This window comes from Haloferax litoreum, assembly GCF_009674605.1.
Classification (GTDB): Archaea; Halobacteriota; Halobacteria; order Halobacteriales; family Haloferacaceae; genus Haloferax; species Haloferax litoreum.
The window spans coordinates 221842-277834 of the sequence record NZ_WKJO01000001.1; the positions used below are offsets into that span (position 1 = coordinate 221842).

The 55993-nt window shown below is 63.4% G+C and carries 58 protein-coding genes (2 of these 58 running past the window's edge); 30 read left to right on the forward strand and 28 right to left on the reverse strand.

Annotated elements, in window-relative coordinates:
• The 4 genes from meaB to GJR96_RS01160 all read right to left on the reverse strand — a co-directional run.
• Window positions 1-194: the start of a methylmalonyl Co-A mutase-associated GTPase MeaB gene (gene meaB / locus GJR96_RS01145; RefSeq protein WP_151161225.1), read on the reverse strand. The gene continues 889 nt to the left of window position 1, outside the view; only the first 194 of its 1083 coding nucleotides appear in the window; it begins with the start codon at window positions 192-194; the stop codon falls past the left edge of the window.
• A gap of 2 nt (window positions 195-196) precedes the next feature.
• On the reverse strand, window positions 197-616 hold the full coding sequence (locus GJR96_RS01150) for a cobalamin B12-binding domain-containing protein (protein WP_151161227.1): 420 nt from the start codon (window positions 614-616) through the stop codon (window positions 197-199).
• A 79-nt stretch (window positions 617-695) separates the two neighbouring features.
• On the reverse strand, window positions 696-2516 hold the full coding sequence (locus GJR96_RS01155; protein WP_151161229.1) for a S9 family peptidase: 1821 nt from the start codon (window positions 2514-2516) through the stop codon (window positions 696-698).
• Between the two features lie 148 nt (window positions 2517-2664).
• Window positions 2665-2922 carry an MTH865 family protein gene (locus GJR96_RS01160; RefSeq protein WP_058572781.1) on the reverse strand — a complete coding sequence of 86 codons (258 nt, stop codon included), beginning with the start codon at window positions 2920-2922 and terminating at the stop codon, window positions 2665-2667.
• A gap of 160 nt (window positions 2923-3082) precedes the next feature.
• Here GJR96_RS01160 and GJR96_RS01165 point away from each other — a divergent pair, with 160 nt between their 5' ends.
• Both GJR96_RS01165 and GJR96_RS01170 read left to right on the forward strand, forming a co-directional pair.
• Complete coding sequence (locus GJR96_RS01165; protein WP_151161231.1) at window positions 3083-4129, forward strand: M42 family metallopeptidase; 1047 nt, start codon at window positions 3083-3085, stop codon at window positions 4127-4129.
• Window positions 4130-4237: 108 nt separating this feature from the next.
• Window positions 4238-4867 (forward strand): halocyanin domain-containing protein, encoded by a 630-nt coding sequence (locus tag GJR96_RS01170; protein WP_151161233.1) that lies wholly within the window; start codon window positions 4238-4240, stop codon window positions 4865-4867.
• A gap of 131 nt (window positions 4868-4998) precedes the next feature.
• Here GJR96_RS01170 and GJR96_RS01175 read toward each other — a convergent pair whose 3' ends face one another.
• Together GJR96_RS01175 and GJR96_RS01180 are read right to left on the reverse strand one after the other, a co-directional pair.
• Window positions 4999-6057: a glycosyltransferase family 4 protein gene (locus GJR96_RS01175; RefSeq protein WP_151161235.1), complete on the reverse strand. Its 1059-nt coding sequence runs from the start codon at window positions 6055-6057 to the stop codon at window positions 4999-5001.
• A gap of 98 nt (window positions 6058-6155) precedes the next feature.
• Window positions 6156-6788: a DUF420 domain-containing protein gene (locus GJR96_RS01180; RefSeq protein ID WP_151161237.1), complete on the reverse strand. Its 633-nt coding sequence runs from the start codon at window positions 6786-6788 to the stop codon at window positions 6156-6158.
• Window positions 6789-7234: 446 nt separating this feature from the next.
• On the opposite strand from GJR96_RS01180, the gene GJR96_RS01185 reads away from it, so the two are divergent.
• Together GJR96_RS01185 and GJR96_RS01190 are read left to right on the forward strand one after the other, a co-directional pair.
• The gene (locus tag GJR96_RS01185) at window positions 7235-7663 is read left to right on the forward strand and encodes a universal stress protein (protein ID WP_151161239.1); all 429 of its coding nucleotides are present in this window, start codon (window positions 7235-7237) and stop codon (window positions 7661-7663) included.
• A 123-nt stretch (window positions 7664-7786) separates the two neighbouring features.
• Window positions 7787-9967 (forward strand): heavy metal translocating P-type ATPase, encoded by a 2181-nt coding sequence (locus GJR96_RS01190; protein ID WP_151161241.1) that lies wholly within the window; start codon window positions 7787-7789, stop codon window positions 9965-9967.
• Between the two features lie 410 nt (window positions 9968-10377).
• Here GJR96_RS01190 and GJR96_RS01195 read toward each other — a convergent pair whose 3' ends face one another.
• The 5 genes from GJR96_RS01195 to GJR96_RS01215 form a co-directional block, all read right to left on the reverse strand.
• Complete coding sequence (locus tag GJR96_RS01195) at window positions 10378-11424, reverse strand: NAD(P)-dependent glycerol-1-phosphate dehydrogenase (RefSeq protein WP_151161243.1); 1047 nt, start codon at window positions 11422-11424, stop codon at window positions 10378-10380.
• A gap of 84 nt (window positions 11425-11508) precedes the next feature.
• Window positions 11509-12189 carry a LysE family translocator gene (locus tag GJR96_RS01200; protein WP_151161245.1) on the reverse strand — a complete coding sequence of 227 codons (681 nt, stop codon included), beginning with the start codon at window positions 12187-12189 and terminating at the stop codon, window positions 11509-11511.
• A 62-nt stretch (window positions 12190-12251) separates the two neighbouring features.
• Entirely contained in the window at window positions 12252-12947 is a 696-nt protein-coding gene (locus GJR96_RS01205; RefSeq protein ID WP_151161247.1) for a TMEM165/GDT1 family protein, read from the reverse strand.
• A complete protein-coding gene (locus GJR96_RS01210) occupies window positions 12944-13642 on the reverse strand; it encodes a metal-dependent transcriptional regulator (protein WP_151161249.1) in 699 nt (232 codons plus the stop codon). Before GJR96_RS01210 ends, GJR96_RS01205 begins: the two co-directional genes overlap by 4 nt.
• Before the next feature lie 91 nt (window positions 13643-13733).
• Window positions 13734-14903 (reverse strand): threonine synthase, encoded by a 1170-nt coding sequence (locus tag GJR96_RS01215; RefSeq protein ID WP_151161251.1) that lies wholly within the window; start codon window positions 14901-14903, stop codon window positions 13734-13736.
• Between the two features lie 94 nt (window positions 14904-14997).
• Between GJR96_RS01215 and GJR96_RS01220 the strand changes: the two genes are divergently transcribed.
• Window positions 14998-16278 carry an NAD(P)/FAD-dependent oxidoreductase gene (locus tag GJR96_RS01220; RefSeq protein WP_151161253.1) on the forward strand — a complete coding sequence of 427 codons (1281 nt, stop codon included), beginning with the start codon at window positions 14998-15000 and terminating at the stop codon, window positions 16276-16278.
• Window positions 16279-16317: 39 nt separating this feature from the next.
• On the opposite strand, the gene GJR96_RS01225 is transcribed toward GJR96_RS01220, so the two are convergent.
• Entirely contained in the window at window positions 16318-17205 is an 888-nt protein-coding gene (locus GJR96_RS01225) for a CPBP family intramembrane glutamic endopeptidase (RefSeq protein WP_151161254.1), read from the reverse strand.
• 120 nt (window positions 17206-17325) lie between these two features.
• Window positions 17326-18018, reverse strand: a complete 693-nt coding sequence (locus GJR96_RS01230; protein ID WP_151161256.1) for a metallophosphoesterase — start codon at window positions 18016-18018, stop codon at window positions 17326-17328.
• Window positions 18019-18123: 105 nt separating this feature from the next.
• Between GJR96_RS01230 and GJR96_RS01235 the strand changes: the two genes are divergently transcribed.
• Window positions 18124-18903: a DUF7839 domain-containing protein gene (locus tag GJR96_RS01235; RefSeq protein WP_151161258.1), complete on the forward strand. Its 780-nt coding sequence runs from the start codon at window positions 18124-18126 to the stop codon at window positions 18901-18903.
• A 34-nt stretch (window positions 18904-18937) separates the two neighbouring features.
• Here the strand turns inward: GJR96_RS01235 and GJR96_RS01240 are convergent, their stop codons facing one another.
• Window positions 18938-19537, reverse strand: a complete 600-nt coding sequence (locus GJR96_RS01240) for a J domain-containing protein (RefSeq protein WP_151161260.1) — start codon at window positions 19535-19537, stop codon at window positions 18938-18940.
• A 77-nt stretch (window positions 19538-19614) separates the two neighbouring features.
• On the opposite strand from GJR96_RS01240, the gene GJR96_RS01245 reads away from it, so the two are divergent.
• The 5 genes from GJR96_RS01245 (at window position 19615) to GJR96_RS01265 (ending at window position 25044) form a co-directional block, all read left to right on the forward strand.
• On the forward strand, window positions 19615-19863 hold the full coding sequence (locus GJR96_RS01245) for a hypothetical protein (RefSeq protein ID WP_151161262.1): 249 nt from the start codon (window positions 19615-19617) through the stop codon (window positions 19861-19863).
• Window positions 19864-19979: 116 nt separating this feature from the next.
• Window positions 19980-22250 (forward strand): pyruvate, water dikinase, encoded by a 2271-nt coding sequence (gene ppsA / locus GJR96_RS01250; RefSeq protein ID WP_151161264.1) that lies wholly within the window; start codon window positions 19980-19982, stop codon window positions 22248-22250.
• A gap of 171 nt (window positions 22251-22421) precedes the next feature.
• Window positions 22422-23165 (forward strand): CPBP family intramembrane glutamic endopeptidase, encoded by a 744-nt coding sequence (locus tag GJR96_RS01255; protein WP_151161266.1) that lies wholly within the window; start codon window positions 22422-22424, stop codon window positions 23163-23165.
• Between the two features lie 118 nt (window positions 23166-23283).
• On the forward strand, window positions 23284-24357 hold the full coding sequence (gene mfnA, locus GJR96_RS01260) for a tyrosine decarboxylase MfnA (RefSeq protein ID WP_151161268.1): 1074 nt from the start codon (window positions 23284-23286) through the stop codon (window positions 24355-24357).
• A 120-nt stretch (window positions 24358-24477) separates the two neighbouring features.
• Entirely contained in the window at window positions 24478-25044 is a 567-nt protein-coding gene (locus tag GJR96_RS01265) for a YqaA family protein (RefSeq protein ID WP_151161270.1), read from the forward strand.
• Window positions 25045-25055: 11 nt separating this feature from the next.
• Here GJR96_RS01265 and GJR96_RS01270 read toward each other — a convergent pair whose 3' ends face one another.
• Entirely contained in the window at window positions 25056-25919 is an 864-nt protein-coding gene (locus GJR96_RS01270) for a DUF5694 domain-containing protein (protein WP_151161272.1), read from the reverse strand.
• A gap of 129 nt (window positions 25920-26048) precedes the next feature.
• On the opposite strand from GJR96_RS01270, the gene GJR96_RS01275 reads away from it, so the two are divergent.
• The 4 genes from GJR96_RS01275 (at window position 26049) to GJR96_RS01290 (ending at window position 29820) form a co-directional block, all read left to right on the forward strand.
• A complete protein-coding gene (locus GJR96_RS01275; protein ID WP_151161274.1) occupies window positions 26049-26726 on the forward strand; it encodes a LiaF transmembrane domain-containing protein in 678 nt (225 codons plus the stop codon).
• 246 nt (window positions 26727-26972) lie between these two features.
• Window positions 26973-29045, forward strand: coding sequence for a methionine--tRNA ligase (gene metG / locus GJR96_RS01280; RefSeq protein ID WP_151161276.1), 2073 nt, complete (start codon window positions 26973-26975; stop codon window positions 29043-29045).
• Window positions 29046-29128: 83 nt separating this feature from the next.
• Complete coding sequence (locus GJR96_RS01285) at window positions 29129-29434, forward strand: hypothetical protein (RefSeq protein ID WP_151161277.1); 306 nt, start codon at window positions 29129-29131, stop codon at window positions 29432-29434.
• Window positions 29435-29526: 92 nt separating this feature from the next.
• Window positions 29527-29820, forward strand: coding sequence for a hypothetical protein (locus tag GJR96_RS01290; RefSeq protein WP_151161278.1), 294 nt, complete (start codon window positions 29527-29529; stop codon window positions 29818-29820).
• A 77-nt stretch (window positions 29821-29897) separates the two neighbouring features.
• Here the strand turns inward: GJR96_RS01290 and GJR96_RS01295 are convergent, their stop codons facing one another.
• Window positions 29898-30191 (reverse strand): hypothetical protein, encoded by a 294-nt coding sequence (locus tag GJR96_RS01295; RefSeq protein WP_151161279.1) that lies wholly within the window; start codon window positions 30189-30191, stop codon window positions 29898-29900.
• A gap of 86 nt (window positions 30192-30277) precedes the next feature.
• Window positions 30278-31105, reverse strand: a complete 828-nt coding sequence (locus GJR96_RS01300; protein ID WP_151161280.1) for a cytochrome bc complex cytochrome b subunit — start codon at window positions 31103-31105, stop codon at window positions 30278-30280.
• Window positions 31106-31295: 190 nt separating this feature from the next.
• Between GJR96_RS01300 and pyk the strand changes: the two genes are divergently transcribed.
• The 9 genes from pyk (at window position 31296) to GJR96_RS01345 (ending at window position 39904) form a co-directional block, all read left to right on the forward strand.
• Entirely contained in the window at window positions 31296-33053 is a 1758-nt protein-coding gene (gene pyk / locus GJR96_RS01305) for a pyruvate kinase (RefSeq protein ID WP_151161281.1), read from the forward strand.
• A 42-nt stretch (window positions 33054-33095) separates the two neighbouring features.
• Window positions 33096-33311 (forward strand): DUF7312 domain-containing protein, encoded by a 216-nt coding sequence (locus GJR96_RS01310; protein WP_151161282.1) that lies wholly within the window; start codon window positions 33096-33098, stop codon window positions 33309-33311.
• A gap of 167 nt (window positions 33312-33478) precedes the next feature.
• A complete protein-coding gene (locus GJR96_RS01315; protein WP_151161283.1) occupies window positions 33479-35188 on the forward strand; it encodes a DUF7282 domain-containing protein in 1710 nt (569 codons plus the stop codon).
• The gene (locus tag GJR96_RS01320) at window positions 35185-35346 is read left to right on the forward strand and encodes a hypothetical protein (protein WP_154326156.1); all 162 of its coding nucleotides are present in this window, start codon (window positions 35185-35187) and stop codon (window positions 35344-35346) included. The genes GJR96_RS01315 and GJR96_RS01320 overlap by 4 nt, the downstream gene beginning before the upstream one ends.
• A 2-nt stretch (window positions 35347-35348) precedes the next feature.
• On the forward strand, window positions 35349-36461 hold the full coding sequence (locus GJR96_RS01325) for a restriction endonuclease (RefSeq protein WP_151161284.1): 1113 nt from the start codon (window positions 35349-35351) through the stop codon (window positions 36459-36461).
• Between the two features lie 100 nt (window positions 36462-36561).
• Complete coding sequence (locus tag GJR96_RS01330; protein ID WP_151161285.1) at window positions 36562-37155, forward strand: NfeD family protein; 594 nt, start codon at window positions 36562-36564, stop codon at window positions 37153-37155.
• A gap of 87 nt (window positions 37156-37242) precedes the next feature.
• A complete protein-coding gene (locus GJR96_RS01335) occupies window positions 37243-37791 on the forward strand; it encodes an SPFH domain-containing protein (protein WP_151161286.1) in 549 nt (182 codons plus the stop codon).
• A 126-nt stretch (window positions 37792-37917) separates the two neighbouring features.
• Complete coding sequence (locus tag GJR96_RS01340; protein ID WP_151161287.1) at window positions 37918-39168, forward strand: SPFH domain-containing protein; 1251 nt, start codon at window positions 37918-37920, stop codon at window positions 39166-39168.
• 118 nt (window positions 39169-39286) lie between these two features.
• Window positions 39287-39904, forward strand: a complete 618-nt coding sequence (locus GJR96_RS01345) for a winged helix-turn-helix transcriptional regulator (RefSeq protein WP_151161288.1) — start codon at window positions 39287-39289, stop codon at window positions 39902-39904.
• 186 nt (window positions 39905-40090) lie between these two features.
• Here the strand turns inward: GJR96_RS01345 and GJR96_RS01350 are convergent, their stop codons facing one another.
• Window positions 40091-40360, reverse strand: coding sequence for a DUF7123 family protein (locus GJR96_RS01350; protein WP_151161289.1), 270 nt, complete (start codon window positions 40358-40360; stop codon window positions 40091-40093).
• A 245-nt stretch (window positions 40361-40605) separates the two neighbouring features.
• On the opposite strand from GJR96_RS01350, the gene aglD reads away from it, so the two are divergent.
• Window positions 40606-42474, forward strand: a complete 1869-nt coding sequence (aglD, locus tag GJR96_RS01355) for a flippase domain-containing glycosyltransferase AglD (RefSeq protein WP_151161290.1) — start codon at window positions 40606-40608, stop codon at window positions 42472-42474.
• Window positions 42475-42487: 13 nt separating this feature from the next.
• Here the strand turns inward: aglD and yjjX are convergent, their stop codons facing one another.
• Both yjjX and GJR96_RS01365 read right to left on the reverse strand, forming a co-directional pair.
• On the reverse strand, window positions 42488-43015 hold the full coding sequence (gene yjjX / locus GJR96_RS01360) for an inosine/xanthosine triphosphatase (RefSeq protein ID WP_151161291.1): 528 nt from the start codon (window positions 43013-43015) through the stop codon (window positions 42488-42490).
• Between the two features lie 21 nt (window positions 43016-43036).
• Window positions 43037-43822, reverse strand: coding sequence for a helical backbone metal receptor (locus GJR96_RS01365; RefSeq protein WP_151161292.1), 786 nt, complete (start codon window positions 43820-43822; stop codon window positions 43037-43039).
• Between the two features lie 243 nt (window positions 43823-44065).
• On the opposite strand from GJR96_RS01365, the gene GJR96_RS01370 reads away from it, so the two are divergent.
• From GJR96_RS01370 to GJR96_RS01385, 4 genes are all read left to right on the forward strand, one after another.
• Window positions 44066-45073, forward strand: a complete 1008-nt coding sequence (locus GJR96_RS01370; RefSeq protein ID WP_151161293.1) for a transcription initiation factor IIB — start codon at window positions 44066-44068, stop codon at window positions 45071-45073.
• A gap of 157 nt (window positions 45074-45230) precedes the next feature.
• On the forward strand, window positions 45231-46343 hold the full coding sequence (locus GJR96_RS01375) for a DNA-methyltransferase (RefSeq protein WP_151161294.1): 1113 nt from the start codon (window positions 45231-45233) through the stop codon (window positions 46341-46343).
• A gap of 88 nt (window positions 46344-46431) precedes the next feature.
• Window positions 46432-47127: a type I 3-dehydroquinate dehydratase gene (locus GJR96_RS01380; RefSeq protein ID WP_151161295.1), complete on the forward strand. Its 696-nt coding sequence runs from the start codon at window positions 46432-46434 to the stop codon at window positions 47125-47127.
• A gap of 27 nt (window positions 47128-47154) precedes the next feature.
• Window positions 47155-47550: a DUF7575 domain-containing protein gene (locus GJR96_RS01385; protein ID WP_058572696.1), complete on the forward strand. Its 396-nt coding sequence runs from the start codon at window positions 47155-47157 to the stop codon at window positions 47548-47550.
• A gap of 33 nt (window positions 47551-47583) precedes the next feature.
• Here the strand turns inward: GJR96_RS01385 and GJR96_RS01390 are convergent, their stop codons facing one another.
• From GJR96_RS01390 to trpC, 6 genes are all read right to left on the reverse strand, one after another.
• On the reverse strand, window positions 47584-48759 hold the full coding sequence (locus GJR96_RS01390) for a 3-dehydroquinate synthase II (RefSeq protein ID WP_151161296.1): 1176 nt from the start codon (window positions 48757-48759) through the stop codon (window positions 47584-47586).
• A 1161-nt stretch (window positions 48760-49920) separates the two neighbouring features.
• Window positions 49921-50340, reverse strand: a complete 420-nt coding sequence (locus tag GJR96_RS01395) for a methylated-DNA--[protein]-cysteine S-methyltransferase (RefSeq protein ID WP_151161297.1) — start codon at window positions 50338-50340, stop codon at window positions 49921-49923.
• 99 nt (window positions 50341-50439) lie between these two features.
• Entirely contained in the window at window positions 50440-51240 is an 801-nt protein-coding gene (locus GJR96_RS01400; RefSeq protein WP_151161298.1) for a 2-amino-3,7-dideoxy-D-threo-hept-6-ulosonate synthase, read from the reverse strand.
• Window positions 51241-51264: 24 nt separating this feature from the next.
• Complete coding sequence (trpA, locus tag GJR96_RS01405) at window positions 51265-52098, reverse strand: tryptophan synthase subunit alpha (RefSeq protein ID WP_151161299.1); 834 nt, start codon at window positions 52096-52098, stop codon at window positions 51265-51267.
• Window positions 52098-53360 carry a tryptophan synthase subunit beta gene (trpB, locus tag GJR96_RS01410; protein ID WP_151161300.1) on the reverse strand — a complete coding sequence of 421 codons (1263 nt, stop codon included), beginning with the start codon at window positions 53358-53360 and terminating at the stop codon, window positions 52098-52100. Before trpB ends, trpA begins: the two co-directional genes overlap by 1 nt.
• A complete protein-coding gene (trpC, locus tag GJR96_RS01415; RefSeq protein ID WP_151161301.1) occupies window positions 53357-54118 on the reverse strand; it encodes an indole-3-glycerol phosphate synthase in 762 nt (253 codons plus the stop codon). Before trpC ends, trpB begins: the two co-directional genes overlap by 4 nt.
• 163 nt (window positions 54119-54281) lie before the next feature.
• On the opposite strand from trpC, the gene GJR96_RS01420 reads away from it, so the two are divergent.
• Window positions 54282-54737 carry an MGMT family protein gene (locus GJR96_RS01420; protein WP_151161302.1) on the forward strand — a complete coding sequence of 152 codons (456 nt, stop codon included), beginning with the start codon at window positions 54282-54284 and terminating at the stop codon, window positions 54735-54737.
• Window positions 54738-54796: 59 nt separating this feature from the next.
• Here the strand turns inward: GJR96_RS01420 and GJR96_RS01425 are convergent, their stop codons facing one another.
• The gene (locus GJR96_RS01425; protein WP_151161303.1) at window positions 54797-55135 is read right to left on the reverse strand and encodes a hypothetical protein; all 339 of its coding nucleotides are present in this window, start codon (window positions 55133-55135) and stop codon (window positions 54797-54799) included.
• Window positions 55136-55203: 68 nt separating this feature from the next.
• On the reverse strand, window positions 55204-55993 hold the 3' portion of the coding sequence (locus tag GJR96_RS01430) for a CPBP family intramembrane glutamic endopeptidase (RefSeq protein ID WP_151161304.1). The gene runs 59 nt beyond the window's last position; 790 of the gene's 849 nt are visible here — the last part of the coding sequence; its start codon lies beyond the right edge, outside the window — the gene reads right to left on this strand; it ends in the stop codon at window positions 55204-55206.

Consider the following 55993-nt stretch of genomic DNA (forward strand, 5'->3'; position numbering starts at 1 on the left):
AGCGTCGACTTCCCGGCACCGGGGCTTCCGGTGATGCCGACGACCAAGGCGTGGCCCGTGTGCGCGTGAATCTCGGAGACGATGTCACGATAGCCCGGCGACTGCGACTCGATTTTCGTGATGACGCGCGCGAGTGCCCGATGCTCGCCGTCGAGCAGTCGTTCGACGAGGTCTGATTCGACCGCCTGCCCCATCGTCACGTCCGCTCGGGGGCGTTTTCCTTCACGAAGTCGATAGTCTCTTGCATCGGCGTGCCGGGGCCGAAGATAGCGTCGACACCCTCGTCGAGGAGTCCGGGTCGGTCCTCTTCGGGGATGATGCCGCCGACGATGACGAGTGTGTCGTCGGCCGCGCCGTACTCTTCGAGGCCAGCCATCACTTTCGGGACGAGGGTGTTGTGCGCGCCCGAGAGGATGGAGATGCCGAGTACGTCGACGTCCTCTTGGACCGTCGCCTGAATAATCTCGTCAGGCGCTCGGTGCAGGCCAGAGTAGATGACCTCGAATCCTGCATCGCGGAAGGCGCGAGAGATTACGTGTGCCCCACGGTCGTGGCCGTCGAGTCCCACCTTGGCGATGAGACACCGGATAGTTCGCTGTTCAGAGTCCGCGCTCATACGCGGAGGTTCGGTGTCACCCGATTTGATTCTAACGGAAGATAAGGAACGTTGCCGAGTCAGTTCGGCCGTCCCGAAGTCACTCGACGTGAGCGCTCCCGACGTACTCGTCGAGGAAGTCGGCGATTTGCGTGTACGCGTCGATACGGTTCTCCAGTTTGGTGAAGCCGTGGCCTTCGTCTTCGAAGATGAGTTCGCGGACGTGGGCGTGTTTGCGCGCCTCTTCGACGAGTTGGTGCGCTTCGCTCACCGGGACGCGCGGGTCGTTCTCGCCGTGAAGGACGAACAGCGGTGCGCGAATCTTCTCGACGTTGTTGAGCGGTGAGATGGATTCGAGGAACTCCCTGTCGTCTTCGAGAGAGCCGTACTCTGCCTCGCGGAGTTCGCGCCGCCAGTCACCGGTGTTTTCGAGGAACGTGACGAAGTTGGCGATGCCGACGATGTCGATGCCGGCGGCCCACAGGTCCGGGTACTCGGTCAACGACGCGAGGACCATGAATCCGCCATAGGAACCGCCCATGGCGACGATTTTGTCGGGGTCGACCGCCGGGTGGTCGTGAAGCCACTCCACCGCCGCTTCGATGTCTGCGACCGAGTCCATCCGTTTCTCCACGTCGTCGAGGTGGCCGTACGCCTTCCCGTAACCTGCGGACCCGCGGACGTTCGGTTCGAAGTAGGCGTACCCACGCGAGAGGAAGTACTGTTTCACCGCCGAGAACGACGGTCGACGCTGCGACTCCGGCCCACCGTGGATATCGACGATGACCGGCGTCTCCCCCTCGGGAGACTCCTCGGGGAGCGTGAAGAACGCCGGGATGTCGCGCCCGTCGAACGTCGGGTAGTGGACGAGTTCCGGCGAGACGAACGTATCCCGTGGAATCCCGGCCGTGGCCGCGTGAGTCCACCGCTCCGATTCACCTGTCGTCAGGTCGACAACGTAGACGTTGGCGGTGTCGGCGCTCGCAGTGACCGTGAGCGCGGCGCGGGTCCCGTCTGGCGAAAACGAGACACCGCCAGCGACGCCCTTCGGAAGGTCCGGTTCGGGGAACGCGTCGATTTCGTCAGTGGACTTCAGTTCGCCGAACGTCAGTTCCGTGTAGCCTTCGACGTTTCGTGCGTAGACGAGTCGGCGCGTCTCGTGGTCGATACTGACGCCTTCGACTTCGTAGTCACCACCGGATTCGACGAGCGTGAACGTCTCGGCGTCGAGGTTGTAGCGGACGAGTTCGAGCGTGTCGCTCTCACGGTCGGTCACCATGTAGACGTTCTCGCCGTCCGGACCCCACTCGGGACTCTGGAATCGGACGGTTCCGTCGTGTGGTGTGAGATGCGTCAGTTCCTTCGATATCAGGTCGAGGACGTACACGTCCTGGTCGAAGTTCGAGTACGCCTCCTGAACGATGAGTTTCGTGTCGTCGGGCGACCACCCGCCGAGCGTCAACCACCCGTCACCCTCGTGGACGAGTGTCGCGTCCATCCCTGTCCCGTCGCGGTCCTGTACGTACACGTCGAAGACGGCGTTGTCCCGCCGGTTCGACGTGAACGCGAATCGCTCACCGTCGTGGCTCCACCCGCCCCACCGATGCTTGGCGTCGGGGTGTTCGGTCAGGTTCACGATGACGCCGGAGTCGGGTTCGAGGCGAAACAACTGTTCGCGCTCGTTGCCACCTTTGTCCATCCCGAAGACGAGTTCGGGATTCTCCGGCGACCACGAAGCGAACGTGACGCGTTCGTCGTAGAAGGTTCGTTGTTCGGGCCAGACGCCAGACCCGTCGACAGTCCAGACCTGCGGGACGCCAGTCGTGTCCATGAGGAACGAGAGTCGCTCCCCGTCTGGGGCGAAGGAGGCGCCGTAGGCGCTTCTGATGTGGAGGTAGCGCTCGATGTCGTACGTTCGCATACCACGAATGTTGGCGCGGTGGTGAGAAATCGGTTTGGGTGTCAGAAGTCCGAGAGTCCGAGGGCCGGCGGTCTGTCAAGACAGCCCGGTCGAGCAGTCGCTCAGGCGGTGAAAAATATGGTATCGAGTGAACGGCGTCGCGCCGAATTTAAATCATGTCTTCGGCCTTGAGGCCCTCGATGATGTCGTCGACGAGGCTCTCGGCGTCGTCGTACGGGAAGTCCTGGTGCTTGCCGAGTTTGGCTGCGAGTTCCATCGCGGTGATGGTCACACCGTCAGCCTCGAACTTCGTGCCCGGGCCGTTCGGAAGCGCGGGGACGAGAGACATCTGGTTCTTGACGGGGAAACTCGCACCAGAGAAGGCATCCATGAACTGTTCGCGGAGTTGAGATTCGACGTCGGACATACCCTGAAGGTACGTAGAGACGTGGAAAAACGTTCCGGAACAACCATGAACTTGTGGTGAGTTTTACTCGGGCTGGTTCTTCGTTTCCTGCGACACTCCAGTCCCGGCCGCCTCGACCGGGAGTGATGGACTTATCTACAACGGCAATTCATGCAGAATCATGGACTTCGACTTCGACCGTCTGAAGCAACTCACAGAGACGAGCGGTGTTCCCGGGTACGAAGACCGAATTCGAGCCCTCGTCCGTGAGGACCTCGAAGCGACGACAGACACCGTCCGCGTCGACGCGATGGGTAACGTCGTCGGCACCATCGAAGGCGAGAGCGACTACGAAGTCGCCGTCGCCGCCCACATGGACGAGATTGGCTTCATGGTCCGACACATCAACGACGATGGCTTCCTCCAACTCGACGCCCTCGGCGGGTGGGACCCACGTGTCCTGAAGGCCCAACGTGTCACCGTCCACACCGAGGACGAAGACCTGACCGGCGTCATCGGGTCCGTCCCGCCGCACACGCTCACAGAGGAGCAAAAGAAGAAAGACCCGAAGGTCGAAGACGTGTACGTCGACCTCGGTCTGCCCTCCGAGACGGTCGAAGAGACGGTCTCTGTCGGCGACCTCGTGACGATGGAACAGACCACCGTCGAGATGGGCGACCACATCACGGGCAAGGCCATCGACGACCGCGTCTGCCTGTTCGCCATGCTCGAAGCGGCCCGTCGCATCGAGAACCCTGCGGTGACTATCCACTTCGCGGCGACCGTGCAGGAAGAAGTCGGCCTCCGCGGCGCGCAGGCACTCGGCGTCGACCTCGACCCAGACCTCGCCCTCGGTCTCGACACCACCGTCGCCAACGACGTGCCCGGCTTCGAACCCGCGGACTACGTGACGCGACTCGGTGAGGGCGCGGGCATCAAATTGAAAGACTCCAGCGCCATCGCGAACCCGAAGGTCCACCGTCGCCTGCGCGACGTGGCCGAAGAGAACGACATCACCTACCAGATGGAACTGCTCCCCGCGGGCGGCACGGACACCGGTGGCTTCCAGAACACCTACGGTGCCAAGCCCGTCGGTGCGATTTCGATGCCGACGCGCTACCTTCACACCGTGACCGAGAGCGTCCACAAAGACGACGTGACCGCGTACATCGACCTCCTGACCGCGTTCCTGACGAGCGAGACGGGCGAGTTCGACTACACGCTCTAATCTTACCCTCACATTTCGGCCGGGGACCCGTCAAATTGAGGCACGATTTCCCCCGACTGTCCGACGCGAACCAAAGTATTCACTACAGGCCCACACCAAGCGGCGGACATGACCGACGGCAACGTGGATATGTCTCGGCGGGCGTTCCTCGGGGCGGCCGCTGGTGGCGCGGCGGTTGCCGCCACCTCCGGCACGGCCGCGGCGCAGACGCAAGAACCCGACTTCGGTGGCTACCTCGACGGAATCGACGGTGGCTACGAAGACCTTCGTGGACAGAGCGAAGTCACCATCGAGGTTGGCGCAGAGGGTAACGGCGGTGCCCTTGCGTTCGCGCCCGCGGGTGTCTGGGTCGACCCCGGAACGACCGTGACGTGGGAATGGACCGGCGAAGGCGGCGGCCACAACATCAAGATGGAAGAAGGCCCTGCGAGTCTCGACTCCGGCGCTGCTGTCGCCGAAGCAGGGACGACCTACGAGTACACCTTCGAAGAGGCCGACGCCGGCATCTCGAAGTACTACTGCGAACCGCACCAGGCACTCGGTATGCTCGGTGCAGTCGCCGTCGGCGGCGACGTTCCGACTGTCGAAGTCGGCGGTGGTGGCGGCGGCGCAAGCCTCCCGCAGGTCCCAGACAGTGCGAAGGCCCTCGGTGTCGCGACGACGTTTGCGATGATTGCGACGCTCGGCCTCGCGTACTTCTTCATGAAATACGGCGGCGACTACGACATCCAGGAGTAATCCCGTCGTACCGTCACCCTATTTTCCCACTCGTGAGCGGATGCGCTCTCGTGACGCGTCTGCAGCGAGCGCGCTCAAACGAAACGTTCACACCTCGGACGCGCTCGAAACGCGGGGAGCGCCGAACGCGCTCAGAAGAAGCCGTAGTCGTCTATCTCTGACTCGTACACCGATTCGTACCGGTCGACGACGTGCTGATAGTCGTACTCTTCGAACGCGTCGTCTATCGTCCGGTGGTCGAATCCGCGGGCGGCGACGATTTCGTCCGCGAGTTCCTGCGGACTCGTGACGAGTGACCCGCGTTCGTATCCTTCGACGAGTTCGTGGGCCGCAGACCGCGTCTGGTACTCGACGAGGCTCACACACCCGCAGGCGAGCGCCCACAACAGGTTCGTCGCGAAGGGTTCGACCGTCGCCGTCTGGGCGAAGACGTGCGCGCCCTTCATGACCGGCACTGCTTCGTTCACCGAGAGGTCGCCGAGGAACTCGACTCGGTCGTCGATGCGAAGGTCACGCGCCGTCTGTTCCGCGTTCGAACGCTCCGGTCCGTCGCCGATGATGGCGGCGTCCCAGTCCTTGTCTCGGAGTTCGGCGAGTGCGAGGAGGAAACTCTCGACGTTGGCGTGTTCGTCTAGGTCGCGTGCATAGACGACGTCTGCTCGGGTCTCGATGTCTGCCGTCCGAACGAGTTCGATGTCGATGGGTTCGGGGACGACGTGCGTCCCGTCCACGGACGCGCCCATCTCGCGGACCTGTGTCCGAATCATCTCTGATGGCGTCAAGACGGCGTGGGGCGCTTTCGCCGCGCGGCGATAGGCGCGAGACCCGCCGCGTTCGTCTCGGTTCCACCAGTCGGCGACGACAGGGACACGCAGGAATCGTGCCGCAGTCTTCACCGCCGTCACGTGCGACGGGGGGAAACTCGCCACCTGAATCACGTCAGGGTCGACTTCGCGGAGGACGAACGGAACGCGCGAGGCGAACCGACCTGCTGCTGGCGAGTCGGTTACGCGGTGGTACGTCACACCGTTCTGTTCGAACTCGATGACCTCGCCATCCCACCACTTGGCACAGAGGACGACTACGTCGTTGCCGCGCTCGGCCAGCAGTTCCGCGGTTCGTCGCATTCGCATCGTCGCGCCCGTCTCTTCGTGGTGCGGTGTGTACATCGAGACGAGTGCGACTCGCATATTCGCGGCCACTACGTGCCGCGATAAAAATCCACATCTTTCGCCTCCGAGATTCGGACCGAGCAGTCGGGAGAAAAACAGTCGATATCGGTCAGTCGTCAGACGCCGACGACGGGCGCGACGAGTGCCCCCACGGCGGACACCGAGTACTCCCATCCGTAGACGTGGTTGAGGAGCAAGTACGTCACGACGCCGAGCGCGAGCGACAAGAGCCATGCACCGGCGGCGATGCGGCCAATCTTCCGGTGGGGCGTCTCAGTCCGCAGTTCGCGCTCTGAGTGGGTGAGTCCGAGGATGAGCGCGTAGAGTACCACCGGTACCGACACGATAGAGAGGATGATGTGAATCGCCAGCATCGCGAGGTACGGGTAGTACGCGAACGCCGGGCCGACGAACTCCTTGGTCCCGCCACCGCCAATCTTCGTGAGGTACATCACGAGGAACACGAGGATGAGGACGAACGACGTAATCATCGCCGCGGCGTGCTTTCGGACTTCGTTGCGGCGAATCCAGCGCCACCCGGCCGCGATGACGACGACGTTGATGGTGTTGACCACGGCGATGGCGTCCGAGAGGCGATTAACCTGTTCGAGGGTCAACTCGGGGAAGATTCGGCCGGGGACGAGTCCGAGGAAGGTTCCGACGACGATAGCGTATCCGACGACGGAGAGGACGGCCGTCGCCGCCGCAGGGTGTTCCTTCAGCGGATTGCCGGCGCTCGCAGTTGCCATGGACAGGGGTTAGGAAGGGGCCGTCTTCCCTCTTCGGGTTTGGGACGATGTTCGGGGTGACCCCGTCGAAATCAGCGGACTATGACAGGAAGGGCGTGACACAGACAGAGAGTCTATTCATTCGCCGGTCACGTTCACGTCGCCACACGGGGTGAGTACGCACGCTGAGGCTAGTGGTGAGGACGAAGATATCGAGACTGACGTACTGTTCACTAGCTGAGAGGGAGTCATTAATTCAGACGGTGGACGTGTCTGGTGTGACCGAATCGACAGTCGATACGACCAACTCGATGGAGTGGTTGCCAAAGGTTCGCGTTCGACTGCCGAATCCGGACGGGTAGTGTTCCGCGACCCGACTCTGCTGAAGGATGCCACCCCGAGGAACCATCGCCACGCGAACTACGGAGCAGTTACGTTCATTTCAATTCGCTACTAACTATCGTCTCATGCCCGACAACGTTCTCGTCGCCTTCGACGGCTCTCCGCTTTCAGAGCGTGCGCTCACATACGCTATCGAGAACTTCCCGGACGCAGCCATCACTTCGATTTACGTCATCAATCCTATCGACTCGGTTATCGACGTGGAGGCTGGCGGCCTACCAGTCGCTACGGACTGGTACGAGAATGCTCGAGAAGAGGCAACCAGAATTCTCACGACCGCCACGGACCTCGCGGCGGAACAGAATACCGAACTCAACACCGTCACGGAAGTCGGTAAACCGGCACGAGCAATCCTCGAATACGCTGACGACCACGACGTTGTCCAGATCGTCATCGGCAGCCATGGCCGCTCCGGAATCGACCGTGCGATCCTCGGGAGCGTTGCCGAGACAGTCACCCGCCGAGCACAAATCCCGGTGACGGTCATCAGTTGAGTTGTTCGAACCGGAAGGAGTCTGTCGTTCCATAATGTCGAGAAACCGCCCGAACGCGGCCAAATGTAGACCCAGTGAGATACCGACAATGCAAAATCAACACACACAGTATGACATCATTGAGTGACCGTTACTGAATCACCCCCGCTATCGACGTGTACTGTCCAGATCGAACGACGAGGGGGCCGTGGCGAAGCGGGCGCGCGCGGGCTCGAACGCCACCTTCGGGATACACCTGGCGTCCACGACGTCGACGTCTCGTTCCGAACGGGGAGCGCTCGAATCACGTACGACGAGAGCGTCACCTCAGAGGAACGGATTCGAGACGCGGTCCGCAGCCGTGCCGTCTCTATCCAGGACGGACCCGACACGACAACCGACGAGACGACCTCTCGCACGGAACTCAGACGGGAGGCAGTGTTCGTCGGTCTGACCCTGTTCGGTATGGTGACGGGCTTGGCGACAGGGTGGCTCGACGGACCGCCACTCCTCATGTGGTCCGGCTACGGCGTCGCGTACGTATTCGGTGGGTGGTACGGGCTCAAGGGGGCCATCTCGTCGCTCCGCCACCGCGCAGTCGATATCGACCTGTTAATGATCGTCGCCGCGCTCGGTGCCCTCTCGATCGGGGCACCGTTCGAAGGAGCGATGCTCCTCTTCTTGTTCTCGCTGTCGAACACGCTCCAACACTACGCTATCGGCCGTTCGCGCCGGGCGATCAAGTCGCTCGTCGAGATGCGGCCGGACGAAGCGCAGATCCTCCGCGACGGTGAGGAGGTCACTGTTTCCATCGACGACGTTGCTGTCGGTGACGTGTTCGTCGTCCGTCCCGGTGACAAGATTCCGCTCGACGGCATCATCACGTCCGGCGAGGGAACGGTCGATCAAGCCTCGCTCACCGGCGAGTCTGTCCCCGTGCCGAAGGAACCCGGCGACGAGGTGTTTGGTGGAACGATCAACGAGAGTGGGAGTCTCGAAATCGAAGTCACTCGACAGGCCCACGAATCGGCGATCAGCCGCCTCATCTACATGGTCGAACGCGCTCAAAGCGAGAAGGCACCCACACAGCGACTCATCGACCGTCTCGAACAACCGTACGTCCTCGGCGTGTTCGCACTCACGATTGCAGCTATTGCGATACCAGTCGGGCTCGGAAGCGAGTTCACGGGGACGTTCTACCGAGCGATGACGCTTATGGTCGCCGCCTCACCGTGTGCGGTCATCATCTCGACGCCCGCGGCAGTCCTCTCAGCAATCGCATCCGGTGGGAGGCAGGGCGTGCTGTTCAAGGGCGGCGAACACGTCGAGACCGCGGCACGCATCGATGCGGTCGCCTTCGACAAGACCGGCACACTCACACAGGGTGACACGCAGTTGACCGACGTATTCGTCCGTGACGGGACGGCAGACGAGACACTGACCGAAGACGGACTACTCTCCATCGCGGCCGCAGTGCAGGCCCGCTCGGAGCACCACCTCGCTCGTGCGACCGTGGGGGCGGCAAGAACTCGGTCACTCGAAGTCGCCGACGCGGAGCGGTTTCAGTCAACTGCCGGGAAAGGAGTCAAAGCAGACGTCGACGGCAGGACCACCCATATTGGGAATCGCAGTTATTTCGAGACCGTTCTCGGAGACGCGGCAATCGATGGTCTCGAACCTGGCCTCGACCGCCTCCAAACATTAGAGGCAGAGGGGAAAACGAGCGTCCTCGTCGCCAGAGAAAGCCACGGCGAAGTCAGCGTCTTGGGGTGGCTCGCCTTCACCGACGCGGTTCGACCTGACGCTGCCGAGATGATCGACGACCTCCGCTCGCTTGGTGTGGAGCACATCGTCATGCTGACGGGCGACAACGAGCGTGTCGCACAGCGGATCGCCGAGGAAGTCGGCATCGACGAAGTCCAGGCGGAACTGCTGCCGGAGGAGAAAGTAGCGACCATCGAAGAACTGGTTGACCGACACGAGAACGTGGCGATGGTCGGCGACGGCGTCAACGACGCGCCAGCGCTCGCCACAGCGACCCTCGGCATAGCGATGGGCGGCGCAGGGACCGACGTCGCACTTGACACTGCCGACGTGGTGCTGATGGGCGACGACCTCAGCAAGATTCCCTACGTTCTCGGCCTCGGACGCAAGACCCGCCGGACACTCACGGTCAATCTCGCCATCGCCTTCGGCGCGATTGCACTCATGGTCGGCACGATCCTTCTCCAAGGTATCCCGCTTCCACTCGCAGTGGTCGGCCACGAGGGTTCGACGGTCATCGTCTCACTGAACGGCCTTCGGTTGCTCGGCTTTCGCGGGTGAGCAACGTGCAAGGTAGGATACACGCCGCATTTCGAACCGTTACGTGAAGACCTGCCGAACACTAACAGATGAAACCACGAAACCAGCTAGTGATGTGTCCCGTGGTTTCGTTGTACTGACCGAAGGCCAGCCCGAGGCGTGACCGACTTGCGCGCGGTATTCAGCACGACAAAAGAGAGCTATCAATTGACATCCATTCCAACATGTCCTCGGGACTGGCACAGAGACTACAAACGACGTGACGATTCTGTACCACGAGCGAGGCCGAAAGCCGAGTCTCGTGGGTTTTTCCCTCCACTGTGAGACGTAACGCGTCTCACGAGCCTTCGTTCGCTGACGCTCACGAAGACAGGTTTTTGAAGAGGTCCTCGCGCCGCGAAGCGGTGCTCAAACCCCTCGAAAAAGGGGTTCTAGATAACGCCCGTAATCGTCGCCGCCTCGATTGCGGCGTCTTCGCTCACGCCGTCGCCGAGGATAGTGTAACGGTCACGAATCTCGTGGGCCGTCGTGAGTGCCTCGATAATCATCTCGTCGGAGATGCCGAGTTCGTCCGCCGTCGTCGGCGCACCCATCGTCGAGAGTGCGTCGCGGATGTCGGTCCACTCGCCGCGGGGACCGCTGTGGAAGTATTCGGTCATGATGGAGCCAACACCGACCTGATGGCCGTGGAGTGCGCGTCCGGGGGCGAGGCGGTCCAGTTGGTGCGAGAAGAGGTGCTCGGCACCCGAGGCCGGTCGAGACGAATCCGCGATAGACATGGCGACGCCCGAGGACACGAGCGCCTTCGTGACAATCCACGCCGACTCTTCGAGGCCGGGTTTGATGGAATCGGCACTCTCGACCAGCAGTTCGGCGGTCATCTGTGAGAGTGCGCCGGCGTACTCGGAGTATTCGACGTTCTTCAGACGGTGGGCGAGTTCCCAGTCTTTCACCGCGGTGTAGTTCGAGATGATGTCTGCGCACCCGGCGGTGGTCAGTTCCCACGGCGCTTCGGCGAGCAGTTCGGTGTCGGCGACGACGGCTAACGGCGGGTCGGCGGCGACGGAGTGACGCGTGTCGCCTTCCGGAATCGAGGACCGGCCAGAGACGATACCGTCGTGGCTAGCCGCCGTGGGGACGGAGACGAACCCACATTCGAGGCGGTCCGAGGCCATCTTCGCCACGTCGATTGGTTTGCCGCCGCCGAGGGCGATGAGGTACCCAGCGTCCATCTCGCGGCCGATTTCGACGACGCGCTCGACGGACTCGAAACTCGCGCGGTCCAGCGAGACGGAGTCGATGCCGTCGAACTGCGAGCGAATACGGTCGCCGGCGATACGCTCAGGTGACGGACTCGTGACGAGCAACGGGTCACCGGAGAGGTACAACTCGGCGACGCAGTCGGCGAGTTGGTCGAGGACACCGTGGCCGACGAGGACGTTCCGAGGAAGTTTGATCCACGTCGATTTGTCGAACATACGCAAGCATCGGCTACGATGGTTCATAGTGTTTCTCGTCTCGGTAGCCCCGAACGGGCGACGGCGCGTGGGTCGCGGGCGGAGTTAGGCGAGTGTGTTGACCGCGTCCCAGAGGAACAGCACGCCGAATCCACCGAGGACGACGGCGCTGAGTGCCGCGACGACGGGGGCGAACGACTCGACTCGCTGTTCGGCGGCGACGAGGGCCGCCGGGAACCCGGTCACCCAGATGGCGATACCGCCGAAGAAGCCGAGGATGAGCGCCGGACTCCCCGTCTGGACGATGAGGAGGTTCGAGAGCGACGCGCCGAGGTAAGGCGTGTGCGAGAGAACGTCGACAGTCCCGGTTTCGAGTAAGCCGACGCCGATGGTGAGCCAAAAGAGAATCTGGTACGGATTCGTCAACGCGAGGACGAACGCCTTCGTGAACCCGGCGCTGTCGGTGTCGGGGTCGGCGGCCTCACGGAACGTCGTCTGCATCTCCTTGGCAGCACCGTATGCGAAGTACAGCATGAGGATGCCGCCAGCACCGACCATCACGGCGCGAATCGTCGGGAACTGCTCGACGAAGGCGACGAGGCCGAGGGCGGCGAGGACGAAGAACAACGCGTCGGCACTCATCGCGCCGAGACCAGCGCGGGCACCCGACGACCACCCGCGGACGACGCTCTCTTCGGCGATGACGGCGTTCATCGGTCCCGGCGGGGCGGCGAGGGCGAGGCCGAAGACCAACCCAGCACCGAGCGACGGGAGGACGGTAGACATCACCGCTTCTTGGCTCGAATCCGTGAAAAATGACGCGGATGCGGTGACTGCTGACCGACCGGTCAGAGAAGCGAGAGAACGACGTCGGACGCGGCCCCGACGAACGTCTCCCACGCGGAGAACCCGGTGAAGATGGCGATGGTCGTATCGAGGGCGAAGAATCCGAAGAGCGACGCGGCACCGAGGTACGCCTTGCGGGTGTCGAACCGGTCCGAGAAGCGATGGAAGAAGTACGCGTTGGCGATACTCACCGGAATGATGGCGAGCATCTCACCGGCCCAGATTGCGGGGTGCGCGCCGTACTGGACGGCGAGGCCGATGGTCACGAGTTGGGTCTTGTCACCGAACTCGCCAGCGGCCATCATGGCGAAGATAGGGAAAAAGCCGCCGAAGCCGTGACTCGACACCTCTCGGCCGAACACGGTCGGCGTCGCGTCGAATCCGGTCAGTCCGCCGTCTGTCGCTGCCCCGGACCCGTGCTTCGATGGAGTCGAACGGTACAGAAGCACCGCGAACAGCGCGAACAACACCGCGGTGAAGGCGTCCAGCGCCACCGGTGGCAACGCGTTCTTCAACGCCTGCCCGAAGGCGATTTCGAGGGCGGTCCAGATGGCGAACGCGGACCCTGCCGCGGCGACGACGACTTTCGGGTCGTAGCGCGTCGAGAGGCCGGCGATGATGAACTGAACTTTCTCGCCGGGCAACACCGCGAGTTGTGCGACGAGTGCGACGACGAGAATCTCGGTCCACCCGGTCATGCAGTCGAAACACCCTCGTCTTCACACGACTCGTCTGGTTCGCGGACGCGAATCGTCTGCGCGACGGACTCGGGAAGACTCTGTTCTCGCTCCGAGTTCGCGACGCGGACCGTGACCATGCCGAACGGTGCAACGTCGATTATCTCGATGGTGGTCCCGGGGACGACACCCGCCTCGGAGAGGTATTCCAACTCTTCTGGGTCGCGGTCACTGACTCGGCAGACGACGACAACGTCACCCACGACGTGGTCAGAGAGTGTCGAGAGACCAGACGAGGCTGGCGGGGTGAGGTCGGCGCTCGGAATCGGGTCGCCGTGTGGGTCGACTTCCGGGTCACCCAGTGCGGCGGCGACTCGGCGCTCGAACTCTTCGCTGATGTGGTGTTCGAGCGCGTCTGCCTCCTCGTGGACCTCGCTCCACGAGTAGTCGAGGTGTTCGGTGAGGTACGCCTCCAAGAGGCGGTGGTGACGGAGGACTTCGAGCGCGACTGTCTCGCCTTCTTCGGTGAGTTCGACGCCCTTGTACTTCTCGCGTTCGACCAGCCCGCGGTCTTCGAGTTTCCCGACCATGCTCGTCACCGTCGGGGGCGTCTTTCCCAGATACTCCGCGATAGCAGACGTGGAGACGGGCGGCCCGTGTTCCATCTGAAGAGAGTAGATTGCCTTGAGGTAGTCTTCCATCACGTCGCTCAACATGGGTTGAATTAGACGTGTCTAAAGCAAATATCTGATGGATGAAATCAGCGTTCGAGAGGCGGACTACTTCGGGGACTGAACGAGGGTCTGGTCAGATACCCTGTCCCATCAGGTGACTTCGGAGGATGTCGGCGTTCTTCGTTCCCGACTCGGTGTTGACGACGACGACGCTGTCGTCTTCGTCGAACTCGTCGGACTGGTCCCACGCGGCGGCGAGGGCGACGCCACCGGCGGCACCGACTTCGACGCCGGCGGTCTGCGCGGCTTTGACCGCCGATTCGAGGGCGTCGTCGTCGCCGACAGTGACCGCGACACCGTCGGATTCCTCGATTGCACGGAGCGCGAGTGACCCGCCTGCCGGGTCTGGAATCTCCAGTTCGCCGACGATAGTGTCGGGGTGGTTCCACGCCTCGGTGTCGTCGTTTCCGACCTCCCACGCGGTGGCGATGGGTGAGCACCCGACCGACTGCGCGGCCACGAGTCGGGGCACGTCGTCGACGAGGCCGAGGTCTGACAGGTCGCGGAAGCCCTTGTAGACGCCGTAGACGAGTTCACCGGTCGCCACGGGGACGACGACCCAGTCGGGGACGGACCAGTCGAGACGCTCGGCAATCTCGTAGGCGATGGTCTTCGCGCCGTCGTGTCGATACGGATTGTCGAACTCTTGGAGCGTGTACCAGTCGCTCTTGAGTTTCTCGTGGAGTGCCGAGAGCGCGGCGGGGTAGCGCCCGCCGACGACTTTCATCTGGCCGCCGTGGACGTTCACCATCGCCTTGTTCGGGAACGGCGTCCGCGAGGGGACGAACCCGTACGAGCGCACGTCGACGAGGCCCGCGTAGGATGCCGCGGACTGGGCTCCGTTTCCGGGCGAGGCGTGAGCGACGACTTCCGCACCTGCTTCTCGTGCCGCCGTCGCAGCGAGCGAGAACCCACGGTCGAGGAACGTCCCGGTCGGGTTGCGTCCTTCGTCCTTGATGAGCAACGACCCCACACCCGCTTCGTCGCCGAGTGCCGACGCCTCGACGAGCGGTGTCGCACCTTCGTTCGCCGTCACGGGGTCGTCGAAGGGGAGGAGTTCGCGGTAGCGCCACATCGTGTCGAACGGACGTTCGGCGAGCGTCTCCGCGTCCCACTCGACACTGTCGAGGTCGTACGTCGGGTCGAGCGGTTCGTCCGCGTCGCTCGGCCCGATCACGTCGGCGTCGTACTCGTCACCGGTCTCCGTACACACCAGCCCAGAGAACGTGTCGGAAGTCTGCATAGGCGGCCCTTTCGGGGGGAGGAACTAAGCCCTTCCCGTCGGGCGATGGCTCCCACCCGTAGGGGCTTTGTGTCACCCGTCCGAGGAACCGTGTATGGACGATAGCCACATCGTGGTCGTCGGTGCGGGTCTCGCTGGCCTCGTCACCGCGCGACACCTCGCCGCCGATGGGTCCGACGTGACCGTCATCGAACGACGGGACGACGTCGGCGGACGAGTTCGAACGAGGACGACCGACGGGTTCACACTCGACCGAGGGTTTCAGGTGCTTTTCACCGGCTATCCCACAGTTCGCCGCGAACTGGACCTCTCGGCGCTCGACCTGCGCGAGTTCACGCCCGGCGCGACCATCTGCCGGCCGAGTCGCCGGTCCGTCCTCTCGGACCCCCTCCGCGACATCGGCAGTCTGTTCGACTCGCTCCGGAACCCCGAGCTGACGACGAGCGACAAACTTCGGACACTGGCGCTCAGACAGGACGTGGGGACACGCGACGAAGCCGAGATATTCGCCTCACCAGACCAGAGCATCCGGTCGTACCTCCGCGACTGGGGCTTTTCGGAAGACTACATTGACCACTTCGTCGCTCCGTTCTACGGCGGCATCACCCTCGACCGCTCGCTGTCGTCCTCGAAGCGCGTCTTCGAGTACACGTTCAAGATGCTCTCTGCGGGGAGTACCACCGTCCCGAAAGACGGGATTCAGGCGATACCCGAGCAACTCGCCGACGTCGCCCGCGACGAGGGCGCGACGATTCGTCTCGGCGAACGGGTCGAGTCGATTCAGAGCGACGAGAACGGCGCAGTCGTCACGACGGGGCGCGAGTCCGTCGAGGCGGACGCCGTCGTCGTCGCAACCGACCCGAAAGAAGCACGGCGCTTGACGGATGTCGAGTCGATTCCGACCGACGCCCACGGATGTGTGACGCAATACTACACGCTTCCGGCGGGAAGCGGCCTCGACGCGGGGAAGCGAATCATGCTCAACGCCGCGAATCCGGACCCCAATACGATTGCCCCGCTCTCGACTGTCGCACCCGAGTACGCACCGGCGGGGAAGGAACTCCTGAGTGCGACGTTCCTCGGGGCCGCCGCCCGAGACGAGTCAGAAGAAGTCCTCTTCGAGAAGACGTTGCGAACGCTCGAAGCGTGGTATCCCGAGCGCTACTTCACCGACCTCGAACTGCTCCACACCGACTACATCTCCTTCGCCCAGTTCGCCCAGCCACCGGGTATCCACGACTCGCTCCCGGGGCACCGCGATGCACCGGGTCGAACCTATCTCGCCGGCGACTACACGACGTGGTCGTCGATTCAGGGGGCGATGCGGAGTGGTCGAGAGGCCGCCGACGCCGTTCGAAAAGACCTCTCGAACTAGAGCAAACGAAGAGAGTGTCAGCCAGCAGGGTTCGTGCCCTCAGTCGTTCGAGTGCGTGACGCCACCGGCCGTATCTACCTCTGACGCCGGCCGAGCGCCCTCGAACGAGAGACCACCCGTCGGCAGTGGGTTCGACGAGAGACGCTCCGCACCGTAGCGGTAGACGAGAATCCCGGCGAGTACCCACGCCGCCGCGGCGAGACTGGCCTCCGAGGGCAGGATGCCACCGCCGGTGACGCCCGCCGCAAGGTAGACCGAGATGCCGTTCCACGTCGTGTGGAACGCGATGGGGACGAGGACGCGACCACCGGACTCGTTGTACAACCACGTCGTGATGACGCTGATTGCGATGACTCCGAGCAGGTAGAACGCGAACGACGTACCGGCCTGCGAACTCCCCGGCATGGCGAACAGCGGGATGTGCCACGCCGCCCAGACGACACCGATGACGAGCGAGGCACGGAACGCGCCGAGTCGTCGCTGGAGGACGGGGAGGCCGTAGCCGCGCCATCCGGGTTCTTCGAGGCCGCCTCGGATGAACGACGAGAGCAGTAACGCCCCGAGCAACCCGGGCGGTCCGAGGGCTGCGGCGTCGAACGACCATCCGGTTGCGACGGTGAGTGCGAGTGTCGCACCGAACAGGACGACGGGCACAGCGATGGCGGCGACCCAGACGAGGGGCGACGTTCGGACGCTCACCAACCGCCGACCCCACGACCGGATATCACCGGTGACCGCGGCGAGAACGATTGCTGCGAGAAACGGACCGAACCCGCCCACGAGGACGAGCAACGAGACGTACGTCGGCGGGTCGCCACCCCTGACGAGGAGCATCGCCGGAATCCACCAGACCCACGTGAGGAGGTACGTCAGCACCAGGAAACTGACGAATCGATGCGTTCGTATCCACCCTATGAGCGAGGACATCACAGGTAGAGATACTACTGCAGTGAGCATATTCCCCGGACGCGCTTCTCGGTGTGTGAGAAGTAGACTGGTCGCGGGAAGCCGACCGGCATCCAGACAGCACTCGTACTGAGGTGTAAATCAGAGGAGGCGACGAAGTTTCCCCAACGGCGGGAACGTGAGCGTCTCGCCTGCGTCGGCGTCGCGTACGAGTGGCCGAAAGACGCTCGCGTCGCCGACGAGTGGCGAGTCGAAGTCCGACCCTCGCATCTGGTTGACGACGACACCCGGTGCGAGGCGGGTGAACGGCGGCAGCATCAGGACGTCCGCGCCTCGATACGCATCGGGGCCGTAGAGGACGCAGGGCCGACGCCGGCCTTCGGTAGTGAGTACGGGGTGGTCGTGGCCGACGACGTGGAGGCGAGCCTCGCCGTCGGGGTGGCGGTGTCCGTGCGAGACGAGCGTCCCGTCTGCCAATCGATACTCGTCGTGAACGGTCCCCGACCACGACTCGGCGAGCATCGTATCGTGGTTTCCAGCGACGAACACCGGGTCGGAACCGGCGTCGGTACAGACGGTGGCGAGCGTTTCGAGCGCGGAGACGTGGCGCTCCGAGACCCGGTCGAATCGGTGGAGTACGTCGCCCGCGAAGACGACTTCACGGGGTTCGAACTCGTCACAGAGAGTGGTCAGTCGGCCCGCGAGGTCCGCTTGCTCGCCGAGTGGAAAGTCGACGTTCGAGGCGTCCGCGCGGCCGATGTGGAGGTCAGAGAGGACGAGTGCGTCCGCTTCTGAGAGGTAGACAGACCGGTCGCGGACGGTGACGCTCTGCACGGGAGACGACAGGGCCGACGACGACAAAATACCACCGGGGCGTCGTCCCGTGTCGCGGACCACGGAGCGAGGGTCTTTTTACGAGTTGCGTCCTTCGCTCGTGGTATGAGCGGCGCCCTCGACGACAAGCGTACCGCGACCCGCTTTCGTATCCTCGCCGAGATTGCCGACCGTCAACCGGCCGTGAGTCAAGGCGAGATAGCCGAGGCAGTCGGCGTGACGAGTCAAGCGGTCTCGGAGTACATCCGCGAACTCGTCGACGACGGACTCGTGGACAAGGAAGGTCGGTCGCGCTACCGAGTGACCAAAGAGGGGGTCGATTGGCTCTTTCAAGAGGCCCGTGCGCTCCAGCGATTCGCCGAACACGTCACCGACGACGTGCTGGAGAGCGTCAACGAGGACGCCGCAATCGTCACCGACGACGTCTCGGCCGGTGAGACGGTGACGCTCTCACTCCGCGACGGCCTCCTGTACGCGACACCCGGAAGCGACGGACCGGCAATCGGTGTCTCGACGACCGATGCAGACGCCGGCGAAGACGCCAGCGTCACCGGGTTCGAGGGTGTCATCGAGATGGAACCGGGGTCCGTCCGCGTCCTCCAGATTCCGCCGGCACGGCTCGGTGGAAGCGGCGAGGTGGACGTGGCGGCACTCGCAGACGCCTGTGCCGACGCAGATATCGTCGTCGCCAGCGGCGTCGAAGCAGTCGTCGCCTGTCGCACGGCAGACGTGGACCTCGAAACGTGGTTCGCACCGGGCGAAGTCGCCGCCGACGCCGCCGCTCGTGGGTTGGACGCAGTCGTCGTCGCCAGCACCGACGCCGCCGGACGCGTGACCGACGCGCTCCGCGACGCAGGCGTCTTGTTCGAAGTGACTGAACCGTAACCAGTGACTCGTCCGCAAACAGACCGTACCGTCGCTATTCGTCGGCGTGTTCGCGTGCCATCGTGTACGCCTCTCGCAACCTACGGAATCCCTCTCGGTCGCCGCCGTGGTCGGGATGAACGTCTTTGACTTGTGACCGGTAGGCGTCGCGAACGGCGTCGGGAGAGGCGTCTGCCGAGAGTCCTAATCTGTCGAACGCTTCCGAGATAGGGTCGTCTACGTCGGTCAGTTCGGGTTCGATGTCGGCGACGTCGAAGGGGAGGCGGCGTCCGAGTTGTCTCCCCGGCATCTCGTGTTCACAGAGGACGGCGAACACGCCCGCGTGTTCGAGACGGAAGAACGCCTGCGCGTCGAACGTGATGGCGACGTCTCGCTCGGGGAGGTAGAATGCTACCGTCTCGTCGTGAATCGTCCAGTCTTCGACGAATCGTTCGCCAATCGCGGTCAGGTAGTCTCTGATTTCGAGACGACGGCGGCCGACACCGTCCACTCGCGGGCCGTGAGAGACCTGCTGGTCGGGGAAGAGGCGGCCACCGACGACGAACACTCCGGCGACGACGACGGAGGCGATTGCGCCCACAACGAGGCCGAGTACCAGCCACGAGGGGAGCAGAAATACCCACTCCGGAAGCACGCTAGAAGTCAAGTGACGAGCGACTAAGAACCCCTCGCTGCCCGCACCCCTTTGTCGATGGCCCGCCGACTCCTCGTATGCAACCGATACGGTTCGAGGAAGCGGACAGCACCGAGCGTACACAAATCGGAGAGGGACTGACCCGCATCGCCGTCGCCGCGGGCCGATTGGAGACGGGTCGTGCCGAGGGGAAGTACTTCCTCAGACACGACGATGGATGTGCCGTCTGTGGCGAGTCAGTCGTCGCTGGCAGCCCCTTCTACCTCGACGCTGAGACGGGTGAGATACTCTGTGAAACCCACGGACGGGAGCGACGTGAGGAGTGAGCTGGTCGATTTCTGATTCGGGCAACAATTTCATACTCACGTCCGAGTGAGTTTTTATTCACTCATGTTCCGTTCGCAAACTTCTTTATCGCCCTGTGGGACCATACGAACACCACATGGCTGTAGTCTGGCTGGACGACGTACGGGCCGACGACCTCGACCTGGTCGGCGGCAAAGGCGCGTCGCTGGGCGAACTCACTGGTGCTGGACTTCCCGTCCCACCGGGGTTCGTCGTGACGGCGAGCACGTACCGAGCCTTCATCGAGGATGCGGGAATCGACGACGAACTCTTTTCTGCGGTGGAGGTCGACCACGAGGACTCTGCGGCACTCAAGCAGGCACACGAAACAGCCCACAACCTCATCATGGGCACGCCGATGCCCGAAGACGTTCGAGAGGAGATTCTCGACGCCTACCGGAGCATCGGCGACGGTGACGCCTTCGTCGCGGTGCGGTCCTCTGCGACTGCCGAAGACCTCCCGGACGCCTCGTTCGCGGGACAGCAAGAGACGTTCCTCAACGTCACCGAAGAGGAACTCTTAGAGAGCGTCAAGGCGTGTTGGGCGTCCCTGTTCTCCGAGCGCGCAATCTACTACCGCAACCGGAAGGGCTTCCCACACGACAAGGTCGATATCGCCGTCGTCGTCCAGCAGATGGTCGACTCCGAGAAGTCGGGCGTGATGTTCACGCGACACCCATCGACGGGCGAGAAGAAGGTCATCATCGAGGCCGCGTGGGGCCTCGGCGAGGCAGTCGTCTCCGGAACCGTCTCCCCCGACAACTACGTCGTGAACCGCGAGAGCGGCGACGTCGAGACGGCGACCATCGCGGACAAGAAGACGATGTGCGTCCGCGACGAAGAGACGGGCCAGACCGTCGACCGCGAGGTTCCGAACGAGAAGCGACACGACCGGGTCCTCACCGACGGCGAAGTCGCTCGACTCCTCGAACTCGGCGAACTGGTCGAAGACCACTACGAGACGCCGCAGGACGTAGAGTGGGCGGTCTACGACGGCGACGTGTACATGCTCCAGTCCCGCCCGATTACGACTATCTCCGAAGACGCCAACGGCGACGACGGTGCGAACGAACGCACCCGCTCCGACGGTGTGAGCGACGACGTCCTCATGCGTGGCCTCGGTGCCAGCCCCGGAATCGCCTCGGGCCGCGCCCGCATCGTGACCAAACTCGACCACCTCGACCAAGTTGCCGAAGGCGACATCATCGTCACCGAGATGACGATGCCCGACATGGTGCCCGCGATGAAGCGCGCCGCCGGTATCGTCACCGACGAAGGGGGCATGACCTCACACGCGGCCATCGTCTCGCGCGAACTCGGCGTGCCCGCAGTCGTCGGCACCGGCGACGCGACCACGACCATCGACGACGGCGACATCATCACCATCGACGGCGACAAGGGGACCATCCGCGAGGGCGAAGAACCCGAAGAGAAGCAGCGCCAACCGGTCGAAGAGGCACGACCCAAGACCCCCGTCAAGCCGATGACGGCGACGGAGGTCAAAGTCAACGTCTCCATCCCCGAGGCGGCCGAACGCGCCGCCGCGACGGGTGCCGACGGCGTCGGCCTCCTCCGCATCGAACACATGGTGCTGACGCTCGGCAAGACGCCCGAGCGATACATCGAGCAGAACGGCGAACGCGCCTACGTCGACGAAATCGTCTCCGGCGTCCGCGAAGTCGCCGAAGAGTTCTACCCGCGCCCAGTTCGCGTCCGCACGCTCGACGCGCCCACCGACGAGTTCCGTCAACTCGAAGGCGGCGAGAACGAACCACGCGAACACAACCCGATGCTCGGCTACCGCGGCATTCGCCGTGGCCTCGACAACCCGAGTATCTTCCGCCTCGAACTGCAGGCGTTCCGCCGTCTGTTCGACATGGGCTACGACAACGTGGAAGTCATGTTCCCCCTCGTCAACGACGCCGAGGACGTGCTTCGCGCAAAAGAGCACATGATAGAAGCGGGTATCGACCCCGACAAGCGCGAGTGGGGCGTCATGATAGAGACGCCTGCCGCCGCGCTCTCGATTCGCGAACTCGCCGACGCAGGCATCGACTTCGCCTCCTTTGGCACGAACGACCTGACGCAGTACACGCTCGCCGTCGACCGGAACAACGAGCATGTCGCCAACATCTACGACGAACTCCACCCGGCGGTGCTCAAACTCATCGGCGACACCATCGAAGCGTGCCGTGAGACCGGCGTCAAGACGAGTATCTGTGGACAGGCAGGGTCGAAACCGAAGATGGCCCAGTTCCTCGTCGAGAAGGGTGTTAGCTCCATCTCGGCCAACATCGACGCGGTCCGCGACGTCCAACACGAGGTCAAGCGCGTCGAACAGCGTCTGCTCCTCGACTCGGTTCGCTAACGGACTCCCCGTCCAGCCTTCGACGGTCTTCCGTTTTGTCACACACCACCCAGACGCTGAGCGTCTGTTTCGTGGGGCCGAATCCAGTGATTCTGCCGTCGAAACCACTGACGAGCCCCGTCTTTTTCTCCCCAGCACACGTCTGTCTAGCGAGAGGTTCGTGATTCATCCATGTCCACCGCCGTCGATACACCCTCCACGCCACAGACGACGAACGTCGCCCGCCTTCGGGCGATAATCGTCGCACTCGCCATCGTCGCCGCCGGCATCCTCCTCGGTGTCGTCCTCACAATTGCCGCGTTCGTCCCCATCGTCGCACTCGGTTTCCAGTTCGACCCGTCAGGGTCGCTGTTTCTCGTCGCATCGCTGATACCCTCGCAACTCGCGTTCGCAATCGTCGGCTTGCTCGTCGTGGTTGCACTCCTCGGTGGGGTCTCGGCCCGTGTCCCCACGCGAGACGACGTGAAGTGGGTCGGTATCGGACTCGTCGCGAGTTTCACCGCCGTCGGCTTGCTCGTCGTCGCGTCGACCATCGTCGACCTCAGTCCGATTCAATCGGTCGTCGGTGAGGCGGGGAGCGTCGACCCCACCATCTTCGTCGTGCTCGCCATCCTGTCCATCTTCGTCATCGCTCCCGCCGAAGAGGTACTCTTCCGCGGTGCCGTTCAGGGGCGATTGCGCGAGACGTTCGGCCCCGGCGCTGGCATCGCCCTCGCCAGCGCAATCTTCGCGTCGCTCCACGCGTTCAACTTCGTCGGTGGCGGGTGGATTATCCTCGTCCCACTGTCGGCACTCTTCCTCGTCGGCGCAGTGTTCGGATACGTCTACGAGCGAACGCAGAACCTCGCAGTCCCCATCGTCGTCCACGGACTGTACAACGCGACGCTGTTTCTCTCGTCGTTCGTCGTCGGGTGAGCGGTAAATCGTCGCACTGGCTGGTGATTTTCTCGGAGTTTGGTGGCCCGTTTGCGGGTTCGCTGACACTGCGCAATGGAGCGGAACCGATATACTGGGTGTGGTTATAGAGTGAGGCATGCAGCGCGCGGCACCGCAAACGTTCGACCGCGTTCTCTCTTCGATGTGTACCCAACCACACCCGGCCGCCCGTGAGGCCGCGTCACGATTCATCGCCACCAATCCGGGCGACCCCGCGACCTACCAAGCGGTCGCCGCACTCGAAGAAGACGCACTCTCGTACCTCGGCGAGATTACTGGGCTTGCGACCCCTCACGGCTACGTCGCCAGCGGCGGCACAGAAGCCAACATCCAAGCAATCCGGGCCGCGCGAAACCACGCCCGGGACGACGACCCGAACGTCGTCGCCCCCGAGAGCGTCCACTTCAGTTTCCAGAAGGCCGCCGACGTGCTCGGCGTCGAGTTGCGCATCGTCCCCGTCGACGCCGACTATCGGGCGAACGTCGCGGCGGTCCGCGAGGCAGTCGACGACCACACGATTCTGGTCGCGGGCGTCGCGGGCACCACCGAGTTCGGTCGCGTCGACCCGATTCCGGCACTGACCGAAGTCGCCCACGGCACGGGTGCGCTGATGCACGTCGATGCCGCGTGGGGCGGGTTCATCCTCCCCTTCACCGACCACGAGTGGTCGTTCGCCCACGCCCCTATCGACTCGATGACCATCGACCCGCACAAGTACGGACAGGCAGTCGTCCCCGCGGGTGGCCTCCTGTTCCGTGACAAGGAAGTCGTCGACGCGTTGGCGGTCGATACGCCGTACCTCGAATCCACCTCACAGGCGACACTCACCGGCACGCGAAGCGGTGCGGGCGTGGCGTCCGCCGCCGCCGCGATGCGCGAGTTGTGGCCCCACGGCTACCGCGAGGAGTACGAGACGCAGCAAGCGAACGCCGAGTGGTTGTATCACGAACTCGTCGCCCGCGGCTACGACGCAGTCGAACCCGAACTCCCACTCGTCGCCGCGCGCCTCCCCGACTCCGAGTTCGAGTCCCTCCGTGACCTCGGATGGCGTATCTCTCGGACCGCGAGCGGCGAACTCCGCGTCGTCTGTATGCCCCACGTCTCGCGGGAGTCGCTTCGGGCGTTCCTCTCCGACCTCGACGACGTGTCCAGCGGCCCAGCACGGAACTGACGGGGCGACCGGAATTCTCGACGTGAAACGTGACTATCACCGATAACGGACGGTTCAGCGAACGATAACGTCGCTTCCGAAACCTGAAGGCTTACATTCGATTGGTTGTGAGTGTCTGGTGTGACCCTCCCCGCGCTCGTCTCGCTCGCTGACCTCACGTTGGGAATCTACCCCGACTTCTCGTGGCTCACCTCGCTCGTCGAGACGGCTACCGGGTGGTTCGGCCTCGCGATTATCTTCGCGTACTCGTTCCTCATCGCCTTCGCCCTCCCCGGCGTGAGTGAAATCGTCCTCTTTGCTCCCCTCAACCTTGGCCTGCCGTACAACGTGAAACTGGCGCTCATCATCGTCGTCAGTGGTGCTGGAAAGGCCGCCGGAAGCGTCTTCGCGTTCCACATCGGCCACGAGACGAAGGAGTCGGGATACGTCGAAAAGGCGCTCGCCCGCCTCCCAGTCGACGTGATGGGGTGGACCGAGCGAAAGGCGATTCACATCGCCCAGAAGTGGGGCTACGCTGGCCTCGCGGCGGCGCTCTGCGTCCCGGGATTCCCGGACACGCTGTCGATTTACGCGTTCGCCGTCCTCGAAGACGACTACCTCAAGTTCGCTGCGGCCACGTTCGTCGGGTCGGCCGGCCGACTCATCGTGACGCTCGTCGGCATCGAGGCCGCCGTCGCCTTCCTCTGAGCGTCCGTCCGCTACAGTGCGTCTTCGAGATACGGCAACGGACTGACCGGACAGAACATCGGCGCGTTCCCGAGCAGTTCTCGTAACACGGTGACGTGACTCGCGCCGACCACGACGAGGACACGTTCGTCTCCAGACTCGATTGCTCGCCAGAGGTTGTGCACCATCCGCAGATTTCGGTCGTACCACGTCGCCACCATCGCCGGTCCTCCGAAGTTATCTCCACGCCCCCAGCGAAGAGTCTCCCCGAAGAACCCAACCGATTCGGTTCCGAGGTTTCGCTCTCGGTTCTGCCACACGAGGAATTCCGGAATCGTCTTCGTCGCGATTTGCTCCGTGAGTTCCGCTTCGAGTGCTTCGACGTCGAGACGTTCGGACGGAACTTTCTCTTCAGGTTCGAACTCGTCTTCTACGAGCGTCGCGTACGCGTCGTTTCCCAGCGCCATCGGGTAGTCGATGGCGTACACTCGTTCGTGGTCCAATCTGTCGGCCAGCCGAAATCCGAGTTGGACGACTTCGCTTCGACACTCCGTCGTCATCTCGTTTCGGGAAGGATGGGGAGGTTCGATTTCTTCTTCGGCGTCGTACGCCCGTTTACCAGACCGGTACTCGTCGTAGATGGCGTTTACCTCGTCTGCATGGTCGTACGGCCGTTCGACGGCAACCCGGTCGGGGCACCACCGCTCTAACGCATCGATAGTGGTACGTAACTGACGTTGTCTGTCGGGCGTGAGGACATCGTCCACGTCGATTTGGGCGACGTCTAGTCCTGGGTTATCCATGTGGTACGTGCCGAGGAGCATCACCTCGACCGGGCCCGGTTCACATCGAGGCCACCCTTCGGGAGAGTTGTCAGCCGACTGTTGCCTACTCATACACCCAATCCATCATTACTTTGCCATGAAACTACGGGTCGATAACCTCGGTATTCACACACCTCGGTCGTTTCGACAAAATCGAGAATCAGAATCGCTGGTTATCTCTTGGCACTGCGTACTGCTAGTATGGCATACAGACGTATCTCCAACCAAGTCGTCGTCGGGGGCGCTATCGTCCTCGTTGGCCTCGTACTGCTCGCAAACAGCACCGGACTCTACGACACGAGTGGCCTCCTTCGGTACATCCCGTCGCTGTTCGTCCTCGTCGGCGTGTACGCACTCGTCGCCAGCGGGTTCCGAAACGTTGGGGGACCACTCGTCCTCATCACCTTCGCCGGCGCGTGGCAAGCGGTTGCCCTCGACCTCGTGACGGGGTCGCAAGTCCTGTCGTTCTGGCCGGTCCTCCTCGTCATCCTCGGCCTGTCGGTCGCTCTCGGTCGGGTGCGCTCGTCCGTCGAACCGATAACCGGTGACCGCGTGGACATCGTCGCCATCTTCGGCGGGCGTAACGCACGGGCCACGACTGCTCGCTTCACCGGCGGGGCTATCACGACCCTGTTCGGGGCCGCCGAGGTAGACCTCCGCGACGTGGTGGACCTCGAAGAGACCGCTCGAATCAACGTCACGTCGATGTTCGGTGGCGTCGAAATTACCGTTCCGCGCGAGTGGAACGTCCGGATAGACGTGCTCCCGGTCTTCGGTGGCGCTGAAGACGAACGCCCGCGCCGCGAACTCGAACACGAGACGGTTGACCTCGTCGTCTCCGGGTTCTGCGCCTTCGGTGGCGTCAGCATCAAGGACTGAACCCCTCCGAGGAGGCGCGTCTTTTATATTTCTCCTCGCTCTTGTCTGCGATGTGATTGCGACGGGTCTCCCCGACAACATGCGCATGCGCCTCCTCTTTTAGCCACGGGTGGACCCGTTCTCGGTTTTCGCCGCGGTAACGCGCGGCGACGCCGAACCCGGTGAACCCCGGGCTGTTTCCGCATTGACCGACAGACGCATCCGTACCGGCGGGCTTTAGGCCCGCATCCGAGATACACGACACATATGAGTCACGAGGAATTCCCCACAGAGAACCCAGCGGTGGTGACGTGCGGGTTGCCCTACGCGAACGGTGACCTGCACATCGGCCACCTCAGAACGTACGTCGGCGGCGACATCTACAGTCGCTCGCTGCGAAAACTCGGCCAAGAGACGGCCTTCGTCAGCGGGTCGGACATGCACGGCACGCCAGTCGCCGTCAACGCCGAGAAAGAAGGAGTCACGCCCGAGGAGTTCGCGCTCCGCCACCACGAGAAGTACGAAGCGACGTTCCCCCGCTTCGACATCGACTTCGACAACTACGGCCACACCCACGACGAGACGAACACGGAACTCACGCAGGAAATCGTCCGAACCCTCGAATCTGAGGGCTACGTCTACGAGAAAGAGATTCCCGTCGCATACGACCCCGACGCGGACCAGTGGCTTCCCGACCGATTCGTCGAGGGTGCGTGTCCGTACTGCGGCGCACACGCCCGCGGTGACGAGTGTGACGAAGGCTGTGGTCGCCACCTCGAACCCGGCGAGATAGAAGACCCAACCTCGACGCTCACCGGCAACCCCGCCGAGTACCGCGAACGTGAACACAAGTTCTTCGCCGTCTCCGACCTACAGGAGTACCTCCAAGAGTTCATCAATCGGGTGGAGGGCACCTCGAACGCGCAGAACCAGCCTCGAGAGTGGATAGAAGGAGAACTCCAAGACTGGTGTATCACCCGCGACATGGACTGGGGTATCGACTACCCCGGCGACGAAGCCGACGACTTGGTCCTCTACGTCTGGGTCGACGCACCAATCGAGTACATCTCCTCCACCAAACAGTACACAGAACGCGTCGGCGCCGACGTGTTCGACTGGGAGGACGCGTGGAAAGAGTCGGGCGACATCGTCCACATCATCGGCCGCGACATCATCCAACACCACACCGTCTTCTGGCCGGCGATGCTCAAGGGAGCGGGCTACATCGAACCCCGTGCCGTCATGGCATCCGGCTTCATCACGCTCAACGGAAAGGGCTTCTCCACGTCGCGTAACCGCGCCGTCTGGGCCGACGAGTACCTCGACGAAGGCTTCCACCCCGACTTGCTCCGGTACTACCTCGCCACGAACGGCGGGTTCCAGCAGGACGTGGACTTCTCGTGGTCGAAGTTCCGCGAACGCGTGAACAGCGAACTCGTCGGAACCGTCGGGAACTTCCTGTACCGCTCGATGCTCTTCGCGTACCGCAACTTCGAGGGCACTCCAGCGGCCGACGTGTCCGAGGAAGTCCGCGACCGGATTCAGGAGGCGATCGACGAGTTCGGTGCGGCTATCAACGACTACTCGATTCGGAAGTCCGGCAACGCCGCCGTCCGCCTCGCCCAGTTCGGCAACGAGTACATCCAGCGGAACGAACCGTGGAAACTCACCGACGAGGACCCAGAGGCGGCGGCGCAGGTCATCCGTGACTGCGTCCAGATTGCGAAGGCAATCGCCGTCATCTTCCACCCCGTCGCGCCCGCCAAGATGCAGGCGCTCTGGGAGCAACTCGGTGAAGACGGTGCCGTCGCCGACACGCACATCGAAGACGCACTGGAGACGCCGCCCGCGTCGTTCGGCGAACCCGAAGCGCTGTTCGAGAAGATAGAAGACGAACGCGTCGAGGAACTCAACGAGAAACTCGCCGAACGCGTCGCCGCGACGGAATCCGAAAGCGACGAGTCCGAGGAGGACGCCGACGAGAGTATGGCAGACGAATCCGACCTCGAACCAATCGCAGACGACCGCATCTCCTTCGACGAGTTCCAGGAACTCGACCTCCGCGTGGGCGAGATTCTGGACGCCGAAGGCATCGATGGTGCGGACAAACTCGCCAAACTGACCGTCGACATCGGCGTCGAAGAGCGCCAAATAGTCGCCGGTATCAAGCAACTCCACGACCTGTCGGACCTCCCCGGCAAGAAGGTCATCATCGTGGCCAACCTCGAAAAGGCCGAACTGTTCGGCACGGAGTCCAACGGGATGCTCCTCGCCGCCGGCGACCAGGCCGACCTGCTGACGACCTACGACGACGCGACGCCCGGCACGAAGGTCCAGTAAGGCTCCCCGAACTCCTCGATTTTTGCGTCGAATCCCGGTACGGTATCGCAGAGGCTATCCGTCCCGCTTGCCCAGCGTCAGCTATGGAACTCGGTGGACGAACCGTGGTTGGAATCGTCGTCGCACTCGTCGCCATCGTCGGTGTCGTCGCTGCCGTCACCGGTGGTGGGGCCGGAACCCTGACTGTCGAGCGTGTGGATGAACTCCCCGAAGGCCAAGGTGCCGTCGCGTTCGCGAACCTCGACCCGGACCAGCGAGCAGTCTTCGAAGAAGCGGTCGAGACCGGAGGGACAGTCCAGATACCGACCGAGTCCGCACGGAACGAGTTCGTCGAACCCGGGTACGTCCGGTACGACGGCGGTATCTACCGGACGACCGTCACCCCGTAGTCCGTTCGAGAGGGCCTCAGGACGCTCGTTCTCTTCTCGAAAGCCAGCGACGTATCGGAGTCACTATGGGTGATGACAGACGACCCGCGTCTATGCGACTGGGCGTGTCACTCGCCGTCGTCCTCCTCGTCCTCAGTGCAGGCTGTCTCGGCGGGAGCAACGGGACTGGTTACCTGACCGTCGAGCACGTCGAGGAACTCCCACAAGGGGAAGGTGCAGTCTCCTACGACAACCTCTCGCCGGAACAGAAAAGCGCGTTCCAGCGGGCACTTGACGACGATGGGAGCGTGACAATCCACAAAGGGACCGACCGAAACGAGTTCATCGACCCCGGGTACGTCCGATACGACGGCGGCATCTACCGGACGACTGTCTCGGTCCCCTGACACCGTCGCGCGACTGTTCCCTGTGTGGCGACATCGTTCACTGTCTGGGGATAGGTCACCCCAACCGTGAGCACGAACTACACCGCTTCTGTCTCTCTATCCCGGACCCAGACGACGCCTCGGAGGAGAATTCCGAGTGAGACGACCACGAGCGCACCGAGTACGAGTGGGTGCTCGTCATCGAGGCCTGCGACGTTGCTCCCGACGGAGACGACTGACCCGGTCACGAGAAGAAGCACGGACGTCAACGACAGTGTGTCAGTCCCGCCTCGGAGTTCGTCGTAGACGGACTTCGTGGCCGCGACGACGACAGCCACGACGGCGATACTAAGGACGATAGGGACCATAGCGGCCGGGTCGAGTGAGACCATACACGGCGAGTCTCCACCTCGGATGATGTATGTGTCGGTGAAAACGGATATTTCGACGAGGGTGGTACCTCGTGCCACTCAGCGGACTACACCTTCTTCGGTGGCCTGAGCCGGTAGTAGCGGCGGTTGAGGTTGTACATGTAGCCCTCACGCATGGTCTTGAGCACCGCGTAGGTGATGGTCCCGAAGACGAGGGGCAAGAGGAACGTCAGGTCGAACAGCAAGCGGACGCTTATCGGGACGAGATTCTGGATAGCGAGGATACTGATTGTCATCGCGAAGACGACGCCCGCGACACCGACTGCTGCCCAGAACGGTTCCTCTACTGGCCGACGCGCGGACCCCTTGTTGAGGAAGGGAACGATGGCGATGAAGCCGACGACCACACCGTTGGCCAGCACACCATAGGTTCGGTCGGCCATTAGCTTCTGGCCGCCGAGGATGGCGAGTTCGGGGTTCAGTGGGTCGAGTTTGAGCAGGCCGAACGACCAGTAGAGGTACCAATCGGGTAGGATAATCGCCGGGGTCTGACTCGGATTCGCCGGCGGGCCGATGTGCGGCGGCATCGTCGCCGAGAGGAACAGAATCATCCCGACGAAGAACGACGCGATAGAGAGGTTCCGAACGGTCTCGTGCGGCCACGTCGGGAACGCGAGTACGTCGCGTTCGACGTAGTCAGACGATTGACGAACCGTCTGGTCTTCGTACCGTGCACGCTCGAAGTATTCGTAGGTCAGACGCGCCAGACCGGTCGTCCGGGCTTTCCGGTCGTAGAACGTCGGTGTCTCGTTGTCCGGCGGGACTGGTCCCGTCGGAAGACCACCGTCTGCGGCCGGTTCCGTCTCCGACGTCGCGTCACCACCGCCACCGGTCCCACCATCTGTCCGAAGCGGACCCTCGTCGCTCGAAGGCATAGTAGTAGATAGGTCCGAGAAGACAAAAAGAGCGCGACAGCACCCATACCGACCAAATTCGAGACTCTCAGTAACTTCTGTGGATGCCGCGTCGGGGCTATCCCAAGCTACATAGACTATATGTGTGAACGAGTTACTCGCACCCGAGTTCATCATCGGGCTTTTTTATTCTTCGCTCGTAGGGCGCGCTATGCGAAACGCAAAGATCGTCTGTACACTCGGTCCCGCCTCGTTCGACCGAGAGACGATTCGTGGACTCGCGGACGCCGGGATGAGCGTCGCCCGGATGAACGCGAGTCACGGAACCGTCGAACACCGGTCGGATGTCATCGACAACATCCGGGCAGTCGACGAGGCGACCGACGAACCGCTCGCGGCCATGCTCGACCTGCAAGGCCCCGAAGTACGGACCGCCCCCATCGACGAGGACATCTACCTCGAGACGGGGAGCGAGGTCCGATTCTACGAAGGTGACGAGGCCACGCCAGAGGCCGTCGGGCTCTCGTACTCTATCTCTGCTGCGGAGTCGGGCGACACCGTCTTGCTCGACGATGGCCGTATCGAGGCGACCGTCGACCGAGTCGAAGACGACTCTGTCTTCACTCGTATCAAGTCCGGTGGGCAACTCGGCGCTCGGAAGGGCGTGAACGTCCCCGGTGTCGACCTCGATATCGACCTCATCACCGACTCGGACTACGAGAACCTCAAACTCGCCGCCGAGAAGGAAGTCGACTTCGTCGCCGCCTCGTTCATCCGCGACGCCGCCGACGTGTACACCATCAGTGACACCCTCGAATCGTTCGGCGCCGACATCCCCATCATCGCCAAAATCGAGCGTGCCGGCGCGGTTGCGAACCTCGACGAGATTATCGAGGCCGCACACGGCGTGATGGTCGCGCGCGGTGACCTCGGGGTCGAATGTCCCCTCGAAGAGGTCCCTATCATCCAGAAGCGCACCATCCGAAAGGCACAGGCCGCGGGCGTCCCGGTCATCACCGCCACCGAGATGCTCGACTCGATGGTTCGCTCCCGCCGTCCGACCCGTGCCGAGGCCTCCGACGTCGCGAACGCCGTCCTCGACGGCACCGACGCCGTGATGCTCTCAGGTGAGACGGCCGTCGGCGACCACCCCATCCGTGTCGTCGAGACGATGTCCCGCATCGTCGAAGAGATAGAGTCGAGTCCCGAGTACCACGAGAGCCAAGAACAGCGCGTTCCGACCGCTATCGACGGATCCCGGACCGAAGCGCTGGCACGCTCTGCTCGGTACCTCGCCCGCGACGTGAACGCCGCGGCCATCGTCGCCGTCTCCGAATCCGGGTACACCGCCCGAAAGACGGCCAAGTTCCGCCCCGGCGTCCCCGTCGTCGCGGTGACGCCGAACGACCGGACCCGTCGCCAACTCGCGCTCCTGTGGGGGTCGTCGGCCGAATACTCCGACTACAGCACGAGCGTCGAGTCCGTGATGGACGACGCCGTCACCGCCGCACTCGACGCCGGTGCCGCAGAGTCCGGTGACACCATCGTCGTCCTCTCTGGGATGATGACCGAACTCGAAGGCACGAACACGACGAACATGCTCAAGGTCCACGTCGCCGCCGAATCCGTCGCAACTGGTCGCAAAATCGTCGGCGGGCGGGTCGCAGGACCGCTCTACCGCACGGCAGACGGTGACCTCTCCGACGTACCTGAAGGGGCCATTCTCTCGCTCTCTGCCGACTTCGATGGCGAGTTCGACGGCGACGCGGCCAAACTGGCGGGTATCATCGATGCCCGTGCTGGCATGACCGGGTATCCGGCACTCGTCGCACGCGAACTCGACATCCCGATGGTATCGGGTGCACCACTCCCCCCCACCGTCGAAGAAGGGTCGACGATTACCCTCCACGCGGAACGCGGCATCGTCTACGAAGGCGACGTCATCAGCCACGAACGCGACGGCCGGTAACGTTCGGTAGCCCTTTCCCGCCTCGTCGCGTACCCGAACGTAATGTCTCGCTCTCCAGAACCCAAGACTGAGGACGAAGGCGAGTGGCGGTTCGGTATCGACGACGTCGGCCCCGACGGCATCGTCGAGGACACGCCCGCCGAGGCGGAACCCATCGAACCGGGAAAGCCGCAGGCGGAGAACGTCGTCTTCGTCCTTCTCGGCGTGCTTCTCGCGGTTGGTCTCGTCCTCGTCACTATCTTCCCTAACGCTGCCTGAGCGTCGCTGCTTTCGCGCCACTGCTTCGTTCGGAACCGACCTCGAAGGCCGTTCGACGCCATTCACCCAACCTCGTCGGCGGAGTGAGTTTCCGTTTTGATAATCGGGCCTCTTGATTTATGTGACCCCGATGGTAATCGCCGTCAACCCCAACCGGGACACACGACATGAGTTACGTAGCCCGCGCCCCCTCCGCTTTGCTTGCCGTGTTGATTTGTACTGCGGCACTCTGGGTCCCAGCGCCCACCGCCGCGGCCGACGAGCCAACCGCTTCGTTCGACCAGGACGTCACGACAGTCACACGTGGTGACGTCGTCGAGATACGGGTGCAACACTCCGAACCCGGCGTCCTCAACGTCGGTGGTGACGACTACGGCTACCACCTGACGGTCGAACTCACCGGGTCTGGCGTGACGACGGTCGAAATCGACACGTACAATTCGACCATGGAACCGGAAGACTACGTGTCCGGTGGCGGGAACGCGACGCTGCGCACCGCCGACCTCCGGCGACCCATCGAACCGAGTACGTACCTGATGAACGTGACCATCGACGGCGTCGAACGCGCCATCGGCCAACTCGAAGTCGAACCCCGCGGCAACACGTCTGCGTCGACGCTCGTCGCGCCGGCGAGTCTGAACGACTCCGACTCGTCGCTGTCGCCGTCGGACATCCAGTCGTCTTCGACGGAGCGAATCGACGTCGCCCGCGGTGACCTCGCTGTCATCCGCATCAACGAGAGCGGTCTGGAGACGGCACTCACGCCCGAAAACGTGGCTGGAGGGGCAGACGCGAACGGTATCGAGATTTCGATGAACCAACTCGAAGTGCGTCCGAACCAGGAACAGCAGTCGTTCCTCGCCACACCCGACAACGGCACAACTGTCGTCCCTGACTTCGAAAACGACGTGGTCTACGTCGTCTGGGACACCTCGGACCTCCCGATAGAAGGCGAGTCCGAAGACTACGAAGTCACGGTGACGTTGCAGGGCGACCACAGCGACTTCGTCGACGAAGACACGATTACGGCGCGGACGCGGGTCAATCTCGTCCGGCCAACCGTGTCTATGACCGTCAACAACGAGACCACCTACCCGTGGGAAGCCCCGACGGTCAACGTGACCGGCGAGTCGACGTTGGCACCCGGGAGTGTCGTGGAACTCAGGGCGCGTGCCCCCGGCCAACCGTTCTTGAAACTCGTCCCGATGACCGTCTCCGAGAACAGGACGATACGGACGAACCTCACGTTCGCGCCCGAAGACCGTGGCCTCGTCTTCCCGATGTGGGTTCGCGACTACCGCGACAACACCGAGACGACGATGCGACTCCTCGAATCCGACGCGAGTCTCCGGTTCGTCGACCAGGAAACTGACGGGACGTTCGTCACTATCAGTGAGGTGAACCTCTCTGTCGGTGGATTCGTCCGGGTCGAAACGGCAGACGAAGAAATCCTGGGGACGAGCACGTACCTCCCGCCGGGAGAACACGGGAACGTCATCGTCGAATTCGACCGTCGGCAACTGACCGACACCGAACTACTCGCAATCGCCCACGCGGACCGTGACGACGACCAGAACTTCTCGTCTCAGGTAGACCTCCCGTACCGGACGAACGGCAGTGTCAACGGGTCACTCGTCGCCGACGACGCGATGGTCCGACTGGAACCCGACGCGAAGACACCGACGCCGACCAGCACTCCGACGACGGACGAACCAACACCGACGGCGACGACGACGTCGACTGCCACACCCTATCCGGTCGTCGAACGGACACCCATCGAACCAGCAGTCGCTGGGACGAACACGGGGATTCCGTTCTCGCCCGGACTCGTGGTTATCGCGCTCATCGTCACCGGATTCCTCGCACGACGACGATGATTCGCACCACATCACCGGGTCTGACGACGGCAGTGCTGTCGAGTGGTGACCGCGCCGGTAGGTTTACTCCCGACGCTACACCTCGATTGTACGAACACGAATCCCACATGACCGGAGACGACGGACGAACGAACTGGAACGAGACGGAGGTGGCCTGACGATGGCGAGACTCGTCGAACTCGAACCGGCGAACTTCGTCCGGTTCCTCTCGGACCTCTGGACGCAACGGAACTGGCAGACGAACGTCCAACCGCGTGGTGAAGGACGCTACCTCGTACAGGGGCAACGCGGCGACGGGACGAAAGGGATGATGCTCGTCTTACCCACCGTCGACACGGCCGTCGAGTTCGACCACGTCAGAGGCTTCGTCGCCCACGCGAAGAAACGACAGATAGACGTCATCGCCATCGCGACGCAAGGCGAGTTCACAGACAAGGTCCGAGGCTTCACCACGAAACACGACGTGACCCTCCTCGACCTGGACTCACTCGGTGAGACAGTCGAAGAAGAGGACCTCGAAGAGACCGTCAAGCAGTACACCGACGGCGAGGTGTACGAGACGGCGGAAGTGGAGTTCGGACTCCCGTTCGACCTTCCCGAACCGGTCGCAAACGCACTGTCGTCGCTCCCACTCGATTCGGTCCGCGAGCGTCTCTCGGGATTCGCGGGTGACAGCGACGTCTCGCTTCGGGACCGCCTTCCCTCCTCGGTCGACGACCTCAAATCCGGGTCGCCGCCGAGCGTCCGCGTCGTCGTCGTGGCAGTCTTGCTCCTCGTGCTCGCACTGGGGTCCGTCGCGGTCCTCGGCCCGATGGTCGATGGCCTCGGCACGCAGGGCGGGCAAGGCGGCGTCGCCGTCTCTGCCCTGTCGTCCGCGCCACAGTCGTCGTCGGACATGGCCGCGCGGTGGAACGCGAAGACGACCGATTCCATCACCGTCGGGAACAACTCGTACACCGCCCCCGACGGCAAGCAGTTCGTGGTCGTCGCCCTCAACGTGACCGTGTCGGAGTCGTCACCGGGGACACTCTCGCAATCTGCGCTGGTCCTCGAATCTGACGGCGTTCGCTACGGCCATCAACCGCTCACCAACACCACAGGGTTCGCAACCGGTTCGTTGTTCGCACCCAACGAGTCGACGCGCGTGTGGACCGTCTACTCCGTTCCCGCAAACACGACGACGGGAACGCTCCTCGTCCGCAGTTCGAACGAAGACACAGTCACGTTCGTCCACGACGAGACCATGTCCGCCGAACCGACCGACGCCTCGTGAGGTCAGACCGACGAACCGACGCCACGCGACGGACATCGAACTGGCCGCCACGTGGTGACATACCCTCAACCCTTAATCGGACGACGACCCTAGAGCCTCTATGGCATACCCGCCGTTCCCGTTGCAGTTCGACCTCATCGGTCCCGAGACACTTCCATTGCTCTTGGTCCTCGCCGGACTCGGTCTCTCTCTCGCCGAAGCGATGGCGCCCGGTGCGCACTTCGTGGTCCTCGGCGTCGCCCTCCTCGCCGCGGGTCTCATCGGACTCCTCATCGGACCGTTTGCGACACCGCTCGTCCTCGGTGTCCTCGTCTTCGTCTTCGGTGCCCTCGCGCTGTACGGGTACCGAGAATTCGACCTGTACGGGGGCAAAGGAGAGGGGAAGACGAGCGATTCGTCGGCGCTGAAAGGAAAGACTGGTCGCGTCACAGAACGCGTCACGCCCACCGACGGCGAGGTAAAACTCGACGAGGGCGGGTTCAACCCCTACTACGCCGCCCGGTCGGTCCATGGCGAACTCGAAGTCGGAAGTGAGGTGGTCGTCGTCGACCCCGGCGGTGGTAACGTCGTCACCGTCGAAGGAATCGGTCCCGGTGAGGACGAAATCGACCGCGAACTCGCCAGAGAACGGGCGCGTCGCCGACGAGAGCAGGCAGAACGCGAGCGCGAAGCAGAAGACGTCGAAAAGGCGTAGTCGGCGCTCTCTGACCGGACCACACCGTCCACAGTCCGGTGGTGTCGGGAACGAACACTTATCAAATAGTCTGTAATTTCTGCGGACATGGACGTCATCGGCCCGAACTCGGGGGTCACGTTGGATGGGTCAGTCTTCGTCGGTATCGTCGTCTTCGTCGTCGTCGCCGTGGCCATCTCACAGTCGGTCGAGGTGGTCTCAGCGTACGAAACGCGAGTCCTCACCGTTTTCGGAGAGTATCGACGACTCCTCGAACCGGGTGTCAACTTCGTCCCACCGTTCGTCTCTCGGACCTACGCGTTCGACATGCGGGCGCAGACGCTCGACGTACCGCGGGAGACGTATCTCACTCGCGACGACTCTCTCGTGGCCGTCGACGTCGACCTCGACGTTCAGATATCTGACACAGAGACGCTGTTTCACGCCACCGACGACTACGAGCGTGTCGTCTCCGAGCGCTGCGAAGAGACCCTCCGCGAGGTCCTCGCTGCTGCATCACTCGACGATGCACTCTACGGACAGTGGGTAGAGACGAAAGTTCAGACGGAACTCGGCAGGCAAGTCGACGAGTTCGGCATCCGCATCGACGGCGTCGAAGTGAACGAAGCCACACCGGTCGGTGACGAAACTCGGTGATAGCGCCTCGCACTGTCGAAGTTTCTGCAAGAACGTCTCGTTCGGAACGCTGCCGGCGGCCGAATCGTTAGACGTGACTGTCAGAGTACACGAATACTTATCATACGGCCAACCCTAGACGGGCTTATGGACCTCATAGCCCTCCAGCTGGGACTCGAACTCGGGGGTGCCGTTGCGGGCCTCCTCGTGCTCGTCCTCGCTGTCGTCACGGTGTACCAGATGGTGGAAATCGTGGACGCCTACGAGAAGAAGGCACTCACGGTCTTCGGGGAGTACCGACGACTCCTCGAACCGGGTATCAACTTCATCCCACCGTTCGTCTCTCGGACCTACGCGTTCGACATGCGGACGCAGACGCTGGACGTGCCGCGACAGGAAGCAATCACGCGCGATAACTCGCCGGTGACCGCAGACGCCGTCGTCTACATCAAGGTCATGGACGCCAAGAAGGCGTTCCTCGAAGTCGACGACTACAAGCGGGCCGTCTCCAACCTCGCGCAGACGACGCTCCGCGCAGTGCTCGGTGACATGGAACTCGACGACACGCTCAACAAGCGGCAGGAAATCAACGCACGCATCCGCAAGGAACTGGACGAACCCACGGACGAGTGGGGCGTCCGCGTCGAATCCGTCGAAGTCCGCGAAGTCAACCCGAGTGCGGACGTGCAACAGGCGATGGAACAACAGACCTCCGCCGAGCGCCGTCGCCGCGCCATGATTCTCGAAGCGCAGGGTGAACGTCGCTCCGCCGTCGAGAAGGCAGAGGGTGAAAAGCAGTCGAACATCATCCGCGCGCAAGGTGAAAAGCAATCGCAGATTCTGGAAGCGCAGGGTGACGCCATCTCGACTGTTCTGCGTGCGAAATCCGCCGAGTCGATGGGCGAGCGTGCTATCATCGACAAGGGAATGGAGACGCTCGAACGCATCGGCCAAGGCGAGTCGACGACGTTCGTCCTCCCGCAGGAACTCACGTCGCTCCTCGGCCGCTACGGCAAGCAACTGACCGGGTCTGACGTCCAAGACACGGAAGGCCTCTCGAGCATGCAGTTCGACGAGGAGACGCGCGAACTCATCGGACTCGACGACATCGACGACATCCTCGGCCAGATAGACCAAGCGGCCGAGATGGACGTCGAACAACTCGAGCAGGAAGCAGAGGCAATCAAGGCCGGTGCGGAAGTCAACAACATCAAATCGCCGGACGAAGTCATCGCCGAAGCAGACGAAGAAGAAGAACCCATCAAGTCTCCCGACGAAGTCGTCTCAGAGTCCGACGAGTCGGCAGATGAGTCGTCTTCGGGGCCGACGAACGGCCAGCAACGCGACGAAGCAGACGAAGACGAGTCGGAGATGACCTTCGAGAAGGACCTCGAATAAGCGACACCGACACTCGCGCAGTCCCCTCCCGGACCCGTCGCATCCGTTGACAGTCGTGGTATCAGACCACATACATCCCGAAGCGCTTTTCTTAGGGCCATCTCGTATGTGGAGGTAGATGTCGAATCGCCGGATAGACGACGACAAGCGTGCGACCCTTCGTCGGTTCGCCGCACTCGGTGCCGCGACACCGCTCGTGGGCCTCGGGAAACGCGACGACGACGACGAATCGGGGTCGAGCGACGCTCGTGACGCGATTGTCGGGTACGTCGCGTCCACGCCGGGTGCGCACTTCTCGAAAGTACGCGACGATTTGAAGTTAGGAACTGGTGAGACGCAGTACCACCTGCGAACTCTCGTCGATGCCGGCACGCTGGAAGTCCGTCGTGACGGTGACTACAAGCGATTCTTCCCCACCGGGCGATTCTCCGAGTTCGAACAGACCGCACTCGGCTATCTCCGCCGAGACACCCCGCGCGGCATGCTCGTTCACCTCCTTCGCGACCCAGACGCCACCGGGAGCGAACTCGCGGACAAACTAGGCGTCTCGCGAGCGACAGTGAGTACCTACGCGAAGGAACTCGACGCTGTGGGTCTGCTGTCCCGCGACGATGGCTACGCCGTCCGCGAACCAGAGACGGTCATCACGCTCCTGATTCGCTACGCCGACTCCTTCGGTGCCGACGCCGCGGCGTTCGCGGACGATGCGGCCGGGTTGATTCGGTTCGACCCCTAAAGCGGTCGAGCGGTGAGACGTGGACGTGCGGCCCTCGTTTTCGACGGACAGACACCGTGACCATGAGGACGAACGACGTTACTCACGAAGTAGTGCTGTGAGAAGGAGGTGAATGCCAGGGTGGAACGCGTGAGGGGAGACACGGCGTTCCGGGGCGCGTGAGGGCCGTGTGCCGTCAGCGGGGTCTCAGACAGTGACTTTCCACGTCGTGCCCGACGAGTACCCCCACTTCTCGACGGTCACGTCGAACTCGCCGTCGAGAATCGGCCGCATGTTCGCGCCGACTTCCTTCGCCGAGAGGTCGAGGTCTTCGGCGATGAGGCGCGATTTGAAGTACATCTGCGAGTCCGCGTTGCGGCGGAGGTATTCGAGGATGCGACGTTGTTTCTCAGAGAGGGAACTGCCGGTGTCGAGGACATCCCCCTCGACGGTGGTCGTGGTTGCGGTCGTGCTCATATCTCCACAAAGTAGTGAGATGCCTATCAGGGGTTTGGTACGGGAGGTTAACACGTCGCTGTCTGTCGATTTTATCGGTGAAACGGGTCTCCGACAGAGGCCACCGACCCGTCGCAGGTACGGTTAGCTAACACCCACGTAAGTCGAACACTCCCGATTAAGGGACGGTCGAACGCGTCCCGCGAACAGACACTCCACGACGCGAGACAGAAAATTCATACGCAGAAAGCGGCCATACCACCACAATGGGTCGCCCGACAGACCGACGCTCGGTCACCGCCTCCTCCGCCGGCGTCGAAGTGAGCGTCGTCCTCCCCGCCTACAACGAAGAGCGGACCATCGAGAACACGGTCACCGTGACAGTGGAGACGCTCGAATCGTTCCTCCCGAACGACGCCTTCGAGGTTATCGTCGCCGAAGATGGGTGCGACGACCGCACACCCGAAATCGCCACTCGGATGGCGTCCGAAGACGAGCGGATTCGCCACTACCACAGCGACGAACGACTCGGCAGGGGTGGTGCGCTCGAACGCGCGTTCGACGCCGCCCACGGCGAGACGCTCGTCTACTTCGATACGGACCTCGCGACGGACATGCGACACCTCGAAGAATTGGTCGAGCGTGTCCGTTCGGGCGAGTACGACGTCGCGACTGGGTCGCGCTGGATGCCAGAACACGTCGCTAATCGCCCGGTCAAACGCGGGTTCCCGAGTCAGGTCTACAACGGCCTCGTCCGCTTCTTCCTTCGGTCGAACCTCCGTGACCACCAGTGTGGGTTCAAGGCGTTCAGCAGGACGGCGTTCGAGACGCTCCGCGACGACGTGGAAGACAACCACTGGTTCTGGGACACCGAGATGCTCGTCCGCGCGCAACGCGCCGGCCTCCGCGTCGCCGAGTTCCCGGTCGACTGGGAACCGAAGGGCGACACGAAAGTCGACCTGGTCCGCGACATCCTCGGAATGGGGAGTCAGATTATGCGCACGTGGTGGCAACTCTCGGTTCGCCCCCGCATCACCCAGCGGGTGACTATCGCCGCCGGGTTACTCCTCACAGTCGTCGCCGTGGCGCTGATGACGCTCTACATCGACCCCTCGGAGGTCCTCTCCGTCCTCGGCGAGGCGAACCCCGCACTCGTCGCGGCGGCGGCAGGTATCTACGTCCTCTCGTGGCCACTTCGGGGCGTTCGCTACCGCGACATCCTCCGCGAACTGGGGTACTACGAGAAGGCGAGTTTCCTCACCGGCGCTATCTTCATCAGTCAGACCGGGAACCTCGTGTTCCCCGCCCGCGCGGGCGACGCCGTGCGTGCGTACGTGGTGAAGGCACGACGCGGTATCCCGTATCCGTCAGGCTTCGCCTCACTCGCCGTCGAGCGCGTCTTCGACCTGCTCACGATTGCCGGCCTCGCAGGGGCCGTTCTCGTCGGCCTCGCCGCGACTGGCGGTCTCGCCGATATCGCAACGGTCCTTGCAACCGGCGTGAGCGGTGGGTCCGTCGACGTCTCTGCAGACGACGTGCGAACCGTCGCCTACGTCGCAACCGGTGTCGGCCTCGTCGCCATCGCGGGTGTCATTGGCATCGCACTCTCCGCGCGTGCCGACCGCAACTTCGTCCGCGCGTTCGTCGGACGGTTCTCCTCGGACTCGTACGTGGAGTACGTCGTCGACATCATCGAGCAGTTCGTCTCCGACCTGCAGGCCGTCGCTGGCAACCGCACGGCGTTCAGTCTCGTCGGACTGTCGAGTCTCGCCGTCTGGACTATCGACGTGGTGACCGCTATCGTCGTCCTCTACGCCCTCGGCGTCGACATCGACCCTGTCGTCCTCGTCGGCGTCTCCTTCTTCGCCGTGAGCGTCGGGAACCTCGCGAAGGTCTTACCCCTCTCACCGGGCGGCGTCGGCCTCTACGAAATCGCATTTACCGTGTTTATGGCCGCACTCGCACCGGTCGCACCGGCGACTGCACTCGCGGCGGCAGTCCTCGACCACGCGGTGAAGAACGCCGTCACGCTCGTCGGCGGCGTCGTGTCGATGCTCTCGCTCAACGTCTCGCTGACGACGGCAGTCGAAGAGAGCGCCGACGTACGCGAACGCGAGTTCGTCGAGTCAGAATAACCGCTGTCTGTCGTTACTGGGGTCTGTACAGGTCGCTCCGAATCGGTGAGAGTGCGGCCGTCACCGCCGATTCGAGCGCGTCCGTTCGAGTGATTCGACCCTCGGAGAACGCACCTGCGGCACCCTCGTTCTTCGCGATATCCTCGGTTCCGAGAACCTCGTCCATGACCGGGCCGAGTTCCTCGCCAGCGCGAATTCGGTCGGCGATGCGGTCGGGAAGCGGGAACGTCGGGCCAGCACCCCGGCCAATTCGCTCGCCGTCGGTCACGGCGGCCCACATGATGAGGTAGAGTTCGTCTTCCGAGTCGTCGCTCGACGGGACGGCGGCGACACCACCTTCGATGCCGACGCCGAGGTCGTAGTCGCCCGAGTCGAACGCCCGGCGCGCGCGAGTGACTGCGCCGGAGAGCGTCTCGTCGTGCCCGACGGGTTGCTCCGAGACGCCCGACTCGACGGCCACTGCCGCCACGCTGGCGTGGGGGACGGCCCGTTCGACTGCACGCCGCTTCACTGGATTGCCGCTTCCGACCGCGATGTCCATGTCGTCAGAGGAAGCGTGCGGTCATATCCTTCCATCGGATTCCGTCCGCGACGGCGACCACGGGCCGGGGAGGTCGACGCCGGGGTAAAAACATCGTGCGAGCCGGTCGATACCGTCCATCAGTGCAGGACTCGGTTGGTTGAGAAGCGAGTCGTCGACGGCGTGAACGTCGGCGTCGAGGTCCCACTGTCGGGCCTCGAATGCTTCGGAGTCGCCGCGTTCGCCCTTTCCACACGGGTGGAGGACGACGTGGTCCGGGTCGGCGGCGACGACGGTGTCAGGAGCGATTTCACGCGACCGTTCGCCGGCGTCGACGAGTGGATACGACCCACCCGCCGCCCGGACAACGTCGGGGACCCAATTTCCGGCCGCCATCGGCGGGTCGGCCCACTCTTCGCAGTAGACCGTTGGACGAGGTTCGTCGGCGACTGCCGCCCTAACTGCGTCAAGGTGGGACCGGCAATCGTCGGCGAGTGCAGTTCCCGCGTCCGCGTCGCCGGCGGCGGCACAGACAGTAGAGAACGTCTCGAACACCTCGTCGAGCGTCGTCGGCGCAACGTGACACACGTCGAATCCGCGTTCGCGGGCCTCGTCGGCGACGTCCTGCTGGAGGTCGTCACAGGTGTAGAGGACGTCTGCGTCGAGTGCTTCGATTCGTTCGAAGTCGGGGTTCAACCAGCCGCCGACTGCGGGGCGGTCCAGTGGCGAGTGAACGGTCGTCGCGACGACGTGGGACTCGAGTCCGGCGGCGTCGAGAATTGCCGTCGAACTCGGGGCGAGTGAGACGACGCGGGGCGAGGCGGCCATGGGTACACGCCACGACGGACCTGCGTGAAAAATATGTACCGCGTCGCTTCGTTCGGGAGCAGACTGGAGTTCGGGGCAGAAGTCTATTGGCCCGTGTGCGGGGCGCTCACATGCAAAATTAGCCAAATCTGCGGACGATACCAAACCATTTATGCAGTCGTCTGCGGTCGTGAGTGTTACGGACAGCATCCGGGTTCTAGCCGCCTCTAACCACCCCTTCCCGGAGCACCCGCCGTCGTATACATGAGCGAACGAATCTGGACCCGAAACCCCGGCGCAAAGCAGCGAGAAGACAACCAGCGAAACGGCCGACAGCAGACCGAATCCGAATCCGAGACAACGAAGGGAGACTCCCTGCAGTGTCCCGAGTGCGGTGGTCACGTCGTCACCGACGACGAACACGGTGAGACCGTCTGTAACGACTGTGGCCTCGTCGTCACCGCCGACTCCGTCGACCGCGGCCCGGAGTGGCGCGCGTTCGACGCCCGCGAGAAAGACGAGAAGTCCCGCGTCGGTGCCCCGACGACAAACACGATGCACGACAAGGGTCTCTCGACCAACATCGACTGGCGTGACCGCGACGCCTACGGGAACTCGCTCGGTGCTCGCCAGCGCCAGAAGATGCAGCGTCTCCGCAAGTGGAACGAGCGCTTCCGCACCCGCGACTCCAAAGAGCGCAACCTGAAGCAGGCACTCGGCGAAATCGACCGCATGGCCTCGGCGCTCGGCCTCCCCGAGAACGTCCGCGAGACGGCCTCCGTCATCTACCGCCGTGCGCTCGACGACGACCTGCTCCCCGGCCGGTCCATCGAGGGCGTCGCTACCTCCTGTACGTACGCCGCCGCCCGCATGGCCGGCGTCCCGCGCTCCCTCGACGAGATTGCAGAAGTCTCCCGCGTCGAGAAGAGCGAAGTTGCCCGCACGTACCGCTACATCGCGCGCGAACTCTCGCTCGAAGTCAAGCCCGCCGACCCCGAGCAGTACGTCCCCCGGTTCGCCAGCGAACTCGGCCTCTCGGACGAGTCGAAGATGCGCGCGCGCAAACTCCTGAAGAACGCGAAGGAAAAGGGCGTCCACTCGGGTAAGTCGCCTGTCGGCCTCGCCGCCGCCGCCGTCTACGCTGCTGCACTCCTCACGAACGAGAAGACGACGCAGGCCGCGGTCAGCGACGTTGCAGACATCTCCGAAGTCACCATCCGCAACCGCTACCACGAACTCCTCGAAGCAGAGGAGAACCTCGGACTCGTCTGAATCGACGACGCTCCCGACGGCGCGTAGAGACGACCGCTGTACTTTTTCCGTTATTCGAACCCCCAGCGACAGCGCCGGGTGATGGACCACGCTACGCGCGGCAGGCGAACTGGTCGGCGGGGGAAACATTTTGTCGTCGGGTGAACACCACTCTACGATGCGCACGGAACACGCCCTCCGCGTGGGCGACGCCGCTGACACTGGACTCGCCGACGGAAGCGTGGACCTCGTCGTCACCTCGCCGCCGTATCCCATGATTGAGATGTGGGACGACCTCTTTTCGGCACGTGACGAGGGCGTAGCCCGTGCACTCGCGGCGGGCGACGGCGACGCTGCCTTCGAGTCGATGCACGAGCAACTCGACGCGGTGTGGGACGAAGTCGAACGCGTCCTCGCGCCGGGCGGTATCGCGTGCGTGAACGTCGGCGACGCGACGCGGAGTCTCGCCGGGTCGTTCCGACAGTACCCGAACCACGCACGAATCCTCACGGCGCTCACCGAACGCGGACTCGTTCCGCTCCCCGACGCAATCTGGCGAAAACCGACGAATCGACTGACGAAGTTCATGGGGTCGGGGACGCTCCCTCCCAACGCCTACGTCACGCTCGAACACGAGTACGTCCTCATCGTGCGAAAAGGAGACTCCCGGTCGTTCCCGCCGGGTGACGAGATGCGCTACGAGAGCGCCTTCTTCTGGGAGGAACGAAACCGCTGGTTCTCGGACCTCTGGGACTTCACCGGGACAGACCAACACCTCGATTCAGGCGCGCGAGAGCGCTCGGCGGCCTTCCCGGTCGAACTTCCACTGCGCCTGATTCGGATGTACTCTGTCTACGGTGACACCGTGTTCGACCCATTTACTGGGACGGGGACGACGACGCTGGCGGCCATGCTCGCGGGGCGAAACTCGGTCGGCTATGACCTCGATGCCGACCTGATTCGGGCGTTCGAAGACCGAGTCGAGGATATCGAAGCGCGCTCGCGAGAGGAAGTCGAGCGCCGACTCGACGCACATCGGGCGTTCGTCGCCGACAGAGACGACCGACCCGGGTACGATGCCGAACACTACGAGTTCCCCGTCGTGACGAAGCAGGAACGCGAGATTCGACTGTACGGGGTCACCTCTGTCACGAAGTCGCAGTCCGACGAGGACCGTGTGTTCACCGTCGAGCACGACCCACTCGACGCAACCACAGCGACCGACGTGGGGTCGAGCCCGGTGAATTCGACGCCGGACGCCGTCTCCGAAGACGGGCAGACAACGGATTGATAGCTGAGCAGGACGCGTCGACCGGCCCCGCGACGGGTCCATTGCGGACACGGACACCCCTTTAGTATCGGCAGACAGAGCAGAAACTATGGACCTGTCGTTCGACTCGTTCGTCCTCGCGGCGAGTACCGCAGACCTAGCCGACGAACCGGCGGCCCGAGGTGTTGCAGACGCCGTCGAATTCCGATTGGACCTCGCAGACGACCCACTCGACGCGCTCGACGGGTACGACGGGGAACTCCCGATTCTGGCGACGAACCGTGCCGAGTGGGAAGGCGGTGAAGCCGACACCGCCGACGTCGACCGTCTCGACACCCTCGTCGCCGCCACCGAGTTCGACGCCGTCGCGGCCGTCGATATCGAACTCGCCTGTCTCCGTGCAGACGTCGGCGCTGATGCCGCCGCCAGAGCACGGGCCACGGGGGCGACAGTCGTCGCATCCGTCCACGACTTCGACCGGACACCCGCCCGGTCCGAACTGACCAACCTCCTCCACGAGGCAGCGACGCTCGGCGACGTTGGAAAACTCGCCGTCACCGCGCACTCGAACGCCGACGCGCTTCGCCTCCTCGACGTCACTCGGGCGGCGACCGAATGGGGTGATACGGTGGCGACGATGGCGATGGGCGAAGCAGGGAGGCACACTCGCGCAGTCGCGCCGGTGTACGGGTCGAAGATTGGGTACGCGCCGGTCGACCCTGCCGACGCCACCGCACCGGGACAGTACGACGTTCAGACACTTCGGTCGCTCGTGGCCGACCTGTCCAGCAATCCGGACGTTTAAATGGACAGACGTTGAGGCCAACGCACGATGCCAGACGCTCGTCGCCGCGCCGTTGTCGCCGCCCTCGTCGGCGTGTTAGGCGCCTCTCTCGGAATCGCTGGCGCTGGGCACGTGTACCTCCGGGAGTGGCGACGCGCAATCGCGTGGTTCACGTTCGTCCTCGGCGCGGGCCTCGTGTTGGTCTCGACGTTCTCCGACCCGGCGACGGCGTCAGTCGATTCGCTCCCGACAGAGGTGACGGTGCCCGTCGTAGCACTGTTGTTCTTGAGCGCGCTGGACGCGTATCGCGTCGGGATGCGAATCCCCGGCCAGACCAAAGACGGGAAGCCGACCTGTCCGGTCTGTGGGGGCGAACTCGACCAGAGTCTCGACTTCTGTCCGTGGTGTGCGACCGAACTCGAGTGGCACTACGTCGAAGAATAACCGACCGCGGGTGTTCGAATCCGTCGGCGAGCGCTACTTCTCGATGATACTCTCTTCGACTGCTTCGCCGAAGTGTCGCGCCGTGTCTTCGTAGTAGATGAGTAGTTCGTCGCCCGCTTCGAGGTCCGTGACCGCAGTCCGACCGTCTCGCGTGTGGACCTTGATGGTCTCGGCGTTCTGGAGGAGCGTCGTGATTCGGTCACCCTCGTAGTCGGCAGTGATGCGGAACATCGGCCGCTTTTCTATCTTCACGCGCCCGACGATTGCCTCGCGGGTGTGACCGTTCTGGTCCACGATTTGGACCTCGTCGCCGCTTTCGAGTTCGGAGAGATACGTCGTTCCACCGTCCGGCGTTCGCGCGTAGGCGTGGACTGCACCGGCGTTGACGCGGAACGGGCGGGAAGCGACGTACGGTGATTCGGCCGTCTCCGCGTGGACGAAGAAGAGACCACGAGACATCGACCCGACGAGCATGCCCTCGTCGTGTTCCATGAGCGACCCGGTATCGACGCAGACGCGGTCTGCCATCCCTGTGCGCTCTACTTCTTCGACTTCCGCCCAGACCAAATCGAGTCGCTCGCGTTCGGCCTCGTCGCGAACCTCGCAGGTTCGGCGGATTTCGTCGGGGTTGTCGCTGTCGAGGAGGACGCCGTCGGCACCGATTTCGAGCGTCTCGAAGGCGGCTTGCGCCTCGTCTGCGCTCGTCACGCCCGCGACGAGGTCTGTCTCGTCACCGATGCGCGCGATGAGGTTCTCTAACGGGATGATAGTCCAGTCTTCGCCGACGACGATGGTGTAGTCACCGTCGTGGGCGGCCTCCTCGGCGAACGCTTCGTAGTCTTTGCTCAGGATGCGGACGTACGACCCATTGGTCCGGTCGTCGCCGCGGCGGAGCGTCGTCAGGTCCGCAGACCCGGAGAAATCAGACGGAAGGTCGACGGTACCGTCACCCTCGCCGTCTTTCCCGACGATGTACGCGTCGGCGAGTGGTTCGGGTTCGTCGTCTTCCTCTGCTTCCATCACGTGGACGTCGGCGTCCGTGCGGAACGCGGCGACCTTGACGTCACCGAGTTCGCGAACCTTCTCGACGTCGTCTTGGTCGACGAGGACCCAGTCGACGCCCGCTTCGAGGCCTGCCGTGATGCGTCGCTTCCGCGTCTCCCAGTCGCCGACCGTATCGTCGGCTTTGAGCCAGACGCTTCGTGTCATTATCGACCAAACTCGGTCGGCGGGCTTGAACGTGGCGGATGAATCAACCGACAGCACGGTGTTTCGAGGAAACTCGGTAGTTGGTCGAACTCCCAATTTGGTATCGCATCATATGGTTTACAGCGTCCATTTCGGACACGAACGGCGACTTGGACTGTCCACAGCGTTCGGGTTCGACGGAGAGGTTCGCGTCCGTGCCCGGAGCCATCGAGTTTCCGGGGTCCAGTCACGCGAAACCAACAGGTCGGGCAGTACGACTCCCGAAAACCGGGCCACAGTGTCCGAAGTGATGCAGGGTTCTCCTGGCGTCGGGGTGTGTCACTCCGTGTCCCAACCGAGGAGTGAGAGACGACCCGAGACATCACTCGGTGCTTCGAGTAGGTTGCCCCGTTACCCGGAGCCTGTGTGAGTGTCAGTTACTTCTGGAGCACGTCATTCGATGCTCGACCCCGAGGGTAGACGCACGGAAGAGGCACATCCAGACGTCGCAATTCAGGGGTGTAGACGAGTTCGGACTGTTTCCTGACCTCACGCCCCATCGGTCGTCGCCCGGTCCGGACGTGATTCGACACCGAACAGCGGTACCGGAGGTGTGTCCATCGTTCGTAGCCCCTCGTCTTTCAGGAAAAGCGAAGGGGGAGACTGAGTCACAGTCGTTGCAGTCGAAGCCGAAGGACCTACCGTCGGCGGATATTCGCGAGTACCAGTCTCGTTGTACAACATCTGTCGTGCACTGAGCCACGACTACCGAAGCGACCTCCACGGGCACAACCGCGATGGCCCTTGTTCCGACGACCTTCGTCGACGAACACGACGACAGTTCGTGTCGTCACCGCGCGAGTGTCGAGACACCGCCCTGAGAGACGTTCGACTACCGAATCACGACGTCCACTTGAACTGAGAGCAGGGCACGAGTTCTACGGCCCACCGAAGGATTCCGTGGCGTGAGTGACTAGTCGGCCCGCATGTGCTGGATAGCGGCCCCAACGGTGGTAGTCGTGGTTCTCCGGGGGCAGGGATAAATCAAATAGTGCGATATGAAATCGGTGTGTCGGCGGGACCCACGGCCTCTCGGCTGGTCGAGAAGAGAGCGCACGTGCTACTCGCGCCAGTCTCGAGAAAACACAGACTCAGCGACCGAACGGTATCGGGTCGACCAGTTCAGCAGAAAGCGTCGAGTCCCGTTTGCTCTGGGTCGTCTGTTGACTCGTGAGTGAGCAACGCCTGCTTCAAATCGACACCACCAGCAGCGGAGAACCCACCGAGTGAGTCTGCCCCGACGACGCGATGACACGGGACGACCAGTGGAACCGGATTCCGACCGCACGCCTGTCCAACTGCGACTGGGTGACTGTCGAGTTCGGCCGCAATCTCGCCGTAGGTCCGCGTCTCGCCGTAGGGAATCGCCAGCATCGCCTTCATGACTTCGCCGGTGAACGTGTCTGGAATCTGGACCTCGGCGTCGAACGTCTGTCGCTCACCCCGTTCGTACTCCGCAAGTTGCGCCCGTAGGTCGTCTAGTGCGCCCCCGATACGTTCCTCGTCGAGTTCCACGTCGAATCCCCACATCGTGACGTGCATCAGTCGTCCTTCGTGTCCGACCCATCTATGTGTAGCGTCTGCTCGAAACGGGTCGCGTCCACGAAATCGTGGCCCGTCGCTGAAGGTCGAAAAGAGAGGTTAGGCTTCGATACCGAGGCCTGCGCGTTCGAGTGCTGTCTCCACGTCGGCGTCGTCGTGGATGACTGCACTCACGGCACGCGTGATTGCTTCGGGGTCGTCGTGCTGGAAGATGGACCGACCCATCGAGACGCCGGCAGCACCGGCGTCCATCGTTCCGCGGACCATCTCGACCGTCTCACGGTCGGTGCCGCGACTGCCGCCGGCGATGACGACTGGGAGGCGCGTCGCCTCGACGACGCGACTGAAGGACTCCGCGTCGCCGCTGTAGGCCGTCTTGACGACGTCTGCACCGACTTCCTCGGCGAGTCGGACGGCGTGGGCGAGGCTCTCGGGGTCCTTCTCGTCGATACCGGGGCCGCGGGCGTACGCCATTGCGAGAACGGGGACACCGAAGTCGGCGGCGCGAGAACAGAGATTCGCGAGTTGCGTCATCTGGTCGGGTTCGTACTCCGACCCGACGTTGATGTGGAACGAGACGGCGTCCGCACCGACGCGGAGGGCGTCTTCGACGGTCCCGGTGAGGCGTTTGTCTTCTTCGTCCGGACCGATGACCGTCGAGCCGTTGACGTGGACGATGTATCCTTTGCCGTTCTTGTTGGGGTGTACGCGGGGTGCTGTCCCCTTGTGTGTGAGGACGGCGTCCGCGCCGCCGCGTGTGATGCTGTCGATTGTCGATTCGATGTCCACCAGGCCTTTGACCGGGCCGAGTGTGATACCGTGGTCCATCGGGACGATGAGGTATCGTCCGCCTGTGGAGATGCGTTCGAGTCGTGCCGAGATTCCAACGTCAGTGTTCATGTATGAGAAAGGGTGGCAGAGTAGTTATGTGCGTTCCGGATGCGGTGGGCGTTGCGAGGCACCCGCCACTGCTCCGTCTTTGAGTTCGCGGGCGAGCGTTTCGAGGCGGTCTGCGACGGTTTCGGAGTCGTCACCGGCTTCGTGGCCCTGCGCCACGATGTCGACGAGGGCACTTCCGACGATGATACCGTCGGCACCGCTTCGGACGATTCGCTGTGCGTGTTCACCGCTACTGATTCCGAACCCGACGGCCTTGGGTACGTCGTATCCGGCCAGTCGGTCGAGGGACGCACCAGTCTGGTCGGACACGTCCGTCTGGGCACCGGTCGTTCCGAGACGGGCCTGCACGTAGACGTAGCCAGACACTTGCTCCATCATGCGTTCGAGGCGTTCCCCGCGCGTCGTCGGCGCGACGATGAACACCAGGTCGAGGCCGAACTCGTCACACGCCTCACGCAGAGGACCGGACTCCTCGGCGGGCAGGTCGGGGACGACAAATCCTTCAATTCCCACGGAGGCCGCTTTCTCGACGAATGGCCGTGGCCCGTGGTCGTCCCCGTAGCGGTAGATGAGGTTGTAGTAGGTCATACAGACCAGTGGCACCGACACGTCGAGGTCTTCGACGAACTCGAAGAACCGCGTCGGCGTCATGCCGCCTTCGAGCGACCGAACGACGGCGTTCTGGATGGTCGGCCCCTCCGCGATTGGTTCGGAGAATGGGAGACCGAGTTCGATGATGTCCGCGCCGCCGCGTTCGAGTGCTTCGACGTATTCGAGCGACGACTCGTAGTCCGGGTCGCCAGCGGCGAGGTACGGGATGAACGCGGGGCCGTCGGCGAAAGCGTCTTCCAGCGACATCACAGGCCCCCCGTGAATTCGTCCATGTTCGGCGCAATGTCGATATCACGCTCGTACGTCTCTTCGATGGCCGATTCGAGGTCCTTGTCGCCGCGTCCGGAGACGTTGACGACGACGAACTCACCGAGGCCGTCGTGTTCACCCGTCGCGTCCGGGCCTGCCACGCGTTCGAGGTAGCCGAAGGCGTGTGCCGTCTCCAGCGCAGGGATGATTCCCTCCATCTGTGAGAGGCGATGGAACGCAGTCAAGGCGTCGTCGTCGCCGACGTTGACCGCCGTGACACGACCGGTATCGACGAGGTAGGCGAGTTCCGGGCCGACACCGGCGTAGTCGAGGCCGGACGAGATGGAGTGCGACTCCATAATCTGACCGTCGTGGTCCTGTAAGATGGTGGTACGAGCGCCGTGCAGGATGCCCTCGCTCCCGGTCGTGAGGGACGCGGAGTTGGGGGCGACGCCGGCGTCTTCGTCGACGTCGAGCGTCGACCCGCCCGCCTCGACGGCGTAGAGCGCAGTCTCGTCGTCGTCGACGAACTCGGCGAACGCACCCATCGTGTTCGACCCGCCGCCGGCGCACGCGAGGACCGAGTCAGGGAGTCGACCCATCTTCTCGCGGGCCTGTGTCCGCGCTTCCTCGGAGATGACCGACTGGAAATCACGAACCATACTCGGGAACGGGTGGGGGCCGACGACGGACCCGATGACGTAGTGGGTGTCTTCGACGTTCGTCGCCCAGTCGCGCATCGTCTCCGAGATGGCCTCTTTGAGCGTCCCGCGACCGACGGTCACCGGATTGACCTCCGCGCCGTTGAGCTTCATCCGGAAGACGTTGGGGCGCTGGCGGTTGATGTCGCGTTTGCCCATGTAGATTTCACAGGGCATGTCGAGGTGCGCGCACGCCATCGCCGTCGCCGTCCCGTGCTGGCCGGCACCCGTCTCGGCGATGATGCGGTCTTTCCCCATGTACTTCGCGAGCAAGACCTGCCCGAGGGCGTTGTTGAGTTTGTGGGCCCCGCCGTGGACGAGGTCCTCGCGCTTGAGGTACACCTCACGGTCGTACCGGTCAGAGAGACGGTCTGCACGCTGGAGCGGCGTGGGTCGCCCGCCGAACTCCCGCAGTCGCGTGCGGAACTCGTCCATGAACCCGTCTTCGTTGCCCAGGACGTACCGTTCGTACGCGTCTTCCAGTTCCTCGATGGCCGGCATCAGTGCCTCGGGAACGTACTGTCCGCCGTAGTCGCCGAATTTTCCGTCTGTACTCATGTCGGTGTGGAGAGGGTGTGTGTGTTCTGTCGCACGTCGCCGTCCATGATGGCCGTCCCGACGAGGAGTGCATCGGCTCCCGCCTCGCGCATCCGTCGAACGTCGTCTGTCGTCTTCACGCCACTCTCTGCGACGAGGAGTACGTCGTCGGGGACTTCGGGAGCGAGTGCTTCGAACGTTCCGAGGTCGACGTCGAGTCTGCCGAGGTCACGGTTGTTGATTCCGACGATATCCGCACCCGCCGCGAGGGCCGCGACGAGTTCGTCCCGGGTGTGGACTTCGACGAGGGGTTGGAACCCGCGTTCGCGGGCCGCTTCGACGAGGTCTGAGAGGTCCTCATCGACGAACCGAGCGATGAGAAGTACGAGGTCAGATTCGACTGTATCGAGTTGTTCCTCGCGCACGACGAAGTCCTTCCGGAGGACTGGAACGTCCACCGCGTCACGAATACGGCGAAGCGAGTCGGTCGTCCCCCCAAAGTGGTCGGGTTCGGTGAGGACAGACAGGGCTGTCGCCCCGCCGGTGACCATCTCGCGGGCCAGTTCGACCGGGTCGTCGTCGCGGACACCCTCGGTCGTCGGACTGGTCGGTTTTACCTCGGCGATGACCGGGATTCGACCGTCGGCCACCGTCTGCTCGACGGCGTCGGGGAACGACCGCGCATCGACCGAGACGCGCGTGTCGCCGCCTGGTCGCTCCCGTGCGGCGTCTACGATGGCACGCACTTCGGGAGCTAATTCGTCTCCGCTAGCGTTCATTGATGTACACTAACGGACGCATCTGTACATAAGACTTGCGTCGGCGGGGACACTCACCGTCTCTCGCGTACGCGCACGTGTGGCGAGAAAATCGGCAGACTGCAGGCCGACAGAACGAGGACTCGCCGGAAGGGTCAAGCGTCCAGCGTGAACACCCGAATACATGGACGTCTCTGGAATCTACGCTCGCGAATCGCCGGTGCTGGACCGAGTGGTACAGGTCGGCGTCGTCAGTGGGAAACTCATCAGTGTCTCGTTCCCGGACGAAATCCCCGACGACGCCGAACACGACAACGCACATCTGGATGCGGTTCTCGACGCGATAGACGGAGCGGAGGTGGACCTCTCCGGGATTCCAATCGGCCTCACTGTCCCCACGGACCAGCGACGGGTGCTCGAAGCAGTCCGAAACGCCCCCCGAGGCGAGACCATCGACCTCGGACTCCTCGTTCGGATGGCCGGATTAGACCCCGAAGACGACGAGTCGAAACAGACGGCCCGGCGGGCACTCGCGGCGAATCCGATTCCCGTCGTCATCCCCGACCACCGCATTCGAGATGGCCCGAGTGCCGCCCCCAACGACGTTGCCGACGCACTCCGCCGCGCAGAAGGACTCTAAGCCGAGAGCGTCTCACCCTCCCCCACACAGATGTCGTCTCAGAGAGCGATAGACAGCAGTTAGAACGGTGCCGCGTCGGTCTGCCGCCGAAGTGCGAGGTAGCCAAGCAGGCCGGCGAGGAGGAACAGCGTACTCGCGAGTGCAATCGACTGGAGGCCCGTCGCCAGTTCCACGAACTGCGCGATACCGGCGAGCAGAAAGCCGCCACCGGCGATGTACTTCAACTGCCCACTCACCGGAATCTGGAGCGTGACGATGCCGAGGAGGACAGCGACGATACCGAACGCGGCGTCTGCCGCGAACTGTAGCGTCGGGTTCCCCGTGAGTAGCGATGCGACGACGAGGACGAGATAGCCGATGAGTCCCGCCTGCGTCAACACCCTCGTGTCGATGTCCATACTGGATACGTGTGGCCTGCACACTTGAACGCATCCCCGCGGAGGGGCCGGGAAAATTCAGTCGATGACTACCAGCCGAAGAGTTCGTTGCCCACGAACTCCAGCGCGTTCACCAGATAGTGAGCTACGACGACGACGAGAAGGCTCCCCGTAAGGACGAACGCCGCCGCGAGGACGAACCCGAGGAGACCGGTGACGACGATACCGAGTCGGCCCTGTGCACTGTGTCCGGCACCGAACGCCGCCGACGACACGGCCGCCATCAGCCACGGCGACACGTCGAATCCGACGGCGACTGCACCGACGAGTGCCCCCCGGAACAGCAGTTCTTCGAACCCGGCGATGAGTGGCAGGGCGACGAAGAGCAACAACGCCCACCCGCCCCTCGTTTCGGGCGTGAGCGACTCCCGGAGTGCTTCGTCGGGGGTGAAACCGAACTGCCGACTGAGCGACGACCCGACCCGATTCGCCGCGTACAGGCCGACTCCGAGGGCGAGTCCAACACCGATTTTCGTCGGAACGTCGCCAGCAGCGATGCCGAGGGCCGCCGTCGGGATTTCAGCGTACCACGCACCGAGTGCCAAGAACGTACCCAAGAGGGCCTGCGAGACGGCGACGTTGGCGATGAGAAGGTGGGTCGGGAGGTCAGAAGACACGGCCGCCGAGTCGGGTGTCGGGACCACCGGTGCGGACGGTACCCCGTCGACGATGGTCTCGTGAATCGCTGGCGAGGCCAGTCTATCGTCGTCGGGGGTGCCGTAGTCGGACGCGTCTGGTGACGCCTCTCGAGTAGGTTGGTCGTCGAAAGAAACCGATGCACCGTCTCCGTGAGGGACGCCTCGTGAGACGTATGCGAAA

Bases quoted from the DNA above. Each gene is read 5' to 3' on its own strand.
- GJR96_RS01150 (WP_151161227.1), bottom strand. From the start codon at position 616: ATGAGCGCGGACTCTGAACAGCGAACTATCCGGTGTCTCATCGCCAAG.
- GJR96_RS01155 (WP_151161229.1), bottom strand. From the start codon at position 2,516: ATGCGAACGTACGACATCGAGCGCTACCTCCACATCAGAAGCGCCTAC.
- GJR96_RS01160 (WP_058572781.1), bottom strand. From the start codon at position 2,922: ATGTCCGACGTCGAATCTCAACTCCGCGAACAGTTCATGGATGCCTTC.
- GJR96_RS01165 (WP_151161231.1), top strand. From the start codon at position 3,083: ATGGACTTCGACTTCGACCGTCTGAAGCAACTCACAGAGACGAGCGGT.
- GJR96_RS01170 (WP_151161233.1), top strand. From the start codon at position 4,238: ATGACCGACGGCAACGTGGATATGTCTCGGCGGGCGTTCCTCGGGGCG.
- GJR96_RS01175 (WP_151161235.1), bottom strand. From the start codon at position 6,057: ATGCGAGTCGCACTCGTCTCGATGTACACACCGCACCACGAAGAGACG.
- GJR96_RS01180 (WP_151161237.1), bottom strand. From the start codon at position 6,788: ATGGCAACTGCGAGCGCCGGCAATCCGCTGAAGGAACACCCTGCGGCG.
- GJR96_RS01185 (WP_151161239.1), top strand. From the start codon at position 7,235: ATGCCCGACAACGTTCTCGTCGCCTTCGACGGCTCTCCGCTTTCAGAG.
- GJR96_RS01195 (WP_151161243.1), bottom strand. From the start codon at position 11,424: ATGTTCGACAAATCGACGTGGATCAAACTTCCTCGGAACGTCCTCGTC.
- GJR96_RS01200 (WP_151161245.1), bottom strand. From the start codon at position 12,189: ATGTCTACCGTCCTCCCGTCGCTCGGTGCTGGGTTGGTCTTCGGCCTC.
- GJR96_RS01205 (WP_151161247.1), bottom strand. From the start codon at position 12,947: ATGACCGGGTGGACCGAGATTCTCGTCGTCGCACTCGTCGCACAACTC.
- GJR96_RS01210 (WP_151161249.1), bottom strand. From the start codon at position 13,642: ATGTTGAGCGACGTGATGGAAGACTACCTCAAGGCAATCTACTCTCTT.
- GJR96_RS01215 (WP_151161251.1), bottom strand. From the start codon at position 14,903: ATGCAGACTTCCGACACGTTCTCTGGGCTGGTGTGTACGGAGACCGGT.
- GJR96_RS01220 (WP_151161253.1), top strand. From the start codon at position 14,998: ATGGACGATAGCCACATCGTGGTCGTCGGTGCGGGTCTCGCTGGCCTC.
- GJR96_RS01225 (WP_151161254.1), bottom strand. From the start codon at position 17,205: ATGTCCTCGCTCATAGGGTGGATACGAACGCATCGATTCGTCAGTTTC.
- GJR96_RS01235 (WP_151161258.1), top strand. From the start codon at position 18,124: ATGAGCGGCGCCCTCGACGACAAGCGTACCGCGACCCGCTTTCGTATC.
- GJR96_RS01245 (WP_151161262.1), top strand. From the start codon at position 19,615: ATGCAACCGATACGGTTCGAGGAAGCGGACAGCACCGAGCGTACACAA.
- ppsA (WP_151161264.1), top strand. From the start codon at position 19,980: ATGGCTGTAGTCTGGCTGGACGACGTACGGGCCGACGACCTCGACCTG.
- GJR96_RS01255 (WP_151161266.1), top strand. From the start codon at position 22,422: ATGTCCACCGCCGTCGATACACCCTCCACGCCACAGACGACGAACGTC.
- mfnA (WP_151161268.1), top strand. From the start codon at position 23,284: ATGCAGCGCGCGGCACCGCAAACGTTCGACCGCGTTCTCTCTTCGATG.
- GJR96_RS01270 (WP_151161272.1), bottom strand. From the start codon at position 25,919: ATGAGTAGGCAACAGTCGGCTGACAACTCTCCCGAAGGGTGGCCTCGA.
- GJR96_RS01275 (WP_151161274.1), top strand. From the start codon at position 26,049: ATGGCATACAGACGTATCTCCAACCAAGTCGTCGTCGGGGGCGCTATC.
- metG (WP_151161276.1), top strand. From the start codon at position 26,973: ATGAGTCACGAGGAATTCCCCACAGAGAACCCAGCGGTGGTGACGTGC.
- GJR96_RS01285 (WP_151161277.1), top strand. From the start codon at position 29,129: ATGGAACTCGGTGGACGAACCGTGGTTGGAATCGTCGTCGCACTCGTC.
- GJR96_RS01290 (WP_151161278.1), top strand. From the start codon at position 29,527: ATGCGACTGGGCGTGTCACTCGCCGTCGTCCTCCTCGTCCTCAGTGCA.
- GJR96_RS01295 (WP_151161279.1), bottom strand. From the start codon at position 30,191: ATGGTCTCACTCGACCCGGCCGCTATGGTCCCTATCGTCCTTAGTATC.
- GJR96_RS01300 (WP_151161280.1), bottom strand. From the start codon at position 31,105: ATGCCTTCGAGCGACGAGGGTCCGCTTCGGACAGATGGTGGGACCGGT.
- pyk (WP_151161281.1), top strand. From the start codon at position 31,296: ATGCGAAACGCAAAGATCGTCTGTACACTCGGTCCCGCCTCGTTCGAC.
- GJR96_RS01310 (WP_151161282.1), top strand. From the start codon at position 33,096: ATGTCTCGCTCTCCAGAACCCAAGACTGAGGACGAAGGCGAGTGGCGG.
- GJR96_RS01315 (WP_151161283.1), top strand. From the start codon at position 33,479: ATGAGTTACGTAGCCCGCGCCCCCTCCGCTTTGCTTGCCGTGTTGATT.
- GJR96_RS01320 (WP_154326156.1), top strand. From the start codon at position 35,185: ATGATTCGCACCACATCACCGGGTCTGACGACGGCAGTGCTGTCGAGT.
- GJR96_RS01325 (WP_151161284.1), top strand. From the start codon at position 35,349: ATGGCGAGACTCGTCGAACTCGAACCGGCGAACTTCGTCCGGTTCCTC.
- GJR96_RS01330 (WP_151161285.1), top strand. From the start codon at position 36,562: ATGGCATACCCGCCGTTCCCGTTGCAGTTCGACCTCATCGGTCCCGAG.
- GJR96_RS01335 (WP_151161286.1), top strand. From the start codon at position 37,243: ATGGACGTCATCGGCCCGAACTCGGGGGTCACGTTGGATGGGTCAGTC.
- GJR96_RS01340 (WP_151161287.1), top strand. From the start codon at position 37,918: ATGGACCTCATAGCCCTCCAGCTGGGACTCGAACTCGGGGGTGCCGTT.
- GJR96_RS01345 (WP_151161288.1), top strand. From the start codon at position 39,287: ATGTCGAATCGCCGGATAGACGACGACAAGCGTGCGACCCTTCGTCGG.
- GJR96_RS01350 (WP_151161289.1), bottom strand. From the start codon at position 40,360: ATGAGCACGACCGCAACCACGACCACCGTCGAGGGGGATGTCCTCGAC.
- aglD (WP_151161290.1), top strand. From the start codon at position 40,606: ATGGGTCGCCCGACAGACCGACGCTCGGTCACCGCCTCCTCCGCCGGC.
- yjjX (WP_151161291.1), bottom strand. From the start codon at position 43,015: ATGGACATCGCGGTCGGAAGCGGCAATCCAGTGAAGCGGCGTGCAGTC.
- GJR96_RS01365 (WP_151161292.1), bottom strand. From the start codon at position 43,822: ATGGCCGCCTCGCCCCGCGTCGTCTCACTCGCCCCGAGTTCGACGGCA.
- GJR96_RS01370 (WP_151161293.1), top strand. From the start codon at position 44,066: ATGAGCGAACGAATCTGGACCCGAAACCCCGGCGCAAAGCAGCGAGAA.
- GJR96_RS01375 (WP_151161294.1), top strand. From the start codon at position 45,231: ATGCGCACGGAACACGCCCTCCGCGTGGGCGACGCCGCTGACACTGGA.
- GJR96_RS01380 (WP_151161295.1), top strand. From the start codon at position 46,432: ATGGACCTGTCGTTCGACTCGTTCGTCCTCGCGGCGAGTACCGCAGAC.
- GJR96_RS01385 (WP_058572696.1), top strand. From the start codon at position 47,155: ATGCCAGACGCTCGTCGCCGCGCCGTTGTCGCCGCCCTCGTCGGCGTG.
- GJR96_RS01390 (WP_151161296.1), bottom strand. From the start codon at position 48,759: ATGACACGAAGCGTCTGGCTCAAAGCCGACGATACGGTCGGCGACTGG.
- GJR96_RS01395 (WP_151161297.1), bottom strand. From the start codon at position 50,340: ATGCACGTCACGATGTGGGGATTCGACGTGGAACTCGACGAGGAACGT.
- GJR96_RS01400 (WP_151161298.1), bottom strand. From the start codon at position 51,240: ATGAACACTGACGTTGGAATCTCGGCACGACTCGAACGCATCTCCACA.
- trpA (WP_151161299.1), bottom strand. From the start codon at position 52,098: ATGTCGCTGGAAGACGCTTTCGCCGACGGCCCCGCGTTCATCCCGTAC.
- trpB (WP_151161300.1), bottom strand. From the start codon at position 53,360: ATGAGTACAGACGGAAAATTCGGCGACTACGGCGGACAGTACGTTCCC.
- trpC (WP_151161301.1), bottom strand. From the start codon at position 54,118: ATGAACGCTAGCGGAGACGAATTAGCTCCCGAAGTGCGTGCCATCGTA.
- GJR96_RS01420 (WP_151161302.1), top strand. From the start codon at position 54,282: ATGGACGTCTCTGGAATCTACGCTCGCGAATCGCCGGTGCTGGACCGA.
- GJR96_RS01425 (WP_151161303.1), bottom strand. From the start codon at position 55,135: ATGGACATCGACACGAGGGTGTTGACGCAGGCGGGACTCATCGGCTAT.